The organism is Bradyrhizobium sp. CCBAU 25338 (genome assembly GCF_028128965.1).
GTDB lineage: Bacteria > Pseudomonadota > Alphaproteobacteria > Rhizobiales > Xanthobacteraceae > Bradyrhizobium > Bradyrhizobium liaoningense.
The window spans coordinates 285,262-340,638 of the sequence record NZ_LFKY01000039.1 but is presented as its reverse complement, the minus strand read 5'-3'; the positions used below and the strand labels follow the sequence as shown (position 1 = coordinate 340,638).

61 protein-coding genes, 1 tRNA gene and 1 pseudogene (1 of these 63 only partly in view) are annotated in these 55,377 nt (G+C 63.3%); 37 read left to right on the top strand and 26 right to left on the bottom strand.

Annotated features, from left to right (window positions below):
* The 8 genes from ACM42_RS23655 to ACM42_RS23620 form a co-directional block, all read right to left on the bottom strand.
* Positions 1–421: the beginning of an Acg family FMN-binding oxidoreductase gene (locus ACM42_RS23655; RefSeq protein WP_271530183.1), read on the bottom strand. It extends 659 nt beyond the left edge of the window; the window shows 421 of its 1,080 coding nt (coding positions 1–421); it begins with the start codon at positions 419–421; the stop codon falls past the left edge of the window.
* A 105-nt stretch (positions 422–526) separates the two neighbouring features.
* The gene (locus ACM42_RS23650; RefSeq protein ID WP_271530275.1) at positions 527–1,774 is read right to left on the bottom strand and encodes a class I SAM-dependent RNA methyltransferase; all 1,248 of its coding nucleotides are present in this window, start codon (positions 1,772–1,774) and stop codon (positions 527–529) included.
* Entirely contained in the window at positions 1,767–2,501 is a 735-nt protein-coding gene (locus tag ACM42_RS23645; protein WP_271530182.1) for a TlyA family RNA methyltransferase, read from the bottom strand. The genes ACM42_RS23650 and ACM42_RS23645 overlap by 8 nt, the downstream gene beginning before the upstream one ends.
* 27 nt (positions 2,502–2,528) lie before the next feature.
* Complete coding sequence (locus ACM42_RS23640) at positions 2,529–3,083, bottom strand: nucleoside 2-deoxyribosyltransferase (RefSeq protein WP_271530181.1); 555 nt, start codon at positions 3,081–3,083, stop codon at positions 2,529–2,531.
* A 195-nt stretch (positions 3,084–3,278) separates the two neighbouring features.
* The gene (gene dxs, locus ACM42_RS23635; protein ID WP_271530180.1) at positions 3,279–5,207 is read right to left on the bottom strand and encodes a 1-deoxy-D-xylulose-5-phosphate synthase; all 1,929 of its coding nucleotides are present in this window, start codon (positions 5,205–5,207) and stop codon (positions 3,279–3,281) included.
* 613 nt (positions 5,208–5,820) lie between these two features.
* Positions 5,821–6,072 carry an exodeoxyribonuclease VII small subunit gene (locus ACM42_RS23630; protein ID WP_008132970.1) on the bottom strand — a complete coding sequence of 84 codons (252 nt, stop codon included), beginning with the start codon at positions 6,070–6,072 and terminating at the stop codon, positions 5,821–5,823.
* A 74-nt stretch (positions 6,073–6,146) separates the two neighbouring features.
* Positions 6,147–7,076, bottom strand: a complete 930-nt coding sequence (locus ACM42_RS23625) for a histone deacetylase family protein (RefSeq protein WP_271530179.1) — start codon at positions 7,074–7,076, stop codon at positions 6,147–6,149.
* 123 nt (positions 7,077–7,199) lie between these two features.
* Positions 7,200–8,849, bottom strand: a complete 1,650-nt coding sequence (locus ACM42_RS23620; protein ID WP_271530178.1) for a bifunctional metallophosphatase/5'-nucleotidase — start codon at positions 8,847–8,849, stop codon at positions 7,200–7,202.
* Between the two features lie 80 nt (positions 8,850–8,929).
* Here ACM42_RS23620 and ACM42_RS23615 point away from each other — a divergent pair, with 80 nt between their 5' ends.
* A complete protein-coding gene (locus ACM42_RS23615) occupies positions 8,930–9,082 on the top strand; it encodes a hypothetical protein (protein WP_271530177.1) in 153 nt (50 codons plus the stop codon).
* A 120-nt stretch (positions 9,083–9,202) separates the two neighbouring features.
* Entirely contained in the window at positions 9,203–10,444 is a 1,242-nt protein-coding gene (locus ACM42_RS23610; protein ID WP_271530176.1) for an MFS transporter, read from the top strand.
* 57 nt (positions 10,445–10,501) lie between these two features.
* Here the strand turns inward: ACM42_RS23610 and ACM42_RS23605 are convergent, their stop codons facing one another.
* Entirely contained in the window at positions 10,502–12,280 is a 1,779-nt protein-coding gene (locus ACM42_RS23605) for an acyl-CoA dehydrogenase (RefSeq protein WP_271530175.1), read from the bottom strand.
* A 256-nt stretch (positions 12,281–12,536) separates the two neighbouring features.
* Between ACM42_RS23605 and ACM42_RS23600 the strand changes: the two genes are divergently transcribed.
* A tRNA-Gln gene (locus ACM42_RS23600) sits at positions 12,537–12,611 on the top strand.
* A gap of 275 nt (positions 12,612–12,886) precedes the next feature.
* Here the strand turns inward: ACM42_RS23600 and ACM42_RS23595 are convergent.
* From ACM42_RS23595 to ACM42_RS23585, 3 genes are all read right to left on the bottom strand, one after another.
* Positions 12,887–13,960 (bottom strand): YeeE/YedE family protein, encoded by a 1,074-nt coding sequence (locus tag ACM42_RS23595; RefSeq protein ID WP_271530274.1) that lies wholly within the window; start codon positions 13,958–13,960, stop codon positions 12,887–12,889.
* Positions 13,961–14,033: 73 nt separating this feature from the next.
* Positions 14,034–14,384, bottom strand: coding sequence for an ArsR/SmtB family transcription factor (locus ACM42_RS23590; protein ID WP_024337386.1), 351 nt, complete (start codon positions 14,382–14,384; stop codon positions 14,034–14,036).
* Between the two features lie 37 nt (positions 14,385–14,421).
* On the bottom strand, positions 14,422–14,793 hold the full coding sequence (locus tag ACM42_RS23585) for a thioredoxin (RefSeq protein ID WP_271530174.1): 372 nt from the start codon (positions 14,791–14,793) through the stop codon (positions 14,422–14,424).
* 87 nt (positions 14,794–14,880) lie between these two features.
* Between ACM42_RS23585 and ACM42_RS23580 the strand changes: the two genes are divergently transcribed.
* Positions 14,881–15,612 (top strand): cytochrome c biogenesis CcdA family protein, encoded by a 732-nt coding sequence (locus ACM42_RS23580; protein ID WP_271530173.1) that lies wholly within the window; start codon positions 14,881–14,883, stop codon positions 15,610–15,612.
* Between the two features lie 2 nt (positions 15,613–15,614).
* Here ACM42_RS23580 and ACM42_RS23575 read toward each other — a convergent pair whose 3' ends face one another.
* A complete protein-coding gene (locus tag ACM42_RS23575) occupies positions 15,615–16,334 on the bottom strand; it encodes a hypothetical protein (RefSeq protein WP_271530172.1) in 720 nt (239 codons plus the stop codon).
* A gap of 86 nt (positions 16,335–16,420) precedes the next feature.
* Here ACM42_RS23575 and ACM42_RS23570 point away from each other — a divergent pair, with 86 nt between their 5' ends.
* The 14 genes from ACM42_RS23570 (at position 16,421) to ACM42_RS23505 (ending at position 27,182) form a co-directional block, all read left to right on the top strand.
* Positions 16,421–17,002 (top strand): SoxW family protein, encoded by a 582-nt coding sequence (locus ACM42_RS23570; protein ID WP_271530171.1) that lies wholly within the window; start codon positions 16,421–16,423, stop codon positions 17,000–17,002.
* 128 nt (positions 17,003–17,130) lie between these two features.
* A complete protein-coding gene (soxX, locus tag ACM42_RS23565; protein WP_271530170.1) occupies positions 17,131–17,586 on the top strand; it encodes a sulfur oxidation c-type cytochrome SoxX in 456 nt (151 codons plus the stop codon).
* A gap of 19 nt (positions 17,587–17,605) precedes the next feature.
* A complete protein-coding gene (soxY, locus tag ACM42_RS23560) occupies positions 17,606–18,058 on the top strand; it encodes a thiosulfate oxidation carrier protein SoxY (RefSeq protein ID WP_271530169.1) in 453 nt (150 codons plus the stop codon).
* Positions 18,059–18,075: 17 nt separating this feature from the next.
* The gene (soxZ, locus tag ACM42_RS23555; RefSeq protein ID WP_271530168.1) at positions 18,076–18,402 is read left to right on the top strand and encodes a thiosulfate oxidation carrier complex protein SoxZ; all 327 of its coding nucleotides are present in this window, start codon (positions 18,076–18,078) and stop codon (positions 18,400–18,402) included.
* A 28-nt stretch (positions 18,403–18,430) separates the two neighbouring features.
* Positions 18,431–19,252 carry a sulfur oxidation c-type cytochrome SoxA gene (gene soxA, locus ACM42_RS23550; protein ID WP_271530167.1) on the top strand — a complete coding sequence of 274 codons (822 nt, stop codon included), beginning with the start codon at positions 18,431–18,433 and terminating at the stop codon, positions 19,250–19,252.
* Between the two features lie 27 nt (positions 19,253–19,279).
* On the top strand, positions 19,280–20,971 hold the full coding sequence (soxB, locus tag ACM42_RS23545; RefSeq protein WP_271530166.1) for a thiosulfohydrolase SoxB: 1,692 nt from the start codon (positions 19,280–19,282) through the stop codon (positions 20,969–20,971).
* A 6-nt stretch (positions 20,972–20,977) separates the two neighbouring features.
* A complete protein-coding gene (gene soxC / locus ACM42_RS23540) occupies positions 20,978–22,249 on the top strand; it encodes a sulfite dehydrogenase (RefSeq protein ID WP_271530165.1) in 1,272 nt (423 codons plus the stop codon).
* Entirely contained in the window at positions 22,233–22,925 is a 693-nt protein-coding gene (locus ACM42_RS23535) for a c-type cytochrome (protein ID WP_271530164.1), read from the top strand. The genes soxC and ACM42_RS23535 overlap by 17 nt, the downstream gene beginning before the upstream one ends.
* 56 nt (positions 22,926–22,981) lie before the next feature.
* Positions 22,982–23,386: a DsrE family protein gene (locus ACM42_RS23530; RefSeq protein ID WP_271530273.1), complete on the top strand. Its 405-nt coding sequence runs from the start codon at positions 22,982–22,984 to the stop codon at positions 23,384–23,386.
* A 14-nt stretch (positions 23,387–23,400) separates the two neighbouring features.
* Positions 23,401–24,306: an alpha/beta hydrolase gene (locus ACM42_RS23525; protein ID WP_271530163.1), complete on the top strand. Its 906-nt coding sequence runs from the start codon at positions 23,401–23,403 to the stop codon at positions 24,304–24,306.
* Between the two features lie 8 nt (positions 24,307–24,314).
* On the top strand, positions 24,315–24,758 hold the full coding sequence (locus ACM42_RS23520) for a DsrE family protein (RefSeq protein ID WP_271530162.1): 444 nt from the start codon (positions 24,315–24,317) through the stop codon (positions 24,756–24,758).
* A 107-nt stretch (positions 24,759–24,865) separates the two neighbouring features.
* Entirely contained in the window at positions 24,866–25,957 is a 1,092-nt protein-coding gene (locus tag ACM42_RS23515; RefSeq protein ID WP_271530161.1) for a YeeE/YedE family protein, read from the top strand.
* A 110-nt stretch (positions 25,958–26,067) separates the two neighbouring features.
* Complete coding sequence (locus tag ACM42_RS23510) at positions 26,068–26,619, top strand: YeeE/YedE thiosulfate transporter family protein (RefSeq protein ID WP_271530160.1); 552 nt, start codon at positions 26,068–26,070, stop codon at positions 26,617–26,619.
* 11 nt (positions 26,620–26,630) lie between these two features.
* A complete protein-coding gene (locus tag ACM42_RS23505; RefSeq protein WP_271530159.1) occupies positions 26,631–27,182 on the top strand; it encodes a YeeE/YedE thiosulfate transporter family protein in 552 nt (183 codons plus the stop codon).
* Positions 27,183–27,222: 40 nt separating this feature from the next.
* Here the strand turns inward: ACM42_RS23505 and ACM42_RS23500 are convergent, their stop codons facing one another.
* The 4 genes from ACM42_RS23500 to ACM42_RS23485 form a co-directional block, all read right to left on the bottom strand.
* Positions 27,223–27,540 (bottom strand): ArsR/SmtB family transcription factor, encoded by a 318-nt coding sequence (locus tag ACM42_RS23500; protein ID WP_035705566.1) that lies wholly within the window; start codon positions 27,538–27,540, stop codon positions 27,223–27,225.
* A 107-nt stretch (positions 27,541–27,647) separates the two neighbouring features.
* A complete protein-coding gene (locus ACM42_RS23495) occupies positions 27,648–28,430 on the bottom strand; it encodes a sulfite exporter TauE/SafE family protein (RefSeq protein WP_271530158.1) in 783 nt (260 codons plus the stop codon).
* Positions 28,431–28,536: 106 nt separating this feature from the next.
* Positions 28,537–28,848, bottom strand: coding sequence for a rhodanese-like domain-containing protein (locus ACM42_RS23490; protein ID WP_271530157.1), 312 nt, complete (start codon positions 28,846–28,848; stop codon positions 28,537–28,539).
* A gap of 13 nt (positions 28,849–28,861) precedes the next feature.
* Complete coding sequence (locus ACM42_RS23485) at positions 28,862–29,185, bottom strand: ArsR/SmtB family transcription factor (protein WP_271530156.1); 324 nt, start codon at positions 29,183–29,185, stop codon at positions 28,862–28,864.
* Between the two features lie 93 nt (positions 29,186–29,278).
* On the opposite strand from ACM42_RS23485, the gene ACM42_RS23480 reads away from it, so the two are divergent.
* Positions 29,279–30,163 carry an MBL fold metallo-hydrolase gene (locus ACM42_RS23480; protein ID WP_271530155.1) on the top strand — a complete coding sequence of 295 codons (885 nt, stop codon included), beginning with the start codon at positions 29,279–29,281 and terminating at the stop codon, positions 30,161–30,163.
* Here the strand turns inward: ACM42_RS23480 and ACM42_RS23475 are convergent.
* Positions 30,112–30,582, bottom strand: a complete 471-nt coding sequence (locus ACM42_RS23475; RefSeq protein ID WP_271530154.1) for a hypothetical protein — start codon at positions 30,580–30,582, stop codon at positions 30,112–30,114. The genes ACM42_RS23480 and ACM42_RS23475 overlap by 52 nt on opposite strands.
* A 14-nt stretch (positions 30,583–30,596) precedes the next feature.
* On the opposite strand from ACM42_RS23475, the gene ACM42_RS23470 reads away from it, so the two are divergent.
* The 7 genes from ACM42_RS23470 to ACM42_RS23440 all read left to right on the top strand — a co-directional run bounded on the left by ACM42_RS23470 (position 30,597) and on the right by ACM42_RS23440 (position 38,680).
* Complete coding sequence (locus tag ACM42_RS23470; protein WP_271530153.1) at positions 30,597–31,889, top strand: DUF2254 domain-containing protein; 1,293 nt, start codon at positions 30,597–30,599, stop codon at positions 31,887–31,889.
* Positions 31,890–32,031: 142 nt separating this feature from the next.
* Positions 32,032–33,117, top strand: a complete 1,086-nt coding sequence (locus tag ACM42_RS23465; protein ID WP_271530152.1) for an AI-2E family transporter — start codon at positions 32,032–32,034, stop codon at positions 33,115–33,117.
* 64 nt (positions 33,118–33,181) lie between these two features.
* Positions 33,182–35,401, top strand: coding sequence for a DUF3141 domain-containing protein (locus ACM42_RS23460; protein ID WP_271530151.1), 2,220 nt, complete (start codon positions 33,182–33,184; stop codon positions 35,399–35,401).
* Between the two features lie 29 nt (positions 35,402–35,430).
* Positions 35,431–36,393, top strand: a complete 963-nt coding sequence (locus ACM42_RS23455) for a phosphate acetyltransferase (protein ID WP_271530150.1) — start codon at positions 35,431–35,433, stop codon at positions 36,391–36,393.
* 5 nt (positions 36,394–36,398) lie between these two features.
* A complete protein-coding gene (locus ACM42_RS23450; protein ID WP_271530149.1) occupies positions 36,399–37,577 on the top strand; it encodes an acetate/propionate family kinase in 1,179 nt (392 codons plus the stop codon).
* Positions 37,578–37,609: 32 nt separating this feature from the next.
* Complete coding sequence (gene fabI / locus ACM42_RS23445; protein ID WP_035672680.1) at positions 37,610–38,398, top strand: enoyl-ACP reductase FabI; 789 nt, start codon at positions 37,610–37,612, stop codon at positions 38,396–38,398.
* Between the two features lie 18 nt (positions 38,399–38,416).
* The gene (locus ACM42_RS23440) at positions 38,417–38,680 is read left to right on the top strand and encodes a DUF3551 domain-containing protein (protein ID WP_271530148.1); all 264 of its coding nucleotides are present in this window, start codon (positions 38,417–38,419) and stop codon (positions 38,678–38,680) included.
* Between the two features lie 42 nt (positions 38,681–38,722).
* Here ACM42_RS23440 and ACM42_RS23435 read toward each other — a convergent pair whose 3' ends face one another.
* From ACM42_RS23435 to ACM42_RS23415, 5 genes are all read right to left on the bottom strand, one after another.
* Positions 38,723–39,181: a MaoC family dehydratase gene (locus tag ACM42_RS23435; RefSeq protein WP_035672683.1), complete on the bottom strand. Its 459-nt coding sequence runs from the start codon at positions 39,179–39,181 to the stop codon at positions 38,723–38,725.
* Between the two features lie 13 nt (positions 39,182–39,194).
* Positions 39,195–39,845, bottom strand: coding sequence for a 3-oxoacid CoA-transferase subunit B (locus ACM42_RS23430; RefSeq protein WP_271530147.1), 651 nt, complete (start codon positions 39,843–39,845; stop codon positions 39,195–39,197).
* A gap of 3 nt (positions 39,846–39,848) precedes the next feature.
* A complete protein-coding gene (locus tag ACM42_RS23425) occupies positions 39,849–40,502 on the bottom strand; it encodes a CoA transferase subunit A (RefSeq protein ID WP_271530146.1) in 654 nt (217 codons plus the stop codon).
* Positions 40,503–40,593: 91 nt separating this feature from the next.
* Positions 40,594–41,193 carry a hypothetical protein gene (locus tag ACM42_RS23420; RefSeq protein ID WP_271530145.1) on the bottom strand — a complete coding sequence of 200 codons (600 nt, stop codon included), beginning with the start codon at positions 41,191–41,193 and terminating at the stop codon, positions 40,594–40,596.
* A complete protein-coding gene (locus tag ACM42_RS23415) occupies positions 41,190–42,116 on the bottom strand; it encodes an alpha/beta fold hydrolase (RefSeq protein ID WP_271530144.1) in 927 nt (308 codons plus the stop codon). Before ACM42_RS23415 ends, ACM42_RS23420 begins: the two co-directional genes overlap by 4 nt.
* Positions 42,117–42,247: 131 nt before the next feature.
* Here ACM42_RS23415 and ACM42_RS23410 point away from each other — a divergent pair, with 131 nt between their 5' ends.
* The 5 genes from ACM42_RS23410 (at position 42,248) to ACM42_RS23390 (ending at position 47,368) form a co-directional block, all read left to right on the top strand.
* Entirely contained in the window at positions 42,248–44,755 is a 2,508-nt protein-coding gene (locus ACM42_RS23410) for an alpha/beta hydrolase (RefSeq protein ID WP_271530143.1), read from the top strand.
* A gap of 8 nt (positions 44,756–44,763) precedes the next feature.
* Complete coding sequence (locus ACM42_RS23405; protein ID WP_271530142.1) at positions 44,764–45,627, top strand: alpha/beta fold hydrolase; 864 nt, start codon at positions 44,764–44,766, stop codon at positions 45,625–45,627.
* A gap of 23 nt (positions 45,628–45,650) precedes the next feature.
* Positions 45,651–45,827 carry a hypothetical protein gene (locus tag ACM42_RS23400; RefSeq protein WP_271530141.1) on the top strand — a complete coding sequence of 59 codons (177 nt, stop codon included), beginning with the start codon at positions 45,651–45,653 and terminating at the stop codon, positions 45,825–45,827.
* Positions 45,828–46,491: 664 nt separating this feature from the next.
* A complete protein-coding gene (locus ACM42_RS23395) occupies positions 46,492–46,842 on the top strand; it encodes a phasin (protein ID WP_271530139.1) in 351 nt (116 codons plus the stop codon).
* A gap of 208 nt (positions 46,843–47,050) precedes the next feature.
* Positions 47,051–47,368 (top strand): potassium channel family protein, encoded by a 318-nt coding sequence (locus ACM42_RS23390; protein ID WP_442868941.1) that lies wholly within the window; start codon positions 47,051–47,053, stop codon positions 47,366–47,368.
* A gap of 92 nt (positions 47,369–47,460) precedes the next feature.
* Here ACM42_RS23390 and ACM42_RS23385 read toward each other — a convergent pair whose 3' ends face one another.
* On the bottom strand, positions 47,461–48,144 hold the full coding sequence (locus ACM42_RS23385) for a helix-turn-helix domain-containing protein (protein ID WP_271530138.1): 684 nt from the start codon (positions 48,142–48,144) through the stop codon (positions 47,461–47,463).
* 240 nt (positions 48,145–48,384) lie between these two features.
* Between ACM42_RS23385 and ACM42_RS23380 the strand changes: the two genes are divergently transcribed.
* From ACM42_RS23380 to ACM42_RS23365, 4 genes are all read left to right on the top strand, one after another.
* Complete coding sequence (locus ACM42_RS23380) at positions 48,385–49,017, top strand: response regulator transcription factor (protein WP_271530137.1); 633 nt, start codon at positions 48,385–48,387, stop codon at positions 49,015–49,017.
* A 230-nt stretch (positions 49,018–49,247) separates the two neighbouring features.
* A complete protein-coding gene (locus tag ACM42_RS23375; protein ID WP_442868940.1) occupies positions 49,248–49,571 on the top strand; it encodes a response regulator in 324 nt (107 codons plus the stop codon).
* Positions 49,572–49,801: 230 nt separating this feature from the next.
* Positions 49,802–50,149: a hypothetical protein gene (locus tag ACM42_RS23370; RefSeq protein ID WP_028182046.1), complete on the top strand. Its 348-nt coding sequence runs from the start codon at positions 49,802–49,804 to the stop codon at positions 50,147–50,149.
* Between the two features lie 277 nt (positions 50,150–50,426).
* Positions 50,427–51,092: a helix-turn-helix domain-containing protein gene (locus tag ACM42_RS23365; protein WP_271530135.1), complete on the top strand. Its 666-nt coding sequence runs from the start codon at positions 50,427–50,429 to the stop codon at positions 51,090–51,092.
* A gap of 34 nt (positions 51,093–51,126) precedes the next feature.
* Here ACM42_RS23365 and ACM42_RS23360 read toward each other — a convergent pair whose 3' ends face one another.
* Positions 51,127–51,711: an invasion associated locus B family protein gene (locus ACM42_RS23360; RefSeq protein WP_271530134.1), complete on the bottom strand. Its 585-nt coding sequence runs from the start codon at positions 51,709–51,711 to the stop codon at positions 51,127–51,129.
* Positions 51,712–51,741: 30 nt separating this feature from the next.
* Positions 51,742–52,638, bottom strand: coding sequence for an alpha/beta hydrolase family protein (locus ACM42_RS23355; RefSeq protein WP_442868939.1), 897 nt, complete (start codon positions 52,636–52,638; stop codon positions 51,742–51,744).
* A 250-nt stretch (positions 52,639–52,888) separates the two neighbouring features.
* On the opposite strand from ACM42_RS23355, the pseudogene ACM42_RS23350 reads away from it, so the two are divergent.
* Both ACM42_RS23350 and ACM42_RS23345 read left to right on the top strand, forming a co-directional pair.
* A pseudogene (locus ACM42_RS23350) lies at positions 52,889–53,215 on the top strand (DUF1275 domain-containing protein); the annotation flags it as partial.
* Complete coding sequence (locus tag ACM42_RS23345; protein ID WP_271530133.1) at positions 53,212–54,903, top strand: SulP family inorganic anion transporter; 1,692 nt, start codon at positions 53,212–53,214, stop codon at positions 54,901–54,903. The pseudogene ACM42_RS23350 and the gene ACM42_RS23345, both read left to right, overlap by 4 nt.
* Positions 54,904–55,377 lie beyond the last annotated feature (474 nt).

The window sequence follows — 55,377 nt, the reverse complement described above, 5'->3', positions numbered from 1 at the left end:
ATGCCGATGTGTCCTGTGGGGCCTCGTCGAGCGTGATCACGATGCGGTCGCCGTCGACGGCCGCATCGGCGTGCCAGCCCAGCGTGGACGCGGCGAGGATGAGGTTTTCGGCGGCACAGCCGAGACTGACGAAGAGATGATGATCGTCCGGATCGACGGCCGGACACCGGCGCTTGAAGTCAGGCGCAATCGCGATGACGTTGCCGCGGACCGAGAAAATCCACGGCTGGGTGTTGTGGCTGTTGGCCGCGAGGGTGGCAAAGCGCACGAGTTCGCGATCCCGCGGCACGGCTTGCAGCGGAGCCCGTGACGACTTTACCGTCTCGTCATAGGTGTTCGCCGCCGCTGCGGCGGAGGAACCGGTGATGGCCGTTGCGGACAGCCCCAGCGAAGTCGCGATGAATTGTCGTCGGTCAAGCACGAACGTCCGCTCCGCATCTCATGGCACGGAACGCTTCTTAGCGCTGGCGGAGGGCAGAGCGATTGACTGGCATCAAGGTTGTCGGCTCGATTGGAAGTCCGCAGCCTATCGCGCGAACCGCGCCACCAGCTCGACATGCGGTGTGTGGCGGAACTGATCGACCGGCACCACCGCCTCCAGCCGATAGCCGCCGTCGATCAGCAGCCGCGCGTCGCGGGCGAAGGTCGCGGCGTTGCAGGACACCGCGATCACGACGGGCACCTTGCTCGCGGCGAGCTTCAGTGCCTGCGCCTGCGCCCCCTGGCGCGGCGGGTCGAACACCACCGCGTCGAAGTCGCGCAGCTCCGGCGGCACCAGGGGGCGGCGGAACAGATCGCGCGGCTCGGCCTTGATCGGCTTCAGGCCTGGTGTGCGCGCGGCCTTCGCGAGGGCCGCGATGGCGCCGGCGTCGCTGTCATAGGCCGTGACGCGGGCCTTCTCGGCCAGCCGCAGGGCGAACGGGCCGACGCCGCAGAAAAGATCGGCGACCTCCTTGGCCTTGCCGATGCGCTCGGCGACCAGTGCGGCGAGTGCCTCTTCGCCCGCCAACGTCGCCTGCAGGAACGAGCCCGGCGGCAACGTCACCTCCGCGCGGCCCATCTTCACCGTCGGCGGCAGGCGCTGCAGCACCAATTCGCCGTGCCGCGTCAGCCGCGCCAGGCGGTGCTGCTCGGCGACACGCGACAGCACAGTCACCAGCGGCGTCGGCAGCGGGCCGGAGCCGCGCACGTCGACATCGAGGCCGTTGGCGGTCGCGGTGACCTGGATGTCGAGCGGCTTCGTCACCGGCATCCTGGAAGTCAGCGGCTCGGCCAGCGCCCAGGCCGCATCGAGCGCACCCTCGAGTCCGGGATCAAGGATCGGGCAACGATGAATCGGGATGACGTCGTGCGAGCTCGTGGCGGCGAAACCGACCTTGAGGATGTCATGCGTGCCGAACCGGCCGTGCAGCGTGATGCGCCTGCGCCCGGCACCATGGGCGTCGACCAGCGGCGCCACCTCGCAATCAATGCCGGCCTGCGCCAGCGATTCCACCACGATGTTGCGTTTCCAGGCGCGATACGGCTCAGTCGCCCAATGCTGAATGGCGCAGCCGCCACAGACGCCGAAATGCGGACAGAACGGCTCGATCCGTTCGGAGCTTGCCACGTCCACCGCGAGCAGCTTGCGGCGGTCGGGATGGTGGCCCACGACATGATCGACCTCGACGGTCTCGCCGCCAAGCGTGTAGGGCACATAGATCGCCTCGCCTGTCGCGAGCGAGACACCGTCGCCGCGATGGCCGACATGGTCGATGGTCAGGCGCTCAACCACGGCGCGCGCCCAGAAAGAATTCGACATTGCCGTCGCCGCCGGTGATCGGCGAGGGGAATATCTCAATGTCGGTGCAGCCGAGCGAAGCGGCAAAGGCCGCGATGTCGTCGCAGATCTCCTGGTGCACGGCGGCGTCGCGGATGATCCCCTTCTTGTTGTGCTTCCGGTCCGCCTCGAATTGCGGCTTGATCAGCGCCAGCAGGTTCATCGGTGCGGCCGCCAGCGACAGCGCCACCGGCAGCACCGCCTTCAGCGAGATGAAGCTGACGTCGATCACGACGACGTCGGGCCGCGCCGGCAGGCGCTTGCCCTCATAGCTGCGGATATCGGTCTCTTCCATCGACACGATCCTGGGATGATCGCGCAGCGAGGGATGCAACTGGCTGGTGCCGACATCGATGGCGAACACCAGGCTCGCGCCGTTCGCCAGCAGCACCTCGGTGAAACCGCCGGTGGAGGCGCCGACGTCGAGGCAGACATGCTCCTCGATTTCAATCGGGTAGCGCTCCAGCGCCCCGGCGAGCTTGACGCCGCCGCGGGAGACGTAGGGATGTGCAGGCTCGGCCTGGATCACTGCGTCCTCGGCGATCGCCTCCGATGGTTTTGAAACCTGCTTGTCGTCGGCCATGACGAGCCCGGCTTCGATCGCCGCGCGCGCCCGGGCCCGGCTCTCGAACAGGCCGCGCTCGACCAGCAGGACATCCGCACGCTTGCGGGGAGGGGGCATCAAATCTCCGAAAGACGACTGAAGAGCTTATGTAGCGATCAATCGCGCGGCCGCCATCCGGACGCAAGCCTCGAACGCGGCGAGGTCGTGCCAGACGTCGACCGGCATCGTGGCCGGTGTTACCAGCGGGCAGCCGCGCAGCTCCAGCGCATGGATCATCATGAGGTTGTCGACGAGGCCAAAGTCCTCGACCATCAGCCCCTGCGCATCGACCAGCCGGCCGTCCTCCGTGGTGACGTCCATGAAACGGCCGACACGGTCGGCATAGGCTGCGCCGTCATTGGAATAGGCGAGACAGAATTTGCCGCGGCCGGCCATGTAGCCGAGCTCGTAGACGGTACCGGGATCGGCGCCGGCGCCGCGGAACGGGGTGAGATTGGCAATGATGGCAACCGCCTCGTCCATCATCGCCTCGTTGCCGCAAAAGATCTGCCGCGAGGCGTCGGGCGCGGCGAGGTCGATGGCGTTGTCGAGCGGATAGAGGCCGGTCAATCCGTGAGCCGCGCAGATATCAACCTTGCGCCGGCCGATCTCGACCGCGTCCGGCAGGAAAACGTCGGGGCCTGCCAGGTAGATCTTCATGGGAGCCAAAGCCGAGCAAGTTTGGATCGAGGTGCGAGCTGTGCGGCGTGCTCTGCTCCCTCCCCCGCGCGCGGGGGAGAGTTGGGGAGAGGGTGTCTCCTCAATCGAGAACCCACGAGAGGAAAGAGCCCTCACCCGACGCTTCGCGTCGACCTCTCCCGCAAGCGCAAGCGGGAGAGGTGAAGAAAGCGGTCGTCAGGCCAACTTCACCGTCTCGGTCTTCACATCCTTGCCCAGCGCCTCGAACACCTTGGCGACGATGCCCTTGGCGTCGAGACCGGCGCGGGCGTACATCGCGGCGGGCGTGTCGTGGTCCTGGAACACGTCGGGCAGAACCATCGTGCGGAACTTGAGCATGCCGGTGTCGAGCGCGCCCTGATCCGTCAGGTACTGCGCGACATGCGAGCCGAAGCCACCGATCGAGCCTTCCTCGATCGTGATCAGGATCTCATGGTCGCGGGCAAGCTTGAGCACCAGCTCGGTATCCAGCGGCTTCATGAAGCGCGCATCGGCGATCGTGGTCGACAGGCCGTGGGCGGCAAGCTCGTCGGCGGCCTTCTCGCATTCGGCGAGGCGCGTGCCGAAGGAGAGCAGGGCGATCTTGCTGCCCTGACGGATCATGCGGCCCTTGCCGATCTCGAGCGGAACGCCGACGTCGGGCATCTCGACGCCGCGGCCTTCGCCGCGCGGATAGCGCAGCGAGCTCGGACGGTCGTCGATCGCGACCTGGGTCGCCACCATGTGCACGAGTTCGGCCTCATCCGCCGCCGCCATGATCACCATGTTGGGCAGGCAGCCGAGATAGGCGTTGTCGAACGAGCCGGCATGGGTCGCGCCATCGGCGCCGACGAGGCCGGCGCGGTCGATGGCGAAGCGGACGGGCAGGCTCTGGATCGCGACGTCGTGCACGATCTGGTCGTAGCCGCGTTGCAGGAAGGTCGAGTAGATCGCGCAGAACGGCTTGTAGCCTTCGGTCGCAAGACCGGCGGCAAAGGTCACCGCGTGCTGCTCGGCAATGCCGACGTCGAAGGTGCGGTCGGGGAAGGCCTTGTTGAAGATGTCGACGCCGGTGCCCGACGGCATCGCCGCGGTGATGGCGACGATCTTGTCGTCCTTCTGCGCTTCTTTGACGAGGCTCTGGCCGAACACGTTCTGGTAGGCCGGCGCATTCGGCTTGGCCTTGGCCTGGGTGCCGGTCGCGACGTCGAACTTCACGACGGCGTGGTACTTGTCGGCGGAAGCTTCCGCCGGGCCGTAGCCCTTGCCCTTCTGCGTCACGACGTGGACCAGGATGGGGCCTTCTTCCATGTCGCGGACGTTCTTGAGCACCGGCAGAAGATGGTCGAGGTTGTGGCCGTCGATCGGGCCGACATAATAGAAGCCGAGCTCCTCGAACAGCGTGCCGCCGTCCATCATGAAGCCGCGGGAGTATTCCTCGACGCGATTGGCGCGGTTGGCGAGGATCTTGGGCAACCGCTTGTTGATCTGCTTGGCCGCATCGCGCAGCGTGCGATAGGTCTTGCCGGAGTACAGCCGCGACAGATAGGCACTCATGGCGCCGACCGGCGGGGCAATCGACATGTCGTTGTCGTTCAGGATGACGATCAGGCGCGAGTTCATCGCACCCGCATTGTTCATGGCTTCATAGGCCATGCCGGCCGACATCGCGCCGTCACCGATGACGGCGATAACGTTGTTCGTGCCGCCGGAGAGGTCGCGCGCCACGGCCATGCCGAGGCCGGCGGAGATCGAGGTCGAGGAATGCGCCGCGCCGAACGGATCGTAGTCGCTTTCGCTGCGCTTGGTGAAGCCGGACAGGCCGCCGCCGGTGCGCAAGGTGCGGATGCGGTCGCGCCGGCCGGTGAGGATCTTGTGCGGATAGGCCTGGTGGCCGACGTCCCAGATCAGCCGGTCGCGCGGCGTGTCGAACACGTAATGGATCGCGGTGGTGAGCTCGACCACGCCGAGGCCCGCGCCGAAATGACCGCCGGTCACCGAGACGGCATCGATGGTCTCCTGCCGCAGCTCGTCGGCGACCTGGCGAACCTGCTCGACCTTGAGCTTGCGCAGGTCTTCCGGCGTCCGGATGGTGTCGAGAAGCGGCGTCTTACTGTATGCGTTCACGGCGATTTCCAATTTGTCAGCGCCGGAAGGTCATTCCGGTGCGCGATGGGTTTGCACAATATCGGCGCAGCGCGAGTCCTCAAACCGTCGGAGCCACCTGCATGGGGCAAGGCCCCGTCTTCAAGCTTAGGTAAGCTTAGGTGCGCTCCGGTTCAGTCTCTGTGATCCCTGTCACTCAGATCGGCTTCGTCCGTCCCAAGCCAATTTCATTAGCAGTTTGAAGCGCTTGTCGTCGGCAATCGTTGCCCACGCAAGGCTCGCAAAAAGCCACACTCCGCGCAGCTTTACACCAAAGCTTGGGCCAAAGCCAACCCGCCGGATCGATGAGTGGTATGCAGGTGCAACTTGCGGGCCGGATTGGTTAACCCTGCCCCGGGATGAAGGGTTCCGGCCTTGCTGGGTTCCACGGCAGGCTTTTTTTCGCCTGAATGGAACCTTTTCGCCCTCAACGGCCGAATCTCGAAGGGGTTTGGCATTGGCTCGCCCGCAGGAAACCGCGGTGTTCGGTGCAACAGCCCGCGCGATCACGAAAGCGACACAGGAACCATGCCCCGTGAAGACGTTTTGCGGGCCGCCGGTCGTCAGGCGACCGAGCGGGGAAAGTCCGGCTTACTTACTGAACGTCGAGCGGCGCGGTGCCGGTGGCCTGGCCGCTGGCATCGGTGGTGATCTTGTCGACGCGCGCCTCGGCCTGACGCAGCAACTCCTCGCAGCGCCGCTTCAGGGCCTCGCCGCGTTCATAGATCGTCACGGATTCTTCGAGCGGGACCTTGCCGTCTTCGAGCCGCTTCACGATCGTTTCGAGTTCCTCGATCGCGCGCTCGAAGGTGAGCCTGGAGACGTCGACTTGAGTATTTTCGGCCATATCCGTTTCCGATTGCCCGATTCGCTTGCTTCACAGTGAAGGCGGGTTTTGCGGGCTTAATGTGGCGGGCGTCGTCAGGCGCCCATCAAGGCGCCGACATGCGCCGTAACAGATTCTTTCAGTCCTTGCAGGTCATAGCCGCCCTCGAGCACCGAAACAACGCGGCCGCCTGCGGTCTTGTCGGCGAGATCCATCAGCTTGCGTGTCACCCAGGCATAGTCCTCGGCGCGCAGGTTCAGCGAGGCCAGCGGATCGCGGTAATGTGCGTCGAAGCCGGCGGAGATGATCAGAAGCTCGGGGCTGAATGTCGTCAGCTGCGGCAGGATCAAGTTCTCGAACGCGGAGCGGAATTCCGGCCCACCGTCTTCGGAAGCAAGAGGCGCATTGACGATGGTATCGTGATCGCCGCGCTCGCTCTTGGCGCCGGTGCCTGGAAACAGCGGCATCTGGTGCGTCGAGCAGTACATCACGGTCGGGTCCGACCAGAAGATGTCCTGCGTGCCGTTGCCGTGATGCACGTCGAAATCGACAATGGCCGCGCGCTTGATGCCGTATTTGCGCTGCGCGTGGCGCGCCGCGATGGCGACGTTATCGAAGAAGCAGAAGCCCATCGGCTTGCCGATTTCGGCGTGATGACCGGGTGGGCGGATCGCGACGAAGGCGTTGCGGTGCTCGCCCGCCATCACCGCCTCGGTCGCCGCGACTGCGCCGCCGACGCCGCGCATCACGGCTTCCCACGTGCCAGGCGACATCGAGGTGTCGCCGTCGATATAGATCTGCCCGCTGGACGGGGCGATGTGGCGCAGCTCGGTGACGTAATGCTCGTTGTGGCACAACGTGACGAGATCGAGATCGCCCTCCGGCGCCTCCTCGCGCACCAGGAACTGGAAACGCTCATGCGATAGCGCTTCTTCCACCGCGCGCAGACGATCCGGCCTCTCAGGGTGTCCCTGCGGCGTGACATGGTCGAGGCAGGCCTTGTGGGAAAGGAGAAGCGTGCTCATCAGGTCGGCCTCATGGGGATGCGGACTTTTGACGTCGTTGGCGCATCCGGCGCCAAAACGCAATGCAAAACCCAATCTAAGCGCTTGGCCCGGAATGGCAAAGTGTAGGCTGTTTGATCCGGATCAATTCACGCGCAGGATGCGGGTGGGCGGCAGCGGACCGACCGGCCCGTGTGCCCGGAAGAACGCGAACAGCGCGTCCGCGTCGTAGCCGCCATATTGCGGCGCCGTGCCCTGTTTTGCGGCGCTAAAGCCGTCTCCGCCGACGGCGAGGTAGTCGTTGAGCGTGACGCGGTAGCCGTTTCCAGGTTCGATCGGCCTGCCGTTGAGCGTCATCTTCGCGGGGATGACGCGCTCGCCGAATGGCTTTGATGCATCCCAGGTATAGCTGAACCCGTTCGAGACCTGGAGAATCCGCGGCCGCTTCGGATCGAGCCATTGCTGCTCGAGCATGTCCTTGAGCTGGCTGCCCGTCAGCGTCATGGTGACGAGCCGGTTGCGGAACGGCTGGCTGGCGAAGACATCGCCGAACGTTATCGCGCCATTTTCCCTCGGAACGATGTCGGTGCGGATGCCGCCGGGATTGGTGATCGCGATGACAGCGCTGCCATCCTTCGCGTCGCGGGTTGCGAGCAATTGCGCGTCGGCAATGACATTGCCAAGCGGGCTTTCGCCGGCCTCGTTCGGCGCGCGCGACAGCGTCTGCGTCACCGAGCCGGCAGGCCGGTTGGCGATCGGCGCAGATAGCTTGTCGTAGGCGTCGATCAATGCGGTCTGCTCGGGATCCTTGGCCAGCGAAGCGTTGGCGACGATCACATTCTCGGCTTTGGCACTGACGATCTCGCGCGTTGCGGGATCGAGCTTGAGGTCGATCGCGGTGACCAGCGTGCCGTATTTGTCGCCGCTGGTGACGAGGCGTCCGTCGATATCGCAGACATAGGCGCGGTGGGTGTGGCCGCTGACCACGACGTCGACGGCACGATCGAATTTGTTGACGATGTCGACGATCGGCCCCGCAATTCCCGGGCATTCATTGTAGTCGCCGGCGGGCTCTCCGCCCTGGTGGATCAACACCACGATCGCTTCGACACCACGCGCCTTCAGTTGCGGCACGAGCGCGTTCACCGTCTCGGCCTCGTCGCGGAATTCGAGCCCGGCAATGCCCGATGGCGAGACGATGCCGGCGGTCTCCCTCAAGGTCAGTCCGATGAAGGCGACGGGAACGCCGTCGAATTCCCTGATCTCGTAGGGCGGCAGCACGCTCTTGCCGGTCGCGGTCTCGATGGTGGAGGCCGCGAGATAGCGGAATTTGGCGCCCGTGAAGGGATGCGGTCCCTGGCAGCCGTCGACGGGATGGCAGCCGCCGTTCTGCATTCGCAAGAGCTCGGTTTTGCCCTCGTCGAATTCGTGATTGCCGACCGAGCTGATCGCAAGGCCCATCATCGAGAGCGACTCGATCGAGGGCTCGTCGTGGAACATCGCCGACAGGAACGGGCTCGCGCCGATCAGATCGCCGGCGGCGACGAAGATGGTGTTCCTGCGCCCCTCCCGCAGCTGCTTCACCAGCGTCGCCATGTACTCGGCGCCGCCGGCCGCCACCGTCACCTTCCTGGTCTTGTCCTCGGGGTCGTTGATGCGGATGCCGCCCGGCGGCGGCCGCAGATTGCCGTGGAAATCGTTGATGGCGAGCACGCGCAGCTCGACTGGAGCGGCGGGCTGGGCCGAGGCAGGGACGGCGGCGAGGATGGTCAGGATCAGAAAGACGTATCGCATGGGACAAGACTAGACGCAGCGCGCGAAGATTTCACGATGCTTTGTCGTGAACACGCGTGTCGACACGTATGAAATCCTTGATGTCGGCGGTGAAGACGCCGGAGCCGCCGGCGATGATCATGCAGCGGATATTGCGCGCCGCGACGCTCGCGGGTCTTGCGAAGCATCAGCCTACATCATCTCGCAGGCGTGCAAACGCGCCGCTCAACCTTTTCGACGCCGACGTCTCATAATTCTGATGCATGGTACCCGCTGCCGTCATGCGTCGCAACAATTAGCTACAATGTTTCATTTGAATAACCTTTGGTTGTAGTGCATGATCTCGTGCCGTTCCATGGCCGACCGCCCGATTGATGATTGCCGCAACCCGGATTGACGAATCCTCGCTGCACTACCGCGGCTGGCGTGTCGTGCTGGCCTGCTTCCTGATGGCCTTCTTCATGTTCGGCTTCGGTCTCTACGGCCAGGGCGTCTATCTTGCCGAGCTTCAGCGCGCCCACGGCTGGCCGGGCACGCTGGTCTCCGCGGCAAGTACTTTCTCGTTTCTCCTGAGCTCCGTCCTCGTCATCTTCACCGACGATCTGCTCGAGCGCATCGGGCTGCGCTCGCTGATCCTGAGCGGGTTGACGGCGCTCGGCGCTTCGACCGTGCTGCTGGCGTTGATGCAGACGCCTTGGCAGCTCTATCTCGCCTATGCGCTGATGTCGGTCGGCTGGACCGGCATGGGGACCGTGGTGATCGCGACCGTGCTGAATTCCTGGTTCGAGCGGCGCCGCGGGCTCGCGCTCAGCCTTGCCTTCAACGGCGCGACTTGCGGCGGAATCATCCTCGTCCCGCTGCTGCTGTCGCTGACCGGCAGCATCGGCTTCCGTTCCGCCATGCTGGCAGCCACGCTCGCGATGATGGTGCTGCTGCTGCCGGTGGTCGTGACCTTCATCGGCTGGCCGGCCGGGATGTCAAGGGCATCGGACGGACGCCGGACCGCGGGCGGCGCGGCCGCGCCAGGCCATTCCCGCAAGGCACTGCTCGCCAACGCGGCGTTCTGGACCATGGTATTGCCGATCGCGATGGCGCTGCTGGCGCAGATGGGCTTCATCATCCACCAGGTGACGTTTCTCGAGCCGCTGATCGGCCGCTCCGCGGCAGGGCTCGCGGTCACCATCATGGCGGCGATGGCGGTGGTCGGGCGCCTGTCGCTTGGCCTGTTCGTCGACCGGCTCGATCCGCGTCTCGCCTGCGCTGCGTCGATGACGAGCCAGGCGGCGGCGTTGTTCGTGCTTCTCCAAAGCACGAGTCCGACCGTATTGCTGGCCTGCTGCGCCGTCTACGGCTTCTCGATCGGCAACATGATCACGTTCCCGCCCTTGATCATCCAGCGCGAGATCGGCTCTACCGCCTTCGCTGCCGCGATGGGGTTGGGCACATCGATCAGCGGTATCGTCAGCGCCTTTGGCCCGGGCATCGTCGGTGTCGTGCGGAGCTTGACGGGCAACTACACCACGGCGTTCGCGCTGTGCGTCGTGCTCGACCTCATCGCGACGGGAATCGTGCTGTGGCGGCCGGGGAAGAGCGTAGCCCGAATCTCCGCAAGCTAAGGGCAAGCGAAGGGGAAGGCCCGCGCAAGATTCGATGTCGTGGCGGGCAGATCCGACTTACCCCAGCAGCACCACATCCGCCGCCGCGACCGACTCGGCGCTTTCCGTGACCGTGCGCTCGAGCGCGGGTGCCTGCACCGTGATGTTCTCGGCAAAGAAGCGCGCCAGCGTGACGTAGCGCGCAGCGTCCGCGTTTGCCTCGGCCTTGGCCGCGAGCGCCTCGGAGGCGAGCAGGCAGCCGCCGAGCGTGGCGCCGAACTGCTGCAAATAGGGTGTCGCGCCGGCGAGCGCCTCGTTCGGTGCGGAGGCAACGCGCTCCAGGAGCCATTTGCTGGTGCGCGTGAGCGCCTCAATTGCCTCGCGCAGCTTTGCACCCGTGGTGCCGAAGCCGGGATCGTTGGAGGCCTCGACCTGGCTGACGGTCGCTGCGAGCTCGTCGAGCAGCGCCCACACCGACGCGCCGCCATTGGCTGCGAGCTTGCGCGTGACGAGATCGATCGCCTGGATGCCGTTGGTGCCCTCGTAGATCGCCGTGATGCGGGCATCGCGGTAGTGCTGAGCCGCGCCGGTCTCCTCGATGAAGCCCATGCCGCCATGCACCTGCACGCCGAGATAGGCGACCTCGTTGCCGATGTCGGTGGAATAGGCCTTGGCCATCGGCGTGAGCAGCGCCGCGCGTGCGGCCGCTTCAGTGCGCACCTTCGGGTCCTTGGCGCGCGTCGAGACGTCGATCGCGACGGCGGTCGCATAGCAGATGGTGCGCGCGGCCGCAGTCTGTGCCCGCATCCGCATCAGCATGCGCTTGACATCGGGATGCACGAGGATCGCATCGGAGCCGTCGCCCTTCTTGCCGACCGCGCGGCCCTGCTTGCGCTCCTGCGCATACGACAAGGCCTGCTGGTAGGCGCGGTCGGCAACGCCGACGCCCTCCAGGCCGACGCCGAGGCGGGCCTGGTTCATCATCGTGAACATGCAGCGCATGCCCTGGTTCTCTTCGCCGATGAGAAAGCCGATCGCGCCGCCATGATCGCCCATGGTCATGGTGCAGGTCGGGGAGGCGTGCATGCCGAGCTTGTGCTCGACGCCGGAGGCGTAGATGTCGTTGCGCTGACCCAGCGAGCCGTCCGCATTCACCATGAACTTGGGGACGAGAAAGAGCGAGATGCCCTTGGTGCCGGCGGGCGCATCCGGCAGACGCGCCAGCACGAAATGCACGATGTTGTCGGTCATGTCGTGCTCGCCATAGGTGATGAAGATCTTGGTCCCCTTGATGCGATAGGTGCCGTCGGCCTGCCGATCGGCCCGGGTGCGCAACGCGCCGACGTCGGAGCCGGCCTGCGGCTCGGTCAGCTGCATCGTGCCGGTCCATTCGCCGGAGACGAGCTTTCCGAGATAGATTCTCTTCAGCTCGTCGCTGCCATGCGTGTCCAGCGCCTCGATCGCCGAGGCGGTCAGCAGCGGGCAGAGGCCGAAGGCGACGTTGGCGGCGCTCCAGATCTCGGTGCAGGCGGCGTTGATCGCGAGCGGCAGGCCCTGGCCGCCGAACTCCTCCGGGCCGGACACCGCGTTCCAGCCGCCCTCGGTCCAGCGCTTGTAGGCATCCGGCCAGCCCGGCGCGGTCGTGACCTTGCCGTCGCTGAGCTTGATGCCGTGTTCGTCGCCGATCTTGTTGAGCGGCGCCAGCACGTCCGAAGCGAACTTGCCGGCTTCCTCCAGCACGGCGGCCGCGAGATCGGCGTCGAAATCGCCATAATGGCCGGCCTCCATGGCGGCCTTGAGGCCCGCGCCATGGTTGAGCGACAGCAGCATGTCAGAAATCGGCGCGCGGTAGGTCATGGCTCACTCCCGGGGGACAAATATTGACGCCGTATTCTCACGAAACGGAGGCGGTCTCAATGGTCGGGAGGTGGGCAGGGGCCCGCCGGAAACGGAGCCGGTGCGGGGTCGTTAGAGCATCAAGCGCAGCCGATCCCGGGCCTGCGGTATTTTGCCCCTCCAGACGGTTGAAATGCTGCCCCGCTCCCTATAGACCGGCTGCGACTGGAGAGAATCCGCGGTAGCCCGATCTTCCGCCATTCCGTCAGTCGCCTGTTGGGGCGTAGCCAAGCGGTAAGGCAGCGGATTTTGATTCCGCCATTCGGAGGTTCGATCCCTCCCGCCCCAGCCAGATTGCTCGCCCAACCTGAGATCACTCACGAAACCGGCCTGGCTGGGGAGCTGCTGCACAGCTCTGCGACACACTGCTGCTGCACAGGGGTGTGTCTGAGATGGATGTCCACGTTTTTCGCCGGGATGCCGTGTACTACTGGCGCCGTTGACCGCCGCGCGAGGCCTGTGCTGCGATCAGGCGGAGCCAGCTACACTCAGAGCTTCGCCGGTCAACGTGCGGCTGCAATTCCGCGCTGCTTTGCTGGGCTTTACCAGGCTCTTAACTTTGCTCAGTTACGTGCCGAATAGCTTGCGCACTGCTGGCAACCACTCGCCGGTCATCGTGAACTCGAGCCCGAGTCGAGCTCCGCAGGCAATCGCCAGCATCGTCATCGGCGCCGAAAGAGCGAGCGTCGAGAACGCGGTCAATCCCTGGCCGATCGTGCATCCCATCGACATGACCCCTCCGATGCCCATCAGGAGCGCGCCGGTCATGTGGCGCTTCAGTTCGCGCGCGTCGTCGCAGGCCTCCCAACGGAAGCCGCGTGCGAGTATCGCTGCGGAAAAAGAGCCTGCAACGACGCCGGCGACGGAACCGATACCGAAGTTCAGCCGCGCACCGGAGAAGGTGGCGATGTAGAGAATGGCATCGCCGAGCGGCGCCACGAAAGTGAGCGATGAGACCCGCACGGCATCGAACTCGTCGTCGGCAAGCCATCCAGTCGCAAACCAGCCGAACGCGATCGCGGTGCCGACGGCAAGACCAGCGGCCAGAAGCCGCGGCGACCGCATCAGCCTGCCATCTGCGAGCGCCCAGAAGGCGAGCGCGGCGGCAATCGCCAGGACGAGGATCGCGCGCATTGCTCCGCCTGCGCCGAGCAGCGACGTCAAGGTCTGGGTGCTTCCCTCGGGGAGCCGCAACGACAACGGCTCAATCAGCATCAGGCGCAGCATGCCGGTGATGCCGCGCATGGTCGCAAGCGCCGACAGGCCGAGCACGAGAAAGACCACGATGGCGCGTAGATCGCCACCGCCGACGCGCACCAGCGTGCCGAAGCCGCAAGTGCCGACCAGTGCCATGCCGACGCCGAACATCAACCCGCCAATGATCGCACCGCCAAGACCGATCGACGCCGTGAGGTAGATCGACCGCGACAGATCGACGATGCCGAACGCGGCAAGCGCCTGAGTCGCGAGCAGGGCGACCGCCGCGGCCAGCGCAAAGGATTTCAGCCGGCGAAAATCCGAGCCGAAGAATGCATCCTCGAGCATCGCAAGCGTGCAAAATCGTCCCGCCCGACCCGCAACGCCGAGCACGCCCCCGGCGGCAAGTCCGCATGCAAAAGCTATGGTCGAGGGGCCCAGCATTCCTCCCGGGGGATGTTCGTTCTTGTTGTCGAGCAGTCTGCGTCGGGCAGGCACGAAAATCCAGTGCGGAATGTCACCGGCGGCGCCGGCGCACTGGCTCGCAGAACACGTCGTAGACGGCGGTGAGAATCTTGCGGACGTCCTCGTTGGCAAGACTGTAGTAGATTGTCTTGCCGTCGCGGCGGGTCGTCACCAGCCGATCGAGTCTCAGCCGCGCGAGCTGCTGCGAGACGGTCGACTGCCGCTCGCCCAGGAACTGCTCGAGCTCGGTCACCGATTTCTCGCCCTCGGCGAGGATGCAGAGCAGCAGCAATCGGGACTCGTGCGACAGCGCCTTGAGCATATCGCTCGCCTCACGCGCCTTCTCGATCATCTGCTCGAGTTCCGCGGAGCCCTCGATCTCCTTCAGCTTTGGCAACGGCATCGCGTCAAATTCCCCTGAGCAAAATTCGCAAGAACGGCTACGACCTGTCCAATTCCGATCCCGTGCTTGACAGGATTCGGTCCAAGAGGCCGAAGAAGAAGGCATCTCCAGGATAGCCGCGAATGCGTCCGATCTCACGGCCCTCTTGTACCACGACAAAGGTCGGCGTGAAGGCACCCGGATCGATTCCGGCGAGATCAGCGGGAAGGGGGCCGTTCAGGTCGACCCGGCGCAGGGGGACGGCTCGGCCTTCCCCGGTCTTGTCGTAGATCGGCGCGATCTCGGCGTTGAAGCGCGCGCACCAGGCGCAGCCGGCCCGCTCGAACATGACGAGCTCGGCCGCGCGCGATGCCGTCGTCGGCAGAGCTAGCCCGACAGCGACTGCGAGCAAGATGATGATTCCGTTCATGCTGCGTACCGAACCCCTGGACTTGCTTGTAACGTCCTCGGCGCTTTATATCATTAAATTCATATATGTGATAGGGATGGGAACGGAATGACCTTGGACGTCACGCTTGGTGCGGCCTTCGTCGCGGGCCTTTTGTCGTTTCTGTCGCCCTGCATCCTGCCGCTGGTGCCGCCTTTCCTGTGCTACATGGCCGGCGTCTCGGTCACGGATCTGTCCGGTGACAGGCCGGAACTGCGGCCGCGCATCCTGCTCTCCGCGCTTTCCTTCGTGGCGGGCTTTTCGCTGGTCTTCATCGCGCTCGGCTCGACCGCCTCGATCGCGGGACGCTTCGTCTCCGCGCATCTGTCGACGCTCGGCATCGTCGCTGGCGGGTTGATCATCGTCATGGGCCTGCATTTTCTAGGGCTGCTCAGGATTCCGCTGCTCTATCGTAGTGCGACCGTGCAGGTCGACAGCCGCCCAGCCGGCCTGCTGGGGGCTTTCGTCATGGGCCTGGCCTTTGCGTTTGGCTGGACGCCCTGTGCAGGCCCGATCCTGGCCGCCGTCTTGCTGATGGCAGGCTCTGAAGACACGACCGGACGGGGCGCACTGCTGCTCCTCGCCTATTCGATCGGGACCGGCATTCCCTTCCTGATCGCGGCTGCCTTCACCGGTCGCTTCATCGCCGCGCTTGGCCGTGTGCGCCGGCATCTCGGTCTGGTCGAGAAGGCGATGGGCGTCTTCCTGGTCGCGACCGGCCTGATGTTCCTGACCGGATTGATGCCCGCGGTCTCGGAATGGCTGCTCGAGCGTTTTCCTGGATTGACCAGCATCGGCTGAGCCTAGCCGTAACGGAAGTCGAGCAACTGGGCAAAGGACTGCAGCTCGACAAGGTAACGATGCACGAGGGGGCCGTCGCCCGCCATCGCGGCATGAGCGATCTCGTGGCTGCTGGCGATGGCGCCATCGATCAGGCGGCGGAACTCGCCTTGCGCAGCGATCTCGCTGTTTGCCCATTGACTGCAGCGCACAAGGCGATCGCGGAACGCTCCTGCGGCGGCGATGGTCTCCTCGGCGTTCGCCGGCGCCGGCCGATCGCCGTGCCTGGTAGCCGCAACACGCAGCGCTTCCATGGCGGGCGCGACCTCGAAGATGCAATCGCCGAGATCGTACAGGCCTGCGTGACGCCTGAGCGAGTGAAAAGACTGCCGAAGTGCGAGCAGCTCGCGGCCGGCGGCGACGTTGTCTCCGCGGTCCAGCGCGCCCGCAATCGTTGTGAGTTGGTCGTGGCCCCGGTCGAGAAATCCCGCCAATTCGGCCGGCGTGTAAGCGGGCAGGGGAGCGGATGTGCTCGGTGCGAGTCGTCTCCAGCGGGCGACCGCCTCGTCGGTCTCGATCTGTGCCAGCGCGACGTTTCCGGTGCGCGCATAGCTCGCGGCCGCGCGCAGGTTTGCCATGATCGGCGCCATCGCTGATGCAAAGTCCGCAGCCTTGTCGGCTTCCGCGCCGAGCGCGAGCGCGTTCGAGGCCAGCCATGCCAGCAGCACGATGGTGCAGCGCAAGATCAGAACTCCTTGTCACATTCGTGTATTCGAATATCATAATGAAAATGAGCAGCGCGCAAGATCTTCCAACGCACGAAACCCCGATGTCGCTTCGCACGCCGACCCGACGCGGCCTCATCGCATTCGCCGCAGGCGCGGCTTTGGGCGGCCGCGGCGCGGCGGCGGCCGAGCCCGCCGTCGGAGAGGACGGGCTCTATCACGAGCCCTGGTTTCTGCAGAGCTTCCTCGATCTGCGCGAGGATCTGGAGAGCGCCGCCGCTGGCGGCAAGCGCCTCGCCATCATGTGGGAGCTGCGCGGCTGTCCCTATTGCCGCGAAACGCATCTGGTGAATTTCGCCGACGCCAACATCGCGAGATACATTCGCGACAATTTCGAGGTGTTGCAGCTCAACCTGATCGGCTCGCGCAAGGTTACGGACTTCGACCGCGAGGAATTGTCCGAGAAGGACCTCGCTCGGAAATACGGCATCAGGTTCACTCCGACCTTTCAGTTCTTTCCGCCATCTTCCGATGGCCTCGAAGCGAAAGATGCGATGGCGCGCGAAGTGGCGAGGGCGCCCGGTTATCTCAAGCCTCCGCACTTCCTGGCGATGTTTCGCTTCGTGCGGGAGCGCGCCTATGAGCGCGGCTCGTTCCGGGATTTCTTGCCGCACATGGCGGACTGAAAGCGTCTTTCGAATTTCGCTTGACGTCACTCAGTTCGTATGAACATATCATAATAAATGAATTTGATGGACCGTGAGTCCGTCGTGATCAAGAGCGGGCGTCACCCCGCGATTCAAGGGTAGGAAACATGCGACGCTCGCTTGCGGCTGCGTTTGCACTTTGTCTGTCGGCCGGAGGCGGTCTTGCCCAAGAGCCGAGCAAGGAGCCCATCCGGCTCGACGTCGTCAACGATTCCCTGCCGAAATCCCTGACCGGCGCGCCCGGAGATGCCGCCGCCGGAAAGAAGGTGTTTCTGACGCGCACGCTTGGCAACTGCCTGGCCTGTCATCAGGTCACCAGCCTGAAGTCCGAGGAATTCCACGGCGAGTTCGGTCCCTCTCTCGACGGTGTGGCCGGTCGCTACAGCGAGGCGCAGCTCCGCCTCATCGTCGCCGATCCCAAGCGCATGTTCACCGACACGGTCATGCCGGCGTTCTTCAGGAACGACGGCTTGAGCCGGGTGCGCCCGCAATTCGTCGGCAAGTCGATTCTGACGGCCGCCCAGGTCGAGGACGTGGTCGCTTATCTCAAGACGCTGAACTGACGGCGAGGAGGATCAAGGAATGAAAGCCATCAATCGACGGCAGGCATTTGCGCTCGGGGGCGGCTTCGTCATGCTGACGCTGATGCCCATGGCCGCTGATGCCGAAGTGACGGGCGACGCGGCGAAGTGGATCGAGAAGTTCACCGGCGGCAAGCAGCCCGTCAAAGGCAAGATATCGCTCGATCTGCCGGAGATTGCGGAAAACGGCAACACCGTGCCGCTGTCGATCAACGTCGAAAGTCCGATGACCGCGGACTCCTATGTCAAGGACGTTCTGATCATCGCAGACGGCAATCCGAATGCGGGTGTCGCGACGCTATCGTTCACGCCGTTGTCGGGCAAGGCGGAGGCTTCGATCCGGATCCGGCTCGCCACCACGCAGAACGTGGTTGCGGTCGCGAAGATGAGCGACGGCGCGCTGTTCACGGAGCAGAAGACCGTCAAGGTCACAATCGGCGGCTGCGGCGGCTAAAGCTAAGGAGACGGACGATGGCAGAGAAACCGCGCCTCAAGCTTCCCAAGGAAGCGGCCAAGGGCGAAATCATCCAGATCAAGTCCCTGGTCTCGCACGTCATGGAATCGGGACAGCGCAAAGATGCGCAGGGCAAACCGATTCCGCGCAAGATCATCAACAAGTTCACCTGCGAGTTCAACGGCAAGCCGGTCTTCAGCTGCGCCCTGGAACCCGCGATCTCGGCCAACCCCTACATCCAGTTCAATGCAAGGGTGGACGAGGCAGGGACGTTCAAGTTCGCCTGGACCGACGACGACGGCTCGGTGATCACGGCCGAAGAGAAGATCGCGCTCAAGGCGTAGTGCCATAGAGCTTCGAGGGAGAGGGCGGATGCTGTCGCGATATATTGGACTCGCCGTCGCGATCGCCGCGGCCGCATCGGTGGCGACGTGTGCCTCTGCGGAGGAGGCCGAACGCAAGGGCATCCCCGCGCCTCCCGGACACGTCTTCGAGACCATCATCTCCGGCTACCAGTTCCGCAGCAAGGAAACGCGCGCGCTTCAGGACGACGATCTCGAAAACCCGGGATTCCTCGCCGTGGAGCGCGCGGCCGATGTCTGGAAGAAGGTCGAGGGCAGTGAGGGCAAGTCCTGCATGAGCTGCCATGGGGATGCCGAGACGAGCATGAAGGGCGTCGGCGCGGCGATGCCGAAATGGGACGACAAGCTGAAGAAGCCGGTCAATCTCGAGCAGCGCATCAACATCTGCCGCACCGAGAACATGAAAGCGGAGCCCTGGACATTCAAATCCAGGGAGCTGACCGACATGACCACTTTCGTGCGCTACCAATCGCACGGCATGCCGGTGGCGGTGAAGACCGACGGGCCGATGTCGCCGTGGTTCGAGCGCGGCAAGCAGACCTACTACACGCGCTACGGTCAGCTCGATCTCGCCTGCGCGTCCTGCCACGAGCGCAACAACGGCAAGTTCATGCGTGCGGACTTCCTGAGCCAGGGTCAGACCAACGGCTTCCCGACGTATCGGCTGCGCGATCAGCGTGTGGTGCCGCTGCATGAGCGCTTCGAGGGCTGCATGTTCGACGTGCGCGCCGAGCCGTTCAAGCCGCTGTCAGACGACTTTCTTGCGCTTGAGCTCTACGTCGCCTGGCGCGGCATCGGGTTGCCGGTCGAGACGCCGTCGGTGCGCAACTGAAACGATGAGTTTGCAGGAGTCTTGCGCATGATCTCTCGCCGCGAGTTCATTCAGGTTGCTGCGGCAACGGCGGCACTCTCGACTGGCGTAGGCTCCGGCCTGACCCGGGCGGTCGCCCAGCAGCGCCTGACCGAGAAGGAATTGCTGGCCTTCGAGCCGCTCGGCAACGTCACGCTGGTGCACGTGACCGATATCCACGGTCAGCTGATGCCCCTCTACTTCCGCGAGCCCTCGACCAATCTCGGCGTGGGCGAGGCCAAGGGCCTTCCGCCGCACGTCACCGGCAAGGAGTTCCTCTCCCGTTTCGGCATCGCGCCCGGCTCGTCGGCGGCCTATGCTCTGACGTCGGAGGATTTCGAGGCGCTGGCCAAGACCTATGGTCGGATCGGTGGTCTCGATCGCGCCGCGACCGTGATCAAGTCCATTCGCGCCGAGCGCGGCGACAAGGTCGCGTTGCTCGACGGCGGCGACACCTGGCAGGGATCGTGGTCGTCGCTGAAGACGCGCGGCCAGGACATGATCGACTGCATGGCGCTGCTCAAGCCCGACGCCATGACCGGGCATTGGGAGTTCACTTACGGCACCGAGCGCGTCAAGCAGGCGATCGAAGGCCTCGGCTTCCCGTTCCTCGGCCTCAATATCCGCGACACCGAATGGAACGAGGCGGCGTTCGACGGCTCGACCGTGATCGAGCGCGGCGGCGTCAAGATCGCGGTGCTCGGCCAGGCTTTCCCCTATACGCCGGTCGCCAATCCGCGCTGGATGATCCCGAACTGGTCGTTCGGTGTGCGCGAGGAGGACGTCCAGGCACAGGTCGACAAGGCGCGCAAGGGCGGCGCGCAACTCGTCGTGCTGCTCTCCCACAACGGCTTCGACGTCGACCGCAAGCTTGCGAGCCGTGTCAGGGGCATCGACGTCATCCTGACCGGCCACACCCATGATGCGCTGCCCGAGGCAGTGAAGGTCGGCAAGACCCTGCTGATTGCGTCGGGCTCGTCCGGCAAGTTCGTCTCGCGGCTCGACCTCGATGTCCGCGACGGTGAGGTCAAGGCGTTCCGCTACAAGCTGATTCCGCTGTTCTCCGATGTGATCACGGCGGACGCCGAGATGGCCGCGAAGATCGCCGAGGTGCGCAAGCCCTTCGCGTCCGATCTCGCCAAGGTGCTCGGCAAGACGGATTCGCTGCTCTATCGGCGCGGCAATTTCAACGGCACGTTCGATGACCTGATCTGCCAGGCACTAATGCAGGAGCGCGACGCCGAGATCGCGCTCTCGCCCGGCTTCCGCTGGGGCACGAGTGTGCTGCCGGGGCAGGACGTCACCTTCGAGGATGTCACCAACGCGACCGCGATTACCTATCCGGCGGTGTACCGCATGGGTATGACGGGCTCGCGGTTGAAGGAGATCATCGAGGACGTCGCCGACAATCTCTTCAATGTCGACCCTTACTATCAGCAGGGCGGCGACATGGTGCGGATCGGCGGGCTCTCTTACGCGATCGATGTCACCAAGCCGCAGGGCAGCCGTATCTCGGACATGCAGATGGCCAAGACCGGCGCGCCGATCGATCCGGCCAGGGAATACCAGGTCGCCGGCTGGGCCAGCGTCAACGAAGGAACCGAAGGGCCGCCGATCTGGGAGGTCGTGGCCAATTATCTGACCCGACAAAAGACCGTTCGCCTCGAACCCAACAGAGCCGTCAAAGTCACCGGAGCGTAAGAAGCGATGTCGAAGATGGACAGTCCCCGGCAATCCCGACGCAGTTTTCTGGCCGCTGGCGCCGGTGTTGCGGCTTCGGTGCTCGCAAAGCCCGCCTTGGCCGGCGGCGGTAATCCGGCGAACCAGCCTCCAAACGTGCCGGAATGGACCAAGTCCCTCGGCGAAGGCGTCGCCGTGCGTCCGTACGGCAAGCCGTCGAAATTCGAGAAGGACGTCATCCGGCGCGACGTCGAATGGCTGACTGCCTCGCGCGAGTCCTCGGTGAGCTTCACACCGCTGCACGAACTGGAGGGCATCATCACCCCGAACGGCCTCTGTTTCGAGCGGCATCACGGCGGCATCGCCGAGATCGATCCGGCCGATCATCGCCTGATGATTCATGGGCTGGTCGAATGTCCGCTCATTCTCACGCTGGACGAGCTGAAGCGCTATCCGCGCGTCAACCGCATCCACTTCATGGAATGCGCGGCGAATTCAGGCATGGAATGGCGGGGCGCCCAGCTCAATGGCTGCCAGTTCACCCATGGCATGATCCACTGCGTGCAGTACACCGGCGTCTCGCTGCGCACTCTTCTGGAAGAAGCCGGCGTCAAGACCAATGGCAAGTGGCTGCTGGTCGAGGGTGCCGATGCGGCCGCGATGGACCGCAGCCTGCCGATCGAGAAGGCGCTCGACGACTGCATCATCGCCTACAAGATGAACGGCGAGGCGCTCTATCCCGAGCAGGGCTATCCGATGCGGCTCGTGGTGCCGGGCTGGCAGGGCAATCTCTGGGTCAAATGGCTGCGTCGCATCAAGGTCGGCGACCAGCCCTGGCACACCCGCGAGGAGACGTCGAAATACACGGACCTCATGCCGAACGGGAAGGCGCGCCGCTTCACCTGGTCGATGGACGCCAAGTCCGTGATCACGAGCCCGAGCCCGCAGGCGCCGATCAGGCACGGCAAGGGCTTTACCATCGTCTCGGGGCTTGCCTGGAGCGGCAATGGCAAGGTCAAGCGCGTGGACGTCTCGCTCGACGGCGGCCGCAACTGGTGGCCGGCGCGGCTCGACGGGCCCGTTCTCGACAAGGCGCTGACGCGCTTCTACTACGAGTTCGACTGGAACGGCGAGCCGCTGCTGCTGCAATCGCGGGTCCAGGACGAGACCGGATACGTGCAGCCGAGCAAGGCCGAGCTGCGCAAGATTCGCGGCGTGAATTCCATCTATCATAACAATGGCATCCAGACCTGGCATGTGCAGGCCAACGGTGAGGTCGAGAATGTCGAAGTCGCCTAAGTTCATTGCAGCCGTACTGATGACTTGCGCATTGGGCGCTCAGGCGCTTGCGGAGCAGAAGCCGGACGCCAGGAGCGCTCCCCGCTATCACATCGGCCGCGCGCCAACCGCGGAGGAGATCCGCGGCTGGGATATCGATGTGAGGCCCGACGGCCAGGGCCTGCCGGCGGGCAAGGGAACGGTCGCTCAGGGCGAAAAGCTGTACATGGATAATTGCTCGACCTGCCACGGCGAGTTCGGCGAGGGTAACGGCCGCTGGCCGGTGCTCGCCGGCGGCAAGGGCTCGCTGACCTCGGACAATCCGGTCAAGACGGTGGGCTCGTACTGGCCCTACGCGTCTACGGTGTTCGACTACGTCCGTCACGCCATGCCCTATGGCAATACCCAGTCGCAGTCGGTCGACGAATATTATGCGCTGGTCGCCTATGTCCTCTACCTGAACGACGTTGTCACCGACCAGAATTTCGAGCTGAGCAACAAGAATCTCGCCACGATCAAGATGCCGAACGAGCAGGGCTTCGTGATGGACGATCGCGCCACGAGCGAGAAATCGTTCTGGCAGAAGGATCCCTGCATGAAGAATTGCATCGCGCCGGTGAAGATCACCGCGCGTGCGGCTGCGATCGACGTGACGCCCGAGGACAGCAAGGACGGGAAGTCACGGGGCGTGGAGTGAGAAGCGGCGGGGCGAGCCGCCGCGGATTCTTTCGCGGTCTGATTGCTGCCGCCTTCATCGTGACAAGTCCCGCCGCCTCGTCCCGGGCGGCCGAGCCGCACAGGCTGGCGCTGCAGATCAGCGACGACGACCCGAACAAGATGCGCGCCGTCCTCGATGTTGCAGCCAATGTCTCGCGGCATTATTCCGGGCAGGGCGAGGACGTCGAGATCGTGGTTGTAGCCTTCAATGGCGGCCTCGACATGCTGCTCGATGACCGCTCACCGGTGAAGGAACGCCTGCTGAACTTCCTGAAATCGATGCCAAATGTGAGCTTCATCGCCTGCGGGAACACGCTTCAGACGCTGGCGGCGAAGGAGGACAAGCGACCGCCGCTGATCGAGGGCGTCAGCGTCACGCAGGTCGGGGTTGCCGCGTTGATGGACCTTGCGGAGAAGAACTGGACGATTGTCCGGCCCTAGGGAGTGAGCAGCCGATGCGATGGTTGATGGGACTGGCAGTCTTGCTCGCGCTCGCGGGGTCCGCAGGTGCTGCCGAGCAGGAGCTCGAACTGTCGGTCGACGGCCGCGCGACGCTCGCGACACTGCGTACACCCGCTGCGATGACACCGGACACACCGCTCGTCGTGATGACCCACGGCACGCTCGCGCACAAGGACATGGAAGTCATTCAGGGCGTTGCCAAGGCTCTGGAGCAGCGCGGCATCGCTTCGATCGCCCATACGCTGTCGCTGGGGCTCGATCGCCGCAAGGGCATGTATGACTGCGCCGTGCGGCATGACTACGTCGTCGAGGATGCGGTCGCCGAGATCGGCGCCTGGGTCGCGCGGGCGAGGGGCGTGTCCCGGCTCGTCTTCGCGTTCGGCCATTCGCGCGGCGGCAACCCGGTCGCGCGGTATCTCGCAGCAAGGGAAACCCCTCCGGTGGCGGGTGCGGTGCTGCTGGCGCCGGTGACCGCAAAGGCCGAGACTGACTTGCGCGCCTCTTATGCCCAGACCTATGGCAAGCCGCTCGAGCCGTTTCTGGAGCTGGCGACGAAGGCGATCGCGGCGGGCCGCGGCGGCGAGTGGATGGACGTACCGGGCTTCATCTACTGTCGCAATGCCGTGGTCACCGCGCGAGCCCTGATGTCTTTCTACGGTCCGGATGCCGGCCAGGACACGGCCGCACTCGTAGCCCGTGTGAAGCCGCCGGTGCTGGTGCTCGCCGCGACCAAGGATACCGTTGTGCCCGACGTGGCAGCTTCCTTCGCTTCGCTTGCCGGTTCGAGCGGGGGCAGGGTTCAGTTCGACAGCATCGAGGATGCCGATCATTTCTTCCGCGACCTGTTCGCAGAAGACGTCGCCGACCGAATTGCCGAGTTCGTCAAACAGATACGATAGGAGAGGCCATGCAGCGTCGATCCATGCTTCGCGCGAGCTTTGCCGGACTATTTGGTGCTCTCGCGGTGCGCCAGGCGTCCGCGGCGACCGAGACACCCGCGCGTCAGCGCGCCGTCTATCATCTTGCCAATGCCGATCGTGTCGTCTTCGTTCTGGGCAATCTTCAGAACCACGTCGACGGCGTTGGCGGACCCGGCAAGGCCGACATCAGGCTGGTCGTGCATGGGCCGGCGCTGCGTGCCTTTCACGCGCTCGCGGCCCAGGACCACACTGTGGCGATGATGTCGAAGCTCGTCGATGCCGGCGTCGGCTTCGACGCCTGCGCCAACACGATGAAGGCGCAGGGCGTCAAGCTGGACGACCTCACGCCCGGCTTCGTGGTGGCCGAGAAGGGCGGCGTGGTGCGGCTCGCCGAACTGCAGCAGCAGGGATATGCCTATCTGCGTCCCTGAGGCCGCTCTGATCCGGCATCCTGCGGCGTCGGAGCTTTGATCTGGCTCATGGGACGCCACGATGAGATCGCTAGAACTGCAAGCTCGCAGGAACAGCCGAGGCGGACGTGCTGACGCCGATCATCGATGTCTTGGGTGAAGACTGGCTGTCATGGCTCGGCGGGCTCCTGGTCGGAGGCCTGTTCGGGTTCTTCGCCCAGCGCAGCCGCTTCTGCCTGCGCGCCGCGGCGGTGGAATTCTCCCGTGGGGAGGGCGGACCGCGCCTTGCTGTCTGGCTGCTAACGTTTGCCGCGGCGCTGGTCGGCACACAGGCCCTGGTCGCGCTCGGCTGGCTCGACGTATCCGAGGCGCGCCAGCTCGCTCAGCAGGGCAGCATCTCCGGCGCGCTCGCGGGCGGCGTGATGTTTGGCTGCGGGATGATCTTGGCGCGCGGCTGCTCCAGCCGATTGCTCGTGCTCTCAGCCAATGGCAATCTGAGAGCTCTGCTTTCGGGTCTGGTGTTTGCAGTAACCGCCCAGGCCGCTTATCGCGGTCTGTTGTCGCCCGCGCGCGAATGGGTGACCAATCTTTGGCTGGTCGATGGCGGACCGTCGCGCGACATCATGGCCGTGTTCGGCGCCGGTGCCCCCGAGAAGCTCGCATTTGGGGGATTGTGGTTGATTGCCGGATTGGCTTTTGCCTTTCGCAGCAACCTGCCACGCGGTCTCATCCTCTCCGCGCTTGCCACGGGAGCGGCAGTCGTTGCCGGTTGGCTCTTCACCTACCAGCTCTCGCAGGCCTCATTCGCGCCCGTGACGCTGAAGAGCCTCACCTTCAGCGGGCCTTCGGCCGAGTTGCTGATGTTGGTGCTGAACAGTTCGCAGCTCCGGCTCGGCTTCGACCTCGGCATTATTCCCGGCGTATTCCTCGGCTCATTCGCCGCAGCGGCGCGCGCGGGTGAGCTGAAGCTGGAAGGATTTTCGGACGGGCTCGGCATGAGACGCTATCTATTCGGCGCAGTGCTGATGGGGTTCGGCGCGATGCTCGCGGGCGGCTGCGCGGTCGGCGCCGGGGTGACCGGTGCCTCGGTATTCGCGCTCACCGCTTGGCTCGTGCTTGCTGGCATGTGGCTCGGGGCAGGGCTGACCGATCATTTTGTCGACCGCGCCGGCATACCGCGACCGCGCCAGGCGGCAAACTCGCCGACGTCGGGCGCCTGACCTATATTTTAGAGATTGCTAAATAAAAATCCTTGAATATGATTTTCCCCGATGCGCGCCGATCGAGCCGCAGGAACGCGGTAATGCGCCGCTGCCCCGGGGAAAGGCACATGACCACCATCACGGAAAGCTACGTACGCGAAGCGCCGCGCACCGCGCGGATCGACTGGTCGCCCTATCTCGTCGGCGCCGGAATCGGACTGTTGAGCTGGATCGCTTTTGCAGTATTCGGAGATCCGCTCGGCGTCACCACCGCCTATTCGCGCATCGCCTCGCTGTTCGCCGTCCCGATGATCGGGCCGGAGGCTGTGGCGCAGAATTCTTACTGGAAGAGCATGCCGCTAAAGTGGGATTACGGCGTCTGGTTCCTCGTCGGCATACCGTTCGGCGCGTTCGTCTCGGCGGTGATATCGGGCACATGGCGCCTCGAGCTCGTGCCTGATGTCTGGAAGGAGCGGTTCGGCCCGTCAGTTGCGAAACGTTTCGCCGCCGCGTTTCTCGGTGGCATCGTGATCATGTACGGCGCCCGGCTCGCCGGCGGTTGCACCAGCGGGCACGGCATCTCCGGCGGTTTACAGCTTGCGGTCTCGAGCTGGCTGTTCCTGGCGGTCATGTTCGCCACCGGACTCGCTGTCTCCGCACTTATGTTCCGTACACGGTGAGGAGAATTGAAATGACGGCAATGATGACATTCCTTGGGCCGGTACTGATGGGTGCAGCCTTCGGCTTCCTCCTGCAGCGAGGCAAGGTGACGAGCTGCAACGTGATCGAGAATCAATTTCGGTTGCGCGACTTCACGGTGCTGAAAGTGATGGGCACGGCGATCGTGGTCGGCGGCATCGGCGTGTTGCTGCTCGTCGATACCGGCAACACGAAATACTACGTGAAGGATGCCAACATGCTGGCGGTCACGATCGGCGCCGCACTGTTCGGCGTCGGCATGGTGGTCTACGGCTACTGTCCTGGAACGGCGCTTGGCGCCATCGCAACCGGCAGTGTCCATGCTCTCGTCGGCGCGCTTGGTATGGTCGCCGGCGCTATCCTCTACGCGCTGAGCTTCGACTGGCTGAAGGCCCACGTGCTCAACGTCGGGGCGCTGGGCAAGGTTCGCCTCCCGGACGTGACGAACATCCCCGATATCGTCTGGTTCGCCGCACTGGCAGTCGGTGCCGGGCTGTTCTTCTGGTGGATCGAATCCACTGAGGCCAGGCAGAAGAGGGGCTAGGCGAGGCCTGCTTCCCGCGCCGAGGTGCGCGGAGGCGAGCTCATCGCTTGCGAGGGCGACAGAAGAGCCGGTGCAGGTTTGAAAACAGCTCTTCGACGCGCCGGTCCGCGATGCGATACCACATCGTTTGCCCGTCGCGTCGGGCAGCGACGACGCCCTCGGCCTTCAGCTTGGCGAGGTGTTGGGACAGTGCCGAGGCGGAAAGGCCGACGTCTTCGGCGAGAGCGCTTGCGGCAACCTCGCCATATTCCACCAGCCTGCAAAGGATGAGCAGGCGGTGCTCATTCGCGAACATGCGCATGAGCGCAGCCACCTCCTTGGCCTGTCGCTCCAGTTCGGTCGTGTTCAGTTGGCGCATGACAGCGGTTTCAATAGCATCTGTATTGCCGCAGTCAAACACGCTCGCACGAGGTACATTTGATCGGTGGCGGCGACGAGGAGATCGCGATCCCGGGTCGGGTGGCCTCAAATTGCCGACAGGTACCGGACCAGGATATAGATCGCGACCGCGAAGATCAGCCCGGAAAAGACCGAGGTCAGAAGGCCACGGCGAGAGCCGAGCGACTTCGCCAACCGCGCACCGATCAGGCCGCCGAAGATTCCGCCCGTGACGAAGAGGAAGGCGATCTGCCAGTCGATCAGTCCGGAGATGGCGTAGTTCGCCGCCGTGGTCAGCCCGAACGCTGTGACAGCAACCAGCGACGAGCCGATGGCATACAGCATCGGCATGCCGGTCGCCAGCACGAGCGCAGGGACGATGAGAAAGCCGCCCCCGATCCCGAAGAAGCCGGACAACACCCCGACCCCGAGACCTGACACCATCAGCTTCGGCAGGTTTTCCCTGGACAATCTGACGCCGGGATCGCCGAGATCGGCGCGATTTCGCAGCATCAGGCCGCCTACCACCATCATCAATACGGCGAACAGGGCGAGCAGTCGCTGCCCGTCCATGATCTTGCCGAGAGTGGAGCCAAGATAGGCGCCGACCACACCGGCGCTCGCGAATATCGTGGCGCAGCGCCATTTCACATTTCCACTGCGGGCATGCGTCGCAAGGTTGGCGGCCGCATTGACGGCCACGGCGATCGCGCTCGTGCCGATGGCGACATGCGGATCATTTAGGCCGACCACATAGACCAGGAGCGGAACGGCGAGGATCGAGCCGCCTCCGCCGACAAGGCCGAGTGAGAATCCCACGAGGGCGCCGGAGGCCGCGGAGAGAGCGGCTTCCGTCAAGAGCGAATGCATTGCGGAACTCCAGGGGCCAGCCCTTCCAGATCGGCGGCTTGGCTTCGATGACCGGGTACGCGGACCCTACGGGCCGCGTGCCGGCTTTCGTCGGGTTACCGGATCTTTACAGGGGCAGTCCGGATCGTTTCCAAGCGTCCAGGCCGCCGTCAAGGATATAGGCTTTGCACGCCCCGTTCAGTTTTGCTGCGAGGCGGGAGGCGTTCATCGAAGTTCGGGCGCCACTCTTGCAATGAAAGATTACGGCTGTTCCCGATTTTACGGCCAGTTCCGCTTCGTGCAGTCGGGACAGCGGAAGATGATGAGCGCCCGTGATATTCTCGCGGGCGAATTCGTCCGCTTCGCGGATATCGACGAGGATAGCGCCCTGGTCGACGAGACGGCGCGCCGCCGCGGGATCGATTTTCGGAAGTGACATCACATGCTCCTCTTCAACGTGATTTGATTGGCCTGCAGTACAGTTCGTGCAAGGTCGCCAACAGCTTTTCGATGCGAGGATCAGCGATCCGGTACCAGGACGTCTGGCTTTCGCGCCGGTATGTCACCAGGCCTTCATCGCGCATCTTTGCCAGATGCTGCGACAGGGCCGACTGGGACAGGCCGACGGAATCGGCGAGGGAATTGACGGTGGCCTCTCCCAGTTCCACGAGCCTGCAGAGGATCAGCAGCCGCCGCTCGTTGGCCACGGCTCGCAGCAAGTTCGCGATATCGCGGGCCGCATTTTCGATGCCTTGTGAGTTGAAGACGAGCGTCACATCCACCTCGGATGTTGTTTAGATATTGCTAAATTAGGAAGTGCTAATATATCTGTCAAGACCCGGATATCGAAACCATGTAGGAGATGAGCGATGGCGAAGCCGATCATCAAAGCCTTTTTCGACGAGCCGACGAATACGGTCAGCTATCTGGTGGCCGATCCCGCGACCAAAGGAGCAGCCGTCATCGATCCCGTGCTCGACTATGACCACAACGCGGGCGCGGTCGATACGCGTTCCGTCGAGGCGATTCTTCGAGAGGCCGAAGAGGGGGGCTTTCGTATCCTATGGGTATTGGAGACGCATGCTCATGCCGATCATCTCTCCGGGGCTCCTTACATCAAGGCTAAGACCGGCGCCCCGATCGGCATCGGCGAGCACATCAAGGATGTTCAGCGCATCTTCCGGCCTGTCTTCAACGCCGTGGACCTGGCGACGGACGGCAGTGACTTCGACCACCTCTTCAAGGACGGCGAGCATTTTCAAGTGGGTGAGCTCGACGTCGAGGTTCTGCACACGCCAGGCCACACACCGGCGGATGTCTCTTACAAGATCGATGACGCGGTGTTCGTCGGCGACACAATCTTCATGCCGGACTACGGCACGGCACGCGCCGACTTTCCCGGGGGCGACGCGCAGCGATTGTATCGCTCGATCAGGCGGCTGCTCGCGCTGGCTCCCGAGACCCGGCTGTTCATGTGTCACGACTACAAGGCTCCGGGTCGCGACGAATACGCCTGGGAAACGACGGTCGCAGAGCAGCGGAGCAAGAACGTTCACGTGAAGGAAGGCATCCCCGAGGACGACTTCGTGCGCATGCGCGCCAAGCGCGACGCCACGCTTGCCGCACCGCGTCTGCTTTTGCCTTCGATCCAGGTCAACATCCGGGCGGGGAAATTTCCGCCCAAGCAGGCCAATGGCGTGCGCTACTTGCAGATTCCGGTGAAGATGAAAGACGATGCCGAACTCGGGTTATGAGGCGCTGAGCGTCGCTCGGACAATTGAATCGTTCTCGCTCGGCATCTGGAAAGAGGTGCGTGAGATCGAAATGGATCTCGCACCCACAAAAGGATCCCGGAGACCGCAATCGGCGTCTGGCTGTAGTGCGCCTGCTGAAGTTTCTCCATCGTTTCAGCGCTGTTCGCGATGATATCATCATTGGCATCCGCCCAGCCACGGATCAGTTTGGCCAAGGTCTCCTTGTTGGATTCATAGCAGTCGTTAGCGGCGGCCCGGCCACCAATGATTGCCGCCTTTGGATAATAGGCTGACGCATCGGCGGCCATCGATCTGCCGACTGCATACCGACCATTGATCGAGATCAACGAACCGGGGGTATCCGCGCCGATGCTGAGCGTGGCCAACAGGGGCGACAAGCCTGCCTGGCGCTGAGCCATGGAGACGACGCGGAATGCAGCTCTGGCTGATACCATCCCTCTATGCCGCTGCGAGCATTGTGGCAGGCTTGTTGGTGCCGCGGCTGGAAGCCAGGTTCTTGGCGTCTGGTCTTGATCTCTCGACATCATCTGCCCAAGCGTACCTCTCGGCCGTCGCTTCCGGCATGATGGCGTTGACCGGCATCGTCTTCTCGATCGCCTTTGTACTGGTTCAGTTCAACGCCGTCGTCTATTCGCCGCGGCTGGTGGTCTGGTTCGCGCGCGACCGGCTGCTGTTTCACTCGCTGGGCATGTTCGTCGCGACTTTCATGTACAGTCTTGCGACGCTGGCCTGGGTGGATCGCCAAGGCACTCAAGGCGTCCCTTTGTTGTCCGCGGTGATTGTCGGTGCCATGCTGATGGCGAGCGTGCTGATGCTTGCACAGCTGGTCCAACGCCTGAACAACCTTCAGATCACGCGCGTGCTGCAGTCGCTGGGCGATTCGGGAAGGGACGTCATCGCAAGCACATATCAAGAAGTGCAGTCGTCGACCGCAGCAAGCGCAGTTCCCGCCCCACGGCACTCCGAGGTACCGGCGCTAGCCATCCGGCACGTCGGAAACCCGCAATCGGTGACCTCGATCGATGTTGCGAAGCTGGTCGGGCTTGGCCGCCGGATGGACGGCCTCGTCATACTGGAGTGCGCCGTTGGCGATACCCTGCTTGAAGGCACCGTAATCTTGCGCGTTCGCGGTGCGGCCAGCGCCGGGTTCGAGAACCAGCTGCGCGCGTCCATCCATCTAGGCGACCAGCGGACATTCGAGCAGGATCCGAAATATGCCATGCGCCTGCTGGTCGATATCGCCATCAAGGCCCTGTCTCCGGCCATCAACGATCCGACGACGGCCGTTCAGGCCATCGACCAGATCGAAGATCTCCTGCGACGATTGGCAAAATGTGATCTGGAGGCCTGTCGCGCCTTCGATCAGGACGGCATTCTGAGGGTGATCTATCGGATGCCGACATGGGAGGACTACCTCGCGCTCGCATTCGACGAGATCAGGCAGTTCGGATCGACCTCCATCCAGGTGATGCGCCGTCTTCGATCCGCCCTGGTTGAGCTTGCCGCGTGCGCCGGCAACGAGCGGGCACGAACGGTTCACGCTTATCTCGGCCATCTGGATTCCGGAATCGAGCGATCGGGTTTTGACCCGGAGGATCGCGCCGCGGCCCGCATTGAGGATCGGCAGGGGCTCGGCCTGTCTCATCACCAGGAGGAGAACGACCCGGCAAGGCTCGGGGGGCAGTCGGAACGGGCGGCATCATGAGCACCGGCCCCGCCGGATTGGCGCGAGTGGGGTTGCGAGCGCCGCGCGTCGCTCCAGCCGTCGGCATCGTCGTCTTTCCGTTCTGGGTTCTCCTGGTGAGCATCAGCATCTGGCTCCAACGAGAGAGCGGAGAGGGACGATTGTGAGAACACTCCTTCAACGCCTCACCGGCGAAGACGCAGTCCAGCTGTTGATCCGCCTCGGATTGCTCGGTCTGTTGATCTTCTGGACATTCTACCTGGTTCGTCCGTTCGTGACCATTCTGGTCTGGGCCCTCGTGCTTGCGGTCGCGCTCCATCCGGCCTTCGTCCTGCTCGCCAGGATCCTGGGCGGTCGCCCGAAGCTCGCTGCGGCCATCTTCACCGCAATCAATCTTGCCATCTTCATCGGCCCTGCGGCCTGGCTCGGCATGGGTGCGGTGGATGGCGTCAAGGATTTTGCCGCCGAACTGGCCGCGGGTGAACTAACGGTTCCATTGCCGCCTCAAGCCCTCAAGGGTTGGCCGCTGATTGGAGCGCAGCTTTACGAGCTGTGGGCGCAGGCCTCAACGAATCTTCGCTCGGCCCTGCATCAGGTCGCGCCTTATCTGAAGCCGTTCGCTGGCACGCTGCTCGGTCTCGCGGGTGATGCTGGCGTGGGAGCAGTCAAGTTCCTGCTGTCGGTCGTGGTCGCCGGCGTTATCCTTCCCTATGGCCCGCAGCTCGTGGCCGCGGGACGAGGCATGCTCGCGCGGATCGTGCCCGAGCAGAGCGAGCATTTCCTGGATTTGGCAGGAGCGACCATCCGAGCGGTATCCCAAGGTGTGATCGGTATCGCGGTGGTCCAGGCGCTGCTGGCCGGTATCGGTTTCAAGCTCGCGGGCATCCCGATCGCCGGCCTCCTGGCACTCCTGGTCCTGTTGCTCTCGATCGTGCAGATCGGCGCAGCCCTCGTCATGATTCCCGTGATCGTCTGGATCTGGACCGACAAGGACGTCACCACCGCATTACTGCTGACCTTCTTCCTCGGAATCGTCAGCATCCTCGACAACGTATTGAAGCCGCTGGTGATGGGGCGCGGCTTGACCACGCCGACACTCGTCATCCTGATCGGCGTGATCGGCGGAACGCTGGGGCATGGAATCATCGGTCTTTTCATCGGCCCCATCATCCTTTCGGTCGCCTGGGAGCTTGCGGTCGCCTGGATCAAGACGGACGCCGTCCCGCTGCAAACCGTTGTCGAACGTTGACTTAAATCAACGGCGGCACGTCGTGGAGGCGCCTTCTGAACGCACACGACAGCGAGATCGGGATATGACGATGGAAAAATTGGACCTGCCGGGTGGTCCGCTATCCGGGATGGTTGCCTCGGCGGTCGAATACATGGTCGATGCGGGGCAGCGGAGCGTCTTGTTCCTGGACATCATGCGCCAGCGCGGCGATCAGTATCGCGAGCACGTCGCGCAGACGGCGCCGCATGTCCTGCAATATGCCGCTGAACTGATCATCGACGGGCGCAAGCTCGATGAGCCCGTCAACTACGCGCTGGTGCGCATCATTCCACCCAAGGGGGTCGAGATCGATCTCGAACGGCGGCCGTTCGTCGTGGTCGATCCACGCGCGGGACACGGTCCGGGAATCGGCGGCTTCAAGGCGGACAGCGAGATCGGCGTTGCCATGAAAGCAGGGCATCCCTGCTACTTTATCGGCTTCCTGCCGGAGCCGATGCCAGGGCAGACCATCGAGCGCATCGCGCGCGCCGAGGCGCTGTTCATCGAGAAGGTCATCAGCCTGCATCCGAAAGCCGACGGCAAGCCCTGCGTGATCGGCAATTGCCAGGCCGGCTGGGCCGTCATGATCCTGGCGTCGCTGCGGCCTGAATTATTCGGGCCATTGATCATCGCCGGCGCACCGCTCGCTTACTGGGCGGGCGTGCACGGCAAATATCCGATGCGTTATTCCGGCGGCCTGTTGGGAGGGAGCTGGCTGACGGCACTGACCAGCGATCTCGGTGCCGGCAAGTTCGATGGCGCCTGGCTGGTGCAGAATTTCGAGAACCAGAACCCATCCAACACGCTCTGGACCAAGCAATACAACGTCTACTCCAAAGTCGATACCGAAGCCGATCGCTACCTCGACTTCGAGCGCTGGTGGGGCGGGCACGTCAACCTGAACGCGGAGGAAATCCAGTTCATCGTCGATGAGCTCTTCATCGGCAATAACCTCGCGGCCGGCAAGATCGAGATGTCGGACGGACAGAAGGTCGATCTGCGCAATATCAGGTCACCGATCGTGGTGTTCTGCTCCAAGGGCGACAACGTCACGCCGCCGCAGCAGGCGCTGGACTGGATTCTCGATTGCTATGCCGACGTCGATGAGATCAGAGCCTATGGGCAGACCATCGTCTATACCGTTCACGAGAGCATCGGCCATCTCGGCATCTTCGTGTCCGGCGGCGTTGCGAAAAAGCAGCATGCCGAATTCTCCAGCAACATCGATCTGATCGATGTCCTGCCTCCGGGGCTCTATGAAGCGACCTTTGAGGCCAAGGGTGAAGAGACCAAGAGCTCCGACCTCGTCGTCGGACAGTGGGTGATGCGCTGCGAGGCGCGAACGCTCGACGATATTCGCGCCATGGGCGGCAATTCACCCGAGGACGAGCGGCGCTTCGCGGCCGCAAAGCGCGTCTCCGAGATCAATCTCGCGGCGTACCGGAAGTTCGTCCAGCCCTGGATCAAAAAGATGGTCACGCCACAGATGGCGGAGACCATGCGCAACCTGCATCCGCTGCGGCTGCAGTACGAGGTCTTCAGCAGCCGGAATCCCTGGATGGGCGTCGTGAGGACGGCGGCCGAAGAGATCGAGGAGAAGCGCAAGCCTGTGGCAAAGGACAATCCTTTCCTGGCGTTCCAGGAGCAGATGTCCAAGCAGATCGTCCATGTGCTGGATAGCTGGCGCGACGCGCAGGAGGCCTTGAGCGAGACGATATTTCTCAATGTCTACGGCTCGCCCGCACTTCAGGCTGCGGTCGGGCTCGATCCGAAGTCGGAGCCGTCGCGTCGGCGCGAGATGTCGGCTGAGCACCGGGCGATGCTCGAAAGGCGAATTGCCGAATTGAAGTCCAGGATGGGCGAGGGGGGCCTCCGTGAAGCAGCTATTCGCAGTTTGCTCTATATAGGCTCCGCGCGCGGAATGATCGACGAGCGAAGCATCGAGGCGCTCCGTCGAGTCCGCCGCGATTACGGTGGAGCACGTTTGACTCTGCCTGAGTTCAAGATGCTAGTGCGTGAGCAGTTCTTCATGCTGCTGCTTGACCGGGACGGCGCCCTGGCCGCGATTCCGGGGATGCTCCCTGAGGACGTCGCGCAACGACTCGCTGCATTCGCAATGATGCGCGAGGTCCTCTCCGCCAGCAGCGAAATCACCGGAGAAAGTGCGAGCCGCCTGCAGCGCATTGCCGCGCTGTTCGGCGTCGAGGCGGGAGAGGGGCCGTCAAACATTGCCCCTTTCGACCCAAAGGCGAAGGCGTCTTAGGGGGTCATGGAAGGATTGGGAGCGACATCATGTCAGCCGATACCAGGTCAGCGCAGTCTCCCAGTAAGTACGATCGCTTGATTGCGGCAGCGAAGGCCGTGCCGCCGGTGCCGACCGTGGTGGTGCATCCTTGCGATGAGACCTCGTTGCGCGGAGCTGTCGATAGCGCGCAAGCCGGCATCATCCGACCGATCCTGGTTGGACCCGAGAGAAAGATAAGGGAAGCGGCGGGCAGGCACGATCTGGATATCTCCGGCTTCGAGATCGTCGATGCCGCGCATAGCGAGGAAGCCGCGTCCAGGAGCGTCGAACTGATCCATGCTGCCAGGGGCGAGATGCTGATGAAGGGCAGCCTGCATACCGACGAACTCATGCGTGCCATCACGGCGAAGGCGGGTGGCCTGCGCACCGACCGTCGTATCAGCCACGTCTTCGTGATGGATGTTCCGGCCTATGCCGACACCCTGCTCGTCACCGACGCTGCCATCAACATCTTTCCCGATCTCGATGCCAAGCGGGATATCATCCAGAACGCCATTGATTTGTACAACCAGGCCGGCTTTGGAGAATCGCCGCGCGTGGCGATCCTGTCGGCCGTGGAAACCGTGACCTCGAAGATCCCATCGACGATCGAGGCGGCCGCCCTGTGCAAGATGGCCGACCGCGGTCAGATCAGTGGCGGCGTGCTCGACGGGCCGCTGGCCTTCGACAACGCCATCGATCCCGAGGCGGCACGGATCAAGGGCATCAAGTCCGAAGTTGCCGGGCGAGCCCAGATCCTCGTCGTTCCCGACCTCGAAGCCGGCAACATGCTGGCGAAAAATCTCGCCTACTTCGCCAAGGCCGACGGCGCCGGCATCGTGCTTGGCGCCCGGGTGCCGGTCGTGCTGACGTCGCGAGCGGACACGCCCCGTGCGCGCATGGCGTCCTGCGCGGTGGCCTCGCTCTATGCCAACGCCCGGCGCCAACATGCGCCGACAGTCGCTGCGTGACCGCGATGGATACGATCCTCGTCGTCAACGCAGGTTCCTCGAGCGTCAAGTTCCAGATCTTCTCTGTCGAGGGAGAGGGTATCCTTCGACGGCAGATCAAGGGCCAGATCGACGGCATTGCCAGCCGACCGCGGTTGCGGGCGAGTGGCGCGAACGGAGAGACGCTGGCCGAGCGAGCGTATCCGATCGAGGCCGTCGCAGACGTTCCGGCGGCGATGGAGATCGCCGGGAGCTGGTTGCGGGACGAGCTTCGCATCCACCCGATCGCGGTCGGACACCGCGTCGTGCATGGCGGTCCGCATTTTGACCGGCCGGTGTCGATCGACCACGGCGTTGTCGCCCGCCTGGAACGCTTCGTCAATCTCGCACCACTGCACCAGCCGCACAATCTGGCGCCGATCCGGTCGATCCTTGCCGGCTTCCCGGCCTTGCTGCAGGTGGCCTGCTTCGATACCGCCTTTCATCGAACGCACAGCGCGGTCGCCGATCACTACGCGATCCCGCATCAGCTCCATGCCGAGGGCGTGCGCCGTTACGGTTTCCACGGGCTGTCTTACGAATATGTCGCGAAGGCCCTGCCGCAGATTGCGCCCGACATCGCGAACCGGCGGGTCATCGTGGCTCATCTGGGTAGCGGCGCCTCGATGTGCGCGCTCAACGAGGGACGAAGCGTCGAAAGCACCATGGGCTTCACGGCGTTGGACGGGCTGCCGATGGGAACGCGGCCCGGCCAGCTTGACCCCGGTGTCGTGCTCTATCTCATCTCAGAGAAGGGCATGTCGGTGTCGAACGTTCAGGGCTTTCTCTATCGCGATTGCGGACTGAAGGGACTCTCGGGCGTCAGCAACGACATGCGGGAGCTCGAGGCCAGCGACGACGCCAAGGCCAAGCTGGCGATCGACTATTTTGTATATCGGATCGGCCTCAATGCCGGCATGCTCGCGGCCGCATTGCAAGGCTTGGACGCCTTCGTCTTCACTGCCGGCATTGGCGAGAATTCCGCGACGATTCGCGCCCGTGTGGTCGAGCAGCTCGGATGGCTCGGTGTCAGCCTCGACCACGCCAGCAATTCTCGCAATTCGCGGCTGATATCGCGTTCCGAGAGTCGTATCCCCGTCTATGTCGTACCGACCGACGAGGAACTGATGATCGCGCAGCACACGCTGTCGCTGCTGATGAACTAGCCATCGAGCAACTCCAGACAAGAGAGGGCGTCATGATTCCCGTGTTCCCGGACACCAAGGTCGCCCTGAAGGGCAAGAAAGGCCTCATCGTCGGCATCGCCAACGACCAATCCATCGCCTGGGGCTGCGCAAGGGCGTTTCGCGCCCTCGGGGCGGAACTCGCCGTCACCTACCTGAATGACCGTGCCAAGAAGCATGTCGAACCGCTCGCTCGTGCGCTGGAAGCGCCGATCTTCATGCCGCTGGACGTCATGGTGGAAGGCCAGACTGAACAGGTCTTCGAGCGTATTGCAAGCGAGTGGGGGCAACTCGATTTCCTGCTGCATTCGATCGCATTTTCGCCGAAGGAGGCGCTGCACGGCCGCGTTGTGGATGTCGGGCGCGACGGTTTCCTGAAGACGATGGATGTCTCCTGCTGGTCGTTCATGCGGATGGCGCATCTCGCCGAGCCGCTGATGAAGAACGGGGGCACGATGTTCACCATGACCTATTACGGCAGCCAGATGGTCGTGAAGAACTACAACGTGATGGGGGTGGCCAAGGCCGCGCTCGAAGCGGCGGTCCGCTACATTGCGGCCGAACTCGGTCCGAAGGGCATCCGTGTTCATGCGATCTCACCAGGACCGCTCGCCACGCGCGCTGCATCGGGCATTCCCGAATTCGATGATCTCATGGACAAGGCGCAGTCCACCGCGCCGACCCGCAGCCTCGTCAGCATTGAAGACGTCGGCAACGCCACGGCGTTCCTGGCGCTCGACGGGGCCAAGCTGATCACCGGCGGCGTTCTCTATGTAGATGGCGGCTATCACATCATCGACTGAACAACGGCGGAGGTTCAGGTGCGTACGGTCGGGTTGAGCTTGTTGTTGCTTGCGATCCATTTCGTGCCCGCGCAGGCGCAAACCTACGATCCGCGCTATGCTGTATGCATGAAGGTCTACGAAGGGTCTCTTGGCGGAGGCGAATGGGTCGATTGCAGCTACACATCGCTGCCGCAGTGTCAGGCGTCAGCTTTCGGACGAGCCGCCATGTGCGTGATAAACCCGTACTTCGCTCAGGCGTTCCCCCGTGGGGGATACCCGCGATATCCGCGAGCCTACTGACGGCGTCCTCCGGATCGCCGCGGCCCGCCGTTGGCTGCACACCTAGCGGTAATGCAGCGCGATCAGCTCGGCGACGCAGGCCGGCTTCTTGCCGCCCTCGATCTCAATGACGAGATGGTAGTTGACGCGCAGGCCGTCCGGCGGCACGTCCTCGGCTTCGGCGACCGTGATCCGCCCGCGCAGCCTCGATCCGGCGGGGACGGGGGCAAGATATCGGATTCGATCCGCGCCGTAGTTCAGGGTGTTGCGCAGGCCCTTCAGGCCCATCACCGAACGAATGAAAAGAGGCGCAAGCGACAGGGACAGCAGGCCATGCGCGATGGTGGTGCCGCCTGGTGCTTCCCTCCTGGCGCGCTCCTGATCGACGTGGATCCACTGCTCGTCGCAAGTCGCTTGGGCGAACTGGTTGATGCGATCCTGCGTCACCTCGATCCAGTCGCTGACGCCGATCTCAGTACCGACCGCGGATTTGATCTCGTCGAAGTTGCTGAATATGCGCATGATGATGGCCTGCTCAGATCTTCATTTCCGGGATGTCGTCGGGCACGACGAGTTCGACGTCCGTCACCGCCATGACCTCGCCAACGCTGGTGCCGGGAGCAATCTCCAGCAACGTGGCCTTGCCGTCAGGAAAGCCGATCACCGCCATGTCGGTCACGACCAGCTGTACCGGCCGGACTGACGTCAACGGCAGCGTGCATTTGGCGACGATCTTGGACCTGCCTTTCGCGGCGTGCTGCATGGCGACGATGACCCGCTTGGCGCCGCTGACGAGGTCCATCGCGCCGCCCATGCCCGGAACCATCTTGCCGGGGATCATCCAGTTGGCGAGATGGCCGTGGGCATCGACCTGGAGTCCGCCGAGCACGGTCACGTCGACGTGGCCGCCGCGGATCAGTCCGAACGACATCGCGCTGTCGAAGGTGCTGGCCCCCGGCAGCGCGCTGATCGGGCGGCCGCCGGCGTCGGTCAGCAGCGGATGAGAAAGGCCTTGCTCGGGGATCGGCCCGGTACCGATCAATCCGTTCTCCGACTGGAAGAACACTTTCAGGTCAGGCGGAACGTAGTTGGCAACAAGCGTCGGAATGCCGATGCCGAGATTGACGAGATCGCCGCTTCTGAGCTCCTTGGCGACGCGTCGGGCGATGATCTCCTGTGCGTCCATGTGTCACCCGTTCGGGTTCGTAATGAGATAGTCGACCAGCGGCGCCGGCGTTACGACGTGGTCGGGCGCGATGACGCCCACGGGCACGATGTGTTCTGCGGTCACGATCACGGTGTCTGCCGCCATCGCCATGACCGGATTGAAGTTGCGCGCGGTCAGCGCATAGGAGAGGTTGCCGAGATAATCGGCGAGAAAAGCGTGAACCAGCGCGAACTGCGCGCGCAGAGCGGTCTCGAGCAGGAACGATTTTCCGTCGACCTCGATCTGGCGCTTGCCTTCCGCGACCAGCGTGCCAACGCCGGTCGGCGTGAGGACGCCGCCGAGACCGCATCCGCCTGCGCGAATGCGCTCGACGAAGGTGCCTTGCGGAATCAAATCGACCGCGATTTGCTTGGCCAGCATCTGTTGCTGCGCCTTCGGATTGAGGCCGATGTGGGTCGCGGTGAGACGCGAGACCAGATCCGCATCGAACAGCTTCCCGACACCTTTGCCGGGCAACGCAGCGTCGTTACTGATGATGGAGAGCCCTGCCTTTCGTTGCCGGACGAGCTCGTCGAGCAGACGCCACGGCGTGCCGACTCCCATGAAGCCCCCGACCATGATGCTTGCGCCTGCCGGGATCATCGCGACGGCTTCTTCGATGGAAACGGCCTTCATGGTTCCAACTCCAGTCGGCAGAGATCAAGGAAGCGACGGTGGGATGCTCGCTTTGCGTTCATCCCGGTCCCTTGATCTGCGTCAAGGCTTCTCATGATTCATGGAACGCGATGCCGACGCCTTCCAGCGCGCTGGTCCATAGCTTGCGAATCTCGACGTGGCGATGTTCGAGCGCAGCGCTGACAGCATCGCGATGGGCCAAAAGCTCCGGCCCTTTCAGGAACAGGATTTGCGCCTGCAGCAACCGGCCGCTCTCCAATTCGATGCGCCGCAAGGCCATGACGAAGGGATCGTCGGCATTGGCTTCCCTCGGGAGCAAAGCGGCCGGCCTTATGCCGGCATGAACGGCATGCGCAAGTGTTGCCAGGCCGACTGCCTGCGCCAGCGGCTGATCCGGAATGCTTTCGGCTGGTTGCGGAAACCATGCCGTCTCCCAGGACATCGACAGGTACCCCAGCGCAAGGTCCGGGACCCAGGACGTCGCCCGAAGCAGCAGGGAGACGATCTCCGCCTCGTGGTAGACCTGCGCGTTCAATTCGGTCTGCCAGGCGGACACGAGCTTTGCGGGCAGCGCGAACGCGAACTGCCGCGCCAACGCGCCATGGGCGGAGGTCAGGAACGCGGCGACGCGAGTCTGCTGGTACGGCGGCACACGGCCTTGCGGGTCGAGCGGTCCAAGGAATTCGCTCATGTGGCCGGTCCCTGCACGGGAATGGCGCGCAGATGATCGTAGCCGGCAGGAAACGCAATGAGCTCGCCGCCGGCCTCTTCCGGCGCGATCCAGACAGCCTTGTTGCCCTGCCAGCGGCCGGCCAGCACGTCCTCGGCGAAGCGGGCGAGCAGGTCCGCGGTCAGCGCCGGCTTCTCCAGCGTGAAGGCGTGATAGGCGCGCTGGATGATCACGAGCGCGCTGTTCGGAATCTCGGCGCGCAGGGTCTCATGGACTGCGCGGGGCGTCAGGAAGTCGAACTCGCCGTTCAGGATCATGGTCGGCAGGGTGATCGACGACAGTTGCGACGTCAGCGGCCGGAAGTCGAGGAAGGACTCCATCAGGTTTTGCAGCGCGTAGACGTCGTTGACCAGCCAGCCCTGCCGTTTCACGCTGTCGAGCTTGTCCAATACCGGTCCTAGCCATTGATCGGAGACGTTCATCGGCAGCAACAAATCCTGCAGGTAGCTGGTGCCGCCCAGGATCAGCGCGGTGCGGAGCGCATTGCCAAGCAGGAACAGTTGCGGCGGAAGCTCCGCGAAGCAGCTCATCGGCGCCAGCCCGGCCAGCCGCTCGCCGTGCTCGATCGCGTAGCGCAGCGCGATCAGGCCGCCGAAGCTGATACCGGCGAGAAAAATGGGTCCGTCGCCGAGTTCGTCGACCAGGAGATGAAGCGCCGCCACCTGATCATCCTGGTTGATGAAGAGAGCGGGCTTGTCGGACACCCCCTGGCCGAGCAGGTCGAACGTCGCGACGCGGAATTGCCGCGCAACCAGGGCGTCGCGATACGCGGCCCAGAGCTCGGCATATTGAGTAAGCCCGTTGACCAGCACATAGGCGGGAGCGTTCGCTGGCCCGTCAAGCTCATAACGGATGCGATATGAGCCGTGACTGAGAAAGGGCATTGCGGGGTCCGGGCCGGATGGATGGCAACCACAATGCTCGTCCACGAAGACAGCGATCCATTGAGTTAGATCAAGGGTCGGCCGCGAGCGCGTACCTAGCCTTTTGACAAAATTGCCGGGAGGAAGCGGCCATGGCCGGAAAGAACTTCATTCGGTATTGCTGTGTGAGTCTGCTGTTGCTGTTGGTGGGGACCGCGCTGGCGGTCGCGGAGCCCTTCACCCGCCGCTCATCGCAGATGCAGCATGACGGGCTCAAGAAGACCTACGAGATTGCGAACTTCCGCATCGGCGGCAAGTACGATCTCTCCGACCCTTCGAAGTGGGAGAACGGCGGCGAGGGCGGCGTCACGCTCGAATCGCTCGGCGCCGGCAAACTGCGTACGGCCTACATTGCGATCGGCAACGCCCGCCGCAATGCGGCGGGCGAGATCACCAATGCCGTGATCGTCAATTCCTATTACTCCGGCGATTCCACTGACATGTACGAGCAGTGGGTCAAGGGCACTGCCCTGTCGGGCGGAGTTCCTGTCATTGGGCCGGGCCGGCCGATCGACACCGATCGCTACTATGTCGTGATGGTCGATCCGCTTGGCACCTGGGGCGCGAGCAAACCGTCCGACGGGCTCGGCACCAAGTTTCCGCAGTATAGCTACTACGACATGGTGCAGACGAACTACCGCATGCTGCACGACGGCCTGAAGATCGCACATGCGGCGCTGATTACCGGCGTCTCGATGGGCGGCACGCAGACCTATGTCTGGGGCGTGATGCACCCGGAATTCATGGGCGGGCTGATGCCGATCGGCGGCACCACGCAGTCGGACGCAGAGGACCCGGTCGGCAACTGGACCTTCCAGATGATGACCGCAGCCATCCAGTCCGATCCCGTGTGGCAAGCAACGAAGGGCGACTACTACAAGCTGCCCAAGGAAAAGCATCCCGTGCCGGGCGTTGCCTTCGGCTGGTCGGTGCTTGGCTTGACCGGATACGACTTCGCCTACCGCACGACGCAGAGCTTCGCCGCCGTGCAGCCCGAAGTGTTCTACTGGGATCCGCCGAACCAAAAGGCCGGCAGTAGCGTGACCAATCGCGCCAAGCTGTATGACGCGGTCGATCTCGTCTGGCGCAACCGGGTCGGCGAAACCCACAACGTCAATCCCTATCTCGGCCGCATTCAGGCCCGCACCATGGTGATGCACATCACCAACGACCTGTGGCTGAACTTCAAGCTGGCCGAGCGCGCCGTCGACCGAGTACCGGGCGCCCAGCTGATCGCGGAGGAAAGCCCTGTCGCCCACTACGGCGTGTTCTCGATCGTCAATCACCGGAAGAACGATCCGAAGTTCGTCGCCTTCATGGATGACGTGGCGAGCCTCGATCGCGCGCAGAAATACGTCGACAAGAACTATCGCGCGCCGGGCGTGACCGAAAAGATCGACCCCACCAAGTCGTTCTGGAAGGAAGCCGTGACCTACCCCTATCCGGTCAAATACGCGACCACGAAAGACAAGCGAGGCACGTCCTGGCAGATCGGCTACATGGACGAGTACGCCGGCACCGAGAAGGATCCAAAGGTGCTCGTCATCATTCATGGCAAAGGCGCGTTCGGCGGGCACTACGGTAACGTCATGCAATATGCCCTGCGTAGCGGGCTGCGCGTGATCGTGCCGGACCTGCCGCACTACGGCATGTCCGGTCCCGGCAATCTCGACAAGAGCCCGGCGCGGACGATGCAGGACATGCGCGAGGCCGTGTACGATCTCGTGGTCAATCAGCTCGGCGTCAAGAAGGCCCACTACCTCGGTCATTCGCTCGGCGGCCAGGTCGTCATGGGCTATGCCCTCACGTGGCCAGACGCCGTCCTGGGCCTTGCGCTCGAAGCTCCTTCGGGCCTTGAAGAGTATCCGCGCGACATCACGATCGCCAAGGACAAGAAGGCGCGCCTGTTCGATCAGGTCTTCGATCATGATTTCGACAAGTGGAGCGAAACCTGGGGTCCGACCGGCATCCTTGCCGCGGAGCTGGGACGCTCGGAGCAGAGCGTCCGCGACTTCTTCTATTTCAAGAAGCGTGATCCGGAGACCAACGCCGTGTCGGCGGCGAAAAGCGGTTATTTCTACAGCGACAGCGAATATGCCCGCTTCCACACCGAGCAGCGTGTCGGGCTCATCAAGGGCAACCCGAAGGAGCTCGAGCAATGGGCCAACGTCTTCATCTACGACATCTATTCGATCGGGTCCGAGCTGCAGCAGGATGACCCGAAGAACCTCTACCGGCGCGTGGCCCAGATCAAGGCGCCGATCTTCCTCTCCTTCGGCGACAAGGAGCCGTTCATCCCGACGCCGGCGTTCAACGGCTTGACGGACCTCGGACGCGACGTCATCACGCCGTTCATGTCACGCATGACCAGTGCGGGCAACCGGCCAATTCTCAAGATCTATCCGGAGACAGGTCACTTCATCCACACCGACAATCCGGTGGAGTTCCCGGTCGACGTGGTGGACTTCGTGATCAAGGGAACGGTCGATACGTCGTCGCCGCTCGGCACGGATCGGATGATCAAAGGTTCGGCCGTCTCGGCCTTGCCGGTGGCGCCGACTCCACCCGGCGCCGCACCGACGGCCGGCCTGAACAAATAGGCTGGACCATGTCAACGGTTGAGGCGGGTGAGGTCCGGTTGGGCTGGCGAGAGTGGGGCCAAGGCGACGTCACCGTCGTCTTCATCCACGGCAATCTCGCCAGCAAGGACTGGATCGAGCTCGCTGCGCCGATGTTTCCGAGCGGACTGCGCGTGATCGGAATCGACTGGCGCGGCTGCGGCGACAGCGATCGGCCGAAACCCGCGGCCGACTATGCCAACTACTCGATGCAGCAGCATGCGCACGACATGCTGGCGGCACTGGATGCGCTGGGCATCGGGTTTTGCCATCTCGCGACCCACTCGACCGGCGGCATCATCGTCGCACGGATGCTGCTGATGCAGCCGCAGCGGTTCGGGCGGGTGTTTGCGCTCGACCCGGTCACGCCGCTCGGAATGTCCTTCAATGCCGATCAGATCGGTCTTTTCCGGGCTATGATGGCGAGCAAGGAGCTGACGCGGACGGTGATGGCCACCGCAGCATCCTCGCTGTTCGTGCCGGAGAGCCTTGCGCCGAGCGCGATCCCGCGCTTTCGCGAGGGGCTCGGCGAGATCCCGGCGCTGTTCGACCGCATCATTGAACAGACCTTCGGCGTCTCCGAGGGAATCTGGGTCGGCACGCCAGTCAACCTCAACCGGGAAAAGGAAAGCCGGGAGCTGGAGCGCCGCATGCCGGAAATCCAGCATCCGCATCTCGTGCTCTGGGGCGAGCAGGACGGGTGGATCCCGCCGGCGGATCTCGAGACCATGGCGGCGGCGATGCCGGACTGCCGGCTCGTGACCGTACCCCGGATGGGCCATTCCATGAATCTGGAGCTGCCGGCGATGTATGCCGGCTATTTCGGAGCCTGGTTCGGAGGACTAGCGAAATAGCAATTCTTCAATGGAGTATGAGCATGGCTGAAACCACAAAGCTTTCCGTCGAAAAGGCACTCGAGAAGCTGCGCGCCGAAGAGCAGCCGAAATCGAGGACTGAGCAGCAGGACGAGAAGATAGAAGCACTTAACGAAGAGATCAGGCGCATGAGAGCTCAGAGGCTGCGCCTCGACCAGAAGCCGGGTAAGCGCCGTTGAAGCACATCCGCTTGTCAGAGTGGCGGACTTGGCGTCGCATGTCACGGCACGGCAGCGGCGGGGATGCCGCCTATCTGGGATCGTTACCGGACCGTCTGCGGGTGCTACCCGTGCCCGCTCTGCTACCGAGGCTCACATTCACGCATGACAATGTAAGGAGGTTCTAATGAAGCTTCGTCGATCAGCCACATTGACTCTTTCCGGGTTGGCCTTAACCGCTTCGGTGGCGCTCGTAGGAACTGCCGTCAGTAGCGGACCGGCAGCTGCAGTCGTCTACTGCCAATACGTCGATTATCCGCCGAGCTGCATTGCACGGCCCGGCGTCGTGCTCAGGCCGCGTCCCGTCGCGCGCGCGGTAACGCGTGAAGCGGTGCGGCCTGGAACGCCAATGAATCGCGGCGGCCCCGTCGATCGCGTCGGGCGACGCTGAAAATCGGCATACGCGACGTGAGTACAAGTTCGGCAGCTCTCGACCGGTTTGTTCGAGGTGCAATCCTGGTCGGCTCACGCCGATATGCTGCCGCGGTCGGCGGTGAAGGCGACGATCGCCTTCACCCGGCGGATTTCCCCGCCGCAATGACGACCTTATGCGCGATCCGGTTCTCCGCGATTCCTGTCTCGGAGCAGGTGAGTTGAATCCGTTGGTTAGAGGAGGAGAAAGACAATGGCAGACATCAATCCTTCGGCTGAAAATGCACGTGCGATGTTGACCGAGAGTCTCGGCCGCCTTCGCAAGGGCAGTGAAGAGTATTTCAGTCTGCTTGAAAAAGCTCTGAGTTCGTCGCCGCTTCCGATCGCCGACCAGGCCAAACAGTTCTGCAATTTCATGCAGCGCAACGTAACCGCGACATTCGATCTCGGTGACAAGCTGACTCAGGCCAGGGACGTGCAGGACGCCCTCAAGATGCAATCCGAATTCTTTCAGGACCAGATGAGGGCCCTGACCGATCAGGCCAAGAACATGGGCGAGACTGCAATGAAGGCCGTGACGGGGGCCTTCACGCCAAAGATCTGAGCGGATGGGAACTCGAAGAGATGGGCGCTGGCAGGACCACCGCGCCTCATATTCTGGCTCGCGATGAGGGCACAATGGCGCTTCAGTTCGTGGTCGGCACCATTGTCAGCCTTGTAAACATCATGTTCACGCGCTGGTGACAGTCGGTGCAATTGGCATTGCTCGTTCGGCCGGACTGCGACATATGGAGTGGCCAAGACTGCACCTGATGGCCGTGATGGCCGCTACCGCCGCCGTTCTGATGGTGGCGCATACATTGGAAAGCGTCGTCTGGTCGGCGGCTTATTTGATGGTGGGCGTGGCGCCTGCCGGCACCGATTTGGTCTATTTCGCCTTCGTCAACTACACAACGCTCGGCTATGGCGACATCACGCCGATCCAGGCGCGCCGGCTACTAGGCCCGATGACTGCGATGAACGGCATCCTGCTGTTCGGCTGGTCGACCGCAATGCTGTTCGAAGTGCTGCGCAAGACCGTGGAGCACCTTGCCGCGATCAACGCTAGCGCTTGCAAATCTGCGGATTGAGCGAGCTGCCCGGCTCCGCCTCGGATTGCGGTGCATTCAACGGCGACCTTTAGTGCAGGCGTAGGACGAATTGTCGCGCTTCACGCGCAGCGTCAGTTCTGGAGATCGAAGCTGGCAAGCTTCACCCGGTCCAGCAGCACGATCTGACGCTGGGTGTTGCCGATGAAGCCGAGGACTCCGAACTCGTGCAGCCGCGACAACGCACGCGAAACGGTTTCGAGCGTCAGGCCGAGATAGTCGGCGATGTCGCGCCGCGACATCGGCAGCGCGATAACGTCCGCCGCAGTCAAGCGCTTATCCATTTCGAGCAGGAACGCGGCAACCCGCTCGAGCGAGGTCTTACGTCCAAGCAGCAGCATGTGTTCTTCGGCGTGGTGGAGATTGGCAGTCGTCATGCCGAACAGGTTCCTGGCGACCATCGCATCGCTCTTGGCCACCATTTCGAGACTTTGCCGCTTGATGAAGTGAACGGTGGTGTCGATGATGGCTTCCGCCGTGAAGCGATGAGCTCCGCCATTCTCGAGGCCGAAAATGTCGCCCGGGAGGTGAAACGCGCCGATCTGGCGCCGGCCGTCGGTCAGCAGCTTGTAACTTCGCACTGCACCAACCTTGACCTGATAGACGTACTCGGCCGGCTCTTTCTCCCCGTAGACTTCAGTGCCCTTCTTGTAGGTGAATTCGCTCAGACTGACGATCGTGTTCGAATCGCTGGTCATTCCGAAGTCACGGAGAGAATTGGGGCGCGGGGACCGGTCGGTTGCGATACGCACAAACATGGACCGCCTCCTCTGGTCGCTTGACGGGTTCGTCGCTGGGATTATTTCGCTGCCGGGAGTGCCTCTTTTTCCCGGGCGATTGGTCTACGATGAAGGCCGTGTTATAAGCCATTGTCTCTCAGGTCATTGTACCAAGGGGCAGGGCGGAATACCTTGCACGACATGAAGCGCCTCAGGCGCATTTTTCGTTGGTTGCTTTTGTTGCGCATTTGAAGGTTGCGGAACCCTCCAGGAGGTCAAATGCCCGGCTTGGTTCACGTGGTAGACGACGACGCCTCCTTCCGCACGGCCGTCGAGCGCCGGCTGAAGCTTGCTGGTTATGAGGTCGCCACCTATTCATCGGCCCAAGACCTGCTCGAGCGGCTGCCGGGCGGCGATGGCCCCGGATGCATCTTGCTCGATGTGCAAATACCCGGGCTCTCCGGTCCCCAGCTGCAGAGCCACCTCACCGGACTCGGGTCCACGCTCCCGATCGTGTTCGTGACAGGCTACGCCGATACGGCGACGACCGTGCGCGCCATTAAGGCCGGAGCCGAGGATTTTCTCACCAAGCCCGTCTCGTCGGAACAGTTGCTCGATGCGCTCGCTCGTGCCTTGATCCGCCAGCAGGCCGACCACATCCAGCGCACAAAGCTCAGCTTGCTCCAGATGCGGCTGAAGTCACTGACGCCGCGTGAACGCCAAGTGTTCGAATTGATCGTGCGCGGCAAGATCAACAAGCAAATTGCCCACGAACTCGGCACCGCTGAACGCACCGTAAAGGCCCATCGCCATCAGGTGATGGAGAAAATGCAGGTGCAGTCTCTGGCGGAGCTTGTGTCGATGGCGGAACGGCTTGGCGTACTGGATCCCGAATCCAAGCGGCCCGGCTAACGACGCCTGTGGTCCCGGCGGGTCTCCGCCAAGCAACCTGCACACAAGGACTATTTCAAAGCTCGGTAAGGGTATGCTGTAGTCCGGGGTGCGCGGGCTGCAGTCGGGCTTGTTGTCCGACTGGATCTAATATCGTCCGGCAAACTGACGCCAGCCAATACTTGGAAGGACTGCCGAATTTGTCCTCGTGCAAGCCTGTTCTTGTCGTCGACGACGACGCGTCGATGCGCATGAGCATCAAGCGCCTTCTGCGCGCGCACGGCTTCACGGCGCTGCTGTTCGACTCGGCACATGCGCTGCTCGGCCATGGCGGCTGTGGCGAGGCAGCATGCATCATCATCGACATCAATCTGGACGATGCCTCCGGAATCGAGTTGCGCCGCAGGCTTGCCGAGCATGGCGTTGCGGCACCGGTGATCTATATCACCGGCAACGACAACCATTTGAGTCGCACGGCCGCAATCGAGTCCGGATGTATTGCCTATCTTACCAAGCCGTTCGCGGCAAAGGCGTTAATCGACCCCATCCATCGTGCCTGGTCGACGGCAAACTAAAGCGCGATGCGTTCAGGATGGATCGTCATCGCGCTTTAGGTTGTTGTTTAAGCATGGTCTTTTCGGAAAACCGCTGCGCACTTTTCCGGATCATGCTTTAGCGGCCAGCGATCGCCTCTTCATCCCGTATTGGAGGTGTCCGTTGACGCGGATCAACCCCATCATCCATGGCGCTGGATATTAAAGTCTGCTTCTCATTGGGAGCAATCGCCTATGCAGGGAGATGAGGTATGAAACGGCTCTTGATGGTCACTGGCATGGCTGCTGCGCTGACGTCCGGCGCGGCGCTCGCCCAATCGGTTGACCTTACCGGCACTTACACATGCGTCCAGATGTGCCGCGGTGACTTGCCGGCCCACGTTACGCAGAACGGACCCGAGCTCAATCTCACCACCGAGGCGGGCGTGCCGTCCCGCGCATGGCCGGACTGGTTCTCGCCGGCGAGTCGCATCTGGATCGATGCTTACGACATAAGCGCTGTTTATACGCCTGACGGCATGACAATCCAGTTCGACAACGGGACCATCTGGCAGCGCTATGTGCCGCCGCCTGCACCGTCACGTCGCAGGGCGAAATGAGCCAAATTCGTCGACGAGACCTTGTGGCGGTTTGATGCTGACCGACATGGCTCGACCGCCGACTTGTACAAGAAAGGCGTAGGGCCAGATTGCGCAAACTTCCCCCCATGTTGGCGCAGGGGAGCACATGGCCTTTCGGACTCCTGGTGCCTGTCCTCACTCGCCCCGGGCAATCACGTAGCCACCGTTTGGAGTTGAGCTAGATCAAAATGCGTTCGCGTGCTATTGCCTAAAGTTCCCGGGTTCACTGCCAATTCAATTTGTAGGGAGTTCTGCAATGTTGATCAGGACCAGGACAGTGAGCCGTCCTGCCAATGACGGGCAATTGGCAGCCCTCGCCGGCGAACGGGTCTTTTGCAGCGAGTTCACTTATCGGAGGGGAACGGAAGTCTTCGGAGAAGGCGAGGAGGCCGAGTACGTCTACCAGATCGTGTCTGGTGCGATCCGGACCTACAAACTGCTCTGCGATGGCCGCCGGCAAATCAACTCCTTCCATCTTCCGGGTGATCTGTTCGGGCTAGAGAACGGCGCGGTTCATCGTTTCACCGCGGAAGCAGTCGTTCAGACCAGGGTTCGTATCACGAGCCGGCGACACTTGCTCGACAGGATCGAGCACGAGGAAGAGGGCAGGGCAAGCCTTCTCACCCTCGTCACGCGCAATCTTCAGCACGCGGAGAACCACATGCTTCTCCTGGGCCGGAAGACGTCCGTCGAGAAGGTGGCCGCATTCCTTCTCGAGATGGACCGGCGGCAGGATCATCCAAACGTGATGAGCTTGCCGATGAGCCGCCGCGACATCGCTGACTATCTTGGATTGACGCTCGAGACGGTCTCGCGGGCTCTCTCGACCTTGCGTGATGACAACATGCTGCGGTTTGACGGCCAGACGCAGCGCCAGCTCGTGCTTCTGGATCGCAAAGGACTAGCACAGCTCGATGCCTGACGGTGCAGCGAGCGATGCGCAGTAGGCCGTCGTTTCACTCGTCGATGTCCTGCTCGAGCATCTGCGCCGGGGGGCCTGTGTGGGCTGATGCGAACTGCGTCAGCGGCAGCGAGGTCGTCAGCGACAGCAGATTGGAGTCGATCACTTCCAGCACGAGTGCCTTTCCCGCTTCCATGTCTTTGACGATGTTGGGATCCGCGACATCGGCCGCGATGCAGGCGTTGCTGAGGCACCAGTTGTAGGGCAACTGGTAGGAACGTCCTTGGTCGACCGTCAGCTTGACGGGATGCTGTAAGTACATGCCGACGGGTACGAACACCTGCAGTCGCCCGTTGCGGTCGCCGTCGCGCTCTATCAGGTCCAGACGGACGGCCATCTGACCGGTGGGAAAGGTGCCGGTAATCGAGGTCCGGCACACTCTCGGAGCTGCACCTGCCTTGAAGCACCGCTTGCGCCAGCTTCCGTATGTAATGTCCTTTGCCTCGCGCTGGCCCCGGGGTGCGACTTCGGCAGGCTTGGCCGCCGGCGGCTTTTCGCGCGCGACCGCCTCCAGAACCGGCGCTGTCGTGGCGATGGCTGCAATGAGTGAGGCAGACAGACAATAGCGCGCGGTGATCATGGCCGCATCTCCAGACATGGGTAACTTCGGCTATCTTTGAGCCTCCAGAAATTTCGCGACGAGCGGCGACCAGATCGGGATTGCGTCCGGCGATCCTATGAAGAAGTGGCCCTCGTTGCCGAACGGCGGCATCAGGTGATATTCCGCGCGGCCGCCGGAGGCGGTGAAAGCCTCGTGCATGCGCTTCGACAATGCGGGGCCGAAGAACGTGTCGTTTTCGATATAGATCCAGAGCATCGGTACACGCGAGGTGCGACCGAACTCACGGGTTGCTTCGACCAGCTTGTCAGGCGCGCAGTTATTGTTCGGCTTGCCGTCGACGCGGCCGCCGCGGCCGGCCGCAAAGGTGATGATCGCTTTGACTTGCGGCGGATTGAGGCTGGACAAGGCGATGGACCCCCAGCCGCCCCCCGATTGCCCGACGACGATAACGTCCTTGGGCACGATGCGCATCTCCGCGACCATATAGTCGATGATCCAGATGTCGACCTGTGCGACGGCCATGCCGGCGGAGCGGAAGTTGGGATTACTGCACTTGCCGACTTTTGCGATGAACGGGCCGTAGAGTGCACGTTCAGGGATGTCGATCGCGGAGGCGCCATATCCGGTGCCAACCGGCGCCACCACGAGGTGCCCGCGCGTCGCGAACCATTTGGCTGCGTCGCGAAATTCAACGAGCGGAAAGAAGCTTCGCTCTATCGGATTGAGCGACACGCCATGGTTCATGATAACGAGCGGAAACGGACCATCGCCGATTGGACGCACCACATAGGCAAACGTCGGGAGCGGCAGGGGCAGCGCCCATATCTCCTCCCGGATCGGATGCGAGGTGCCCTGATCACCCGCGCGCGAAGGATCGACAAAACAGGCCATGAGCAGCACCGCTTTGAGGAGAGATCGATAGAAGGAGCTATGCCAGAATTGCATGCGCATCTCCTCGACAGCAGCAGAAAGATCTCGGGCGCAGTTGAAATGATCCCCTGACTGCGTTCATCGTCGTGGATCCCGGAGCCTCGTGGCAGGCCAAGCTGGGCTCGCAAGCAGTGGGATGGTTGATCCAAGTCAACCCTTTCACGAGCGAGACCACTCTTGATGGTCCAATGCACCCGCGACGACCTACGTCACGAACATGAGCCTGACTAATACCGCCAGTCCTTCGCTGCGCCGCGACGAGACGGTGCAGATCGCGCTGCTGGTGACGATCGGCGCCCTGCACAACCGCCTGCCGGATCTCGCCGGCACGCTCGGAATCTCGTTCGTCGCGGCGATGCAGACTGTCGCTTTCACCAAAGGCGTTCTCATGGCTCTATCAGGTGGTGGTCCGCGCGGGCCGCTGCGCCGCTCCGGCATATTTGCCGCGCTTTGCGTCGCTTTCGGCGTGGGCGCGGCCGTCGGGGCCTTTGCGACCAAAGGCATTCCCGATCTCACGCTTGGCATTCCCGTGACCGCTCTGCTGATCATCCTGTTGCGCTGCGAAATCGAACGGAGCGAGGTGCCCGCATGAGCTCGCCGTCCGACCGACCTGTGGGGTGGTCGCGATTCTTCCCAGTCTCCGGCTGGCTTGTTGCCTATCGCGGCGAATGGCTGGCATCGGACGCAGTGGCCGGAATAACGCTGGCCGCGTACGCGATTCCCGTATCGCTGGCCTATGCGACGCTCGCCGGTCTGGCGCCGCAGGTTGGCATCTATGGCTACATGCTCGGCGGTATCGGCTATGCGCTGCTTGGGTCGTCGCGGCAGCTCGCGATCGGCCCGACCTCGGCAATTTCGCTGATGATTGCCTCCACGGTCGGGGTGCTCGCCGGCGGGGACGCGGTGCGATACGCGCAGATCGCCAGCCTTGCGGCTTTTGCGGTCGCGGTCCTGTGCTTCGTCTGCTGGCTGTTCAAGCTCAGCGTCCTCGTCCGCCTGGTCAGCGACAGCATACTGGTTGGCTTCAAGGCCGGCGCCGGGCTCACCATCATCATGAGCCAATTGCCGAGCCTGTTCGGCGTCGCGGGCGGTGGGCACAATTTCTTCGATCGTGCGTTGCGACTCGTAGCGCAGATCGGCGACACCAACCTTCTCATCGTGACGATCGGCGCGGTGGCGCTCGCGCTTTTGCTGCTCGGCGAACGGCTTTTGCCGGGAAAGCCGGTCGGCATCACGATCGTCGCGCTGTCGATCCTCGCTGCCACGCTGCTCTCCCTGCCGGCCGCCGGCGTGCCCGTGACCGGGAAGATCCCGGAGGGACTGCCGACGCTGGCGCTGCCGACGTTTGGTCTCCTGCAGTTCGACGATCTCTTTCCGCTCGCCGCGGGATGTGTGCTGCTGGCCTACATTGAGGGCGTCTCGGCTGCTCGCAGCTTCGCGGCCAAACATGGCTACGCACTGGACGTGCGGCAGGAATTCCTGGGGCTGGGAGCTGCGAATCTCGCTGCGGCTTGTGGTCACGGCTATCCCGTCGCCGGCGGGCTGTCGCAATCTGCTGTCAACGACAGCGCTGGGGCGCGCACGCCACTTGCCTTGCTGTTCTGCTCGATTGCGCTGGCGCTGTGCCTGCTGTTCTTCACGGGACTTCTGACGAATCTGCCGAAGGCCGTCCTGGCCGCCATCGTCTTTGCCGCAGTGTATCGGCTCGTGGACGTCCATGCCCTGCTGCGAATGTGGAAGGTCAGCAGGCTCGACTTCTATGCTGCGGCGATTGCGCTCGTGGCCGTTCTGCTGCTCGGCATCCTGCAGGGTGTCCTGCTTGCGTCGATTGCATCGATTTTCCTCCTGCTGGCGCGCGCATCGCATCCGAACATTGCATTCCTCGGCAGGCTTCCGGGAACCGGTCGCTATTCCGACAGCGCCCGGCACGACGGCGTCGAGCCGCTCGTTGGCGTCATCGCGTTCCGTCCCGAAGCCTCGCTCCTCTATATCAATGCCGAAACGATCCTGGCGGTGGTCCTCGAAGCCCTGCAGAAGTCGTCAGACATCAAGCTGGTGGCCTGCGACCTCTCCGCATCGCCCTACATCGATCTGGCTGGCGCGCGTATGTTGCGAGATCTCCATGATGAGCTCGCCTCTCGTCACGTCGCCTTCTGCATTGTTGGCGCTCATGCGCAATTGCGCGACCTGTTGCAGGCGGAGGGGCTCGCGGAGAAGACCGACAGTTCGCGGTGGCTGCGATCGCTCGACAGCGTCCTCGGCGACTTTCAAGTCAAATAGCCTCTGCTGCAGCGCGAAGCGTCCGAGCGCAAAGTCACCAACGCGTCTCCGATATCTCGCGACTGTTGACGTGGATCAAAGGAGCGGGCCCCCCGCCGTCCACGGTCCATCATCACCTTCCGCGCGAACCGATAAGAATCGGGAGATACCTATGTCCACGGACGCCAAGCCCACGCAGAAGCGCATTGATCGGTTCTTTTCGGGGCCCGGTGCACGGGCTGACGATTGGCGTGATCGGGTGGATGCTGCAAAAGCATGCGCCCGCGGCGGCGACCGCGCGAAATACGATGCGGCGCTGGCCGATCTCTCGATCACGGGGGAGTTTCACGGCTATCCCGGCCTGCGACGGATGGGGGCGCTACGCGAAGCAGCGGCGGCTAGCGATGGGGCAACGTCGCTTGCCCTTGCGACACGGAACACCCAGGCGTTGGCGACGCGATCCTTCCGCCAGCATCCGGCGACTGCAACGCGAAG

Coding starts and splice junctions, on each gene's coding strand:
- ACM42_RS23490 (WP_271530157.1), bottom strand. CDS start 28,848: ATGTCACTTCCGAAAATCGATCCCGCGGCGGCGCGCCGTCTCGTCGAC.
- ACM42_RS23505 (WP_271530159.1), top strand. CDS start 26,631: ATGACGGCAATGATGACATTCCTTGGGCCGGTACTGATGGGTGCAGCC.
- soxB (WP_271530166.1), top strand. CDS start 19,280: ATGATCTCTCGCCGCGAGTTCATTCAGGTTGCTGCGGCAACGGCGGCA.
- ACM42_RS23640 (WP_271530181.1), bottom strand. CDS start 3,083: ATGAAGATCTACCTGGCAGGCCCCGACGTTTTCCTGCCGGACGCGGTC.
- ACM42_RS23410 (WP_271530143.1), top strand. CDS start 42,248: ATGGCCGGAAAGAACTTCATTCGGTATTGCTGTGTGAGTCTGCTGTTG.
- soxC (WP_271530165.1), top strand. CDS start 20,978: ATGTCGAAGATGGACAGTCCCCGGCAATCCCGACGCAGTTTTCTGGCC.
- ACM42_RS23435 (WP_035672683.1), bottom strand. CDS start 39,181: ATGCGCATATTCAGCAACTTCGACGAGATCAAATCCGCGGTCGGTACT.
- ACM42_RS23390 (WP_442868941.1), top strand. CDS start 47,051: ATGGCCGTGATGGCCGCTACCGCCGCCGTTCTGATGGTGGCGCATACA.
- ACM42_RS23535 (WP_271530164.1), top strand. CDS start 22,233: ATGTCGAAGTCGCCTAAGTTCATTGCAGCCGTACTGATGACTTGCGCA.
- soxX (WP_271530170.1), top strand. CDS start 17,131: ATGCGACGCTCGCTTGCGGCTGCGTTTGCACTTTGTCTGTCGGCCGGA.
- ACM42_RS23605 (WP_271530175.1), bottom strand. CDS start 12,280: ATGACCTACCGCGCGCCGATTTCTGACATGCTGCTGTCGCTCAACCAT.
- ACM42_RS23570 (WP_271530171.1), top strand. CDS start 16,421: ATGTCGCTTCGCACGCCGACCCGACGCGGCCTCATCGCATTCGCCGCA.
- soxZ (WP_271530168.1), top strand. CDS start 18,076: ATGGCAGAGAAACCGCGCCTCAAGCTTCCCAAGGAAGCGGCCAAGGGC.
- ACM42_RS23495 (WP_271530158.1), bottom strand. CDS start 28,430: ATGCATTCGCTCTTGACGGAAGCCGCTCTCTCCGCGGCCTCCGGCGCC.
- ACM42_RS23450 (WP_271530149.1), top strand. CDS start 36,399: ATGGATACGATCCTCGTCGTCAACGCAGGTTCCTCGAGCGTCAAGTTC.
- ACM42_RS23405 (WP_271530142.1), top strand. CDS start 44,764: ATGTCAACGGTTGAGGCGGGTGAGGTCCGGTTGGGCTGGCGAGAGTGG.
- ACM42_RS23375 (WP_442868940.1), top strand. CDS start 49,248: ATGAGCATCAAGCGCCTTCTGCGCGCGCACGGCTTCACGGCGCTGCTG.
- ACM42_RS23370 (WP_028182046.1), top strand. CDS start 49,802: ATGAAACGGCTCTTGATGGTCACTGGCATGGCTGCTGCGCTGACGTCC.
- ACM42_RS23455 (WP_271530150.1), top strand. CDS start 35,431: ATGTCAGCCGATACCAGGTCAGCGCAGTCTCCCAGTAAGTACGATCGC.
- ACM42_RS23475 (WP_271530154.1), bottom strand. CDS start 30,582: ATGGCTCAGCGCCAGGCAGGCTTGTCGCCCCTGTTGGCCACGCTCAGC.
- ACM42_RS23590 (WP_024337386.1), bottom strand. CDS start 14,384: ATGCCGTTGCCAAAGCTGAAGGAGATCGAGGGCTCCGCGGAACTCGAG.
- ACM42_RS23595 (WP_271530274.1), bottom strand. CDS start 13,960: ATGCTGGGCCCCTCGACCATAGCTTTTGCATGCGGACTTGCCGCCGGG.
- soxA (WP_271530167.1), top strand. CDS start 18,431: ATGCTGTCGCGATATATTGGACTCGCCGTCGCGATCGCCGCGGCCGCA.
- ACM42_RS23525 (WP_271530163.1), top strand. CDS start 23,401: ATGCGATGGTTGATGGGACTGGCAGTCTTGCTCGCGCTCGCGGGGTCC.
- ACM42_RS23500 (WP_035705566.1), bottom strand. CDS start 27,540: ATGCGCCAACTGAACACGACCGAACTGGAGCGACAGGCCAAGGAGGTG.
- ACM42_RS23385 (WP_271530138.1), bottom strand. CDS start 48,144: ATGTTTGTGCGTATCGCAACCGACCGGTCCCCGCGCCCCAATTCTCTC.
- ACM42_RS23580 (WP_271530173.1), top strand. CDS start 14,881: ATGACCTTGGACGTCACGCTTGGTGCGGCCTTCGTCGCGGGCCTTTTG.
- ACM42_RS23620 (WP_271530178.1), bottom strand. CDS start 8,849: ATGCGATACGTCTTTCTGATCCTGACCATCCTCGCCGCCGTCCCTGCC.
- ACM42_RS23470 (WP_271530153.1), top strand. CDS start 30,597: ATGCAGCTCTGGCTGATACCATCCCTCTATGCCGCTGCGAGCATTGTG.
- ACM42_RS23585 (WP_271530174.1), bottom strand. CDS start 14,793: ATGAACGGAATCATCATCTTGCTCGCAGTCGCTGTCGGGCTAGCTCTG.
- ACM42_RS23645 (WP_271530182.1), bottom strand. CDS start 2,501: ATGCCCCCTCCCCGCAAGCGTGCGGATGTCCTGCTGGTCGAGCGCGGC.
- fabI (WP_035672680.1), top strand. CDS start 37,610: ATGATTCCCGTGTTCCCGGACACCAAGGTCGCCCTGAAGGGCAAGAAA.
- ACM42_RS23480 (WP_271530155.1), top strand. CDS start 29,279: ATGGCGAAGCCGATCATCAAAGCCTTTTTCGACGAGCCGACGAATACG.
- ACM42_RS23430 (WP_271530147.1), bottom strand. CDS start 39,845: ATGGACGCACAGGAGATCATCGCCCGACGCGTCGCCAAGGAGCTCAGA.
- ACM42_RS23400 (WP_271530141.1), top strand. CDS start 45,651: ATGGCTGAAACCACAAAGCTTTCCGTCGAAAAGGCACTCGAGAAGCTG.
- ACM42_RS23345 (WP_271530133.1), top strand. CDS start 53,212: ATGAGCTCGCCGTCCGACCGACCTGTGGGGTGGTCGCGATTCTTCCCA.
- ACM42_RS23610 (WP_271530176.1), top strand. CDS start 9,203: ATGATTGCCGCAACCCGGATTGACGAATCCTCGCTGCACTACCGCGGC.
- ACM42_RS23625 (WP_271530179.1), bottom strand. CDS start 7,076: ATGAGCACGCTTCTCCTTTCCCACAAGGCCTGCCTCGACCATGTCACG.
- ACM42_RS23365 (WP_271530135.1), top strand. CDS start 50,427: ATGTTGATCAGGACCAGGACAGTGAGCCGTCCTGCCAATGACGGGCAA.
- ACM42_RS23395 (WP_271530139.1), top strand. CDS start 46,492: ATGGCAGACATCAATCCTTCGGCTGAAAATGCACGTGCGATGTTGACC.
- ACM42_RS23380 (WP_271530137.1), top strand. CDS start 48,385: ATGCCCGGCTTGGTTCACGTGGTAGACGACGACGCCTCCTTCCGCACG.
- ACM42_RS23420 (WP_271530145.1), bottom strand. CDS start 41,193: ATGAGCGAATTCCTTGGACCGCTCGACCCGCAAGGCCGTGTGCCGCCG.
- ACM42_RS23355 (WP_442868939.1), bottom strand. CDS start 52,638: ATGCAATTCTGGCATAGCTCCTTCTATCGATCTCTCCTCAAAGCGGTG.
- ACM42_RS23615 (WP_271530177.1), top strand. CDS start 8,930: ATGTCGGCGGTGAAGACGCCGGAGCCGCCGGCGATGATCATGCAGCGG.
- ACM42_RS23415 (WP_271530144.1), bottom strand. CDS start 42,116: ATGCCCTTTCTCAGTCACGGCTCATATCGCATCCGTTATGAGCTTGAC.
- ACM42_RS23425 (WP_271530146.1), bottom strand. CDS start 40,502: ATGAAGGCCGTTTCCATCGAAGAAGCCGTCGCGATGATCCCGGCAGGC.
- ACM42_RS23510 (WP_271530160.1), top strand. CDS start 26,068: ATGACCACCATCACGGAAAGCTACGTACGCGAAGCGCCGCGCACCGCG.
- ACM42_RS23520 (WP_271530162.1), top strand. CDS start 24,315: ATGCAGCGTCGATCCATGCTTCGCGCGAGCTTTGCCGGACTATTTGGT.
- ACM42_RS23460 (WP_271530151.1), top strand. CDS start 33,182: ATGACGATGGAAAAATTGGACCTGCCGGGTGGTCCGCTATCCGGGATG.
- ACM42_RS23630 (WP_008132970.1), bottom strand. CDS start 6,072: ATGGCCGAAAATACTCAAGTCGACGTCTCCAGGCTCACCTTCGAGCGC.
- ACM42_RS23360 (WP_271530134.1), bottom strand. CDS start 51,711: ATGATCACCGCGCGCTATTGTCTGTCTGCCTCACTCATTGCAGCCATC.
- soxY (WP_271530169.1), top strand. CDS start 17,606: ATGAAAGCCATCAATCGACGGCAGGCATTTGCGCTCGGGGGCGGCTTC.